General features: G+C 48.1%; 47 protein-coding genes (2 of these 47 running past the window's edge). 29 read left to right on the forward strand and 18 right to left on the reverse strand.

Annotated features, from left to right (window positions below; translation table 11 throughout):
- Positions 1 to 836: the 3' portion of an FAD-binding oxidoreductase gene (locus KJS65_RS24510; RefSeq protein ID WP_213652461.1), read on the forward strand. The gene continues 580 nt to the left of window position 1, outside the view; only the last 836 of its 1,416 coding nucleotides appear in the window; its start codon lies off the left edge, out of view; it ends in the stop codon at positions 834 to 836.
- A gap of 16 nt (positions 837 to 852) precedes the next feature.
- Complete coding sequence (locus KJS65_RS24515; RefSeq protein WP_213652701.1) at positions 853 to 2,172, forward strand: (Fe-S)-binding protein; 1,320 nt, start codon at positions 853 to 855, stop codon at positions 2,170 to 2,172.
- 276 nt (positions 2,173 to 2,448) lie between these two features.
- Here the strand turns inward: KJS65_RS24515 and KJS65_RS24520 are convergent, their stop codons facing one another.
- From KJS65_RS24520 to KJS65_RS24530, 3 genes are all read right to left on the reverse strand, one after another.
- Positions 2,449 to 4,452: a methyl-accepting chemotaxis protein gene (locus KJS65_RS24520; RefSeq protein WP_244864786.1), complete on the reverse strand. Its 2,004-nt coding sequence runs from the start codon at positions 4,450 to 4,452 to the stop codon at positions 2,449 to 2,451.
- 178 nt (positions 4,453 to 4,630) lie between these two features.
- Positions 4,631 to 5,422, reverse strand: coding sequence for an SDR family oxidoreductase (locus tag KJS65_RS24525; protein WP_213652462.1), 792 nt, complete (start codon positions 5,420 to 5,422; stop codon positions 4,631 to 4,633).
- A gap of 117 nt (positions 5,423 to 5,539) precedes the next feature.
- On the reverse strand, positions 5,540 to 6,730 hold the full coding sequence (locus KJS65_RS24530; RefSeq protein ID WP_213652463.1) for a MalY/PatB family protein: 1,191 nt from the start codon (positions 6,728 to 6,730) through the stop codon (positions 5,540 to 5,542).
- A gap of 142 nt (positions 6,731 to 6,872) precedes the next feature.
- Between KJS65_RS24530 and KJS65_RS24535 the strand changes: the two genes are divergently transcribed.
- A complete protein-coding gene (locus KJS65_RS24535) occupies positions 6,873 to 7,505 on the forward strand; it encodes a TraX family protein (RefSeq protein WP_213652464.1) in 633 nt (210 codons plus the stop codon).
- Between the two features lie 10 nt (positions 7,506 to 7,515).
- Here KJS65_RS24535 and KJS65_RS24540 read toward each other — a convergent pair whose 3' ends face one another.
- Positions 7,516 to 7,914, reverse strand: a complete 399-nt coding sequence (locus KJS65_RS24540; RefSeq protein WP_213652465.1) for a hypothetical protein — start codon at positions 7,912 to 7,914, stop codon at positions 7,516 to 7,518.
- A 190-nt stretch (positions 7,915 to 8,104) separates the two neighbouring features.
- Between KJS65_RS24540 and KJS65_RS24545 the strand changes: the two genes are divergently transcribed.
- Positions 8,105 to 9,460 carry an N-acyl-D-glucosamine 2-epimerase gene (locus KJS65_RS24545; RefSeq protein WP_213652466.1) on the forward strand — a complete coding sequence of 452 codons (1,356 nt, stop codon included), beginning with the start codon at positions 8,105 to 8,107 and terminating at the stop codon, positions 9,458 to 9,460.
- Positions 9,461 to 9,536: 76 nt separating this feature from the next.
- Here the strand turns inward: KJS65_RS24545 and KJS65_RS24550 are convergent, their stop codons facing one another.
- Complete coding sequence (locus KJS65_RS24550) at positions 9,537 to 10,280, reverse strand: SDR family NAD(P)-dependent oxidoreductase (protein ID WP_213652467.1); 744 nt, start codon at positions 10,278 to 10,280, stop codon at positions 9,537 to 9,539.
- A 322-nt stretch (positions 10,281 to 10,602) separates the two neighbouring features.
- Here KJS65_RS24550 and KJS65_RS24555 point away from each other — a divergent pair, with 322 nt between their 5' ends.
- The 10 genes from KJS65_RS24555 (at position 10,603) to KJS65_RS24600 (ending at position 26,856) form a co-directional block, all read left to right on the forward strand.
- Positions 10,603 to 11,148: a glutathione peroxidase gene (locus tag KJS65_RS24555; RefSeq protein WP_213652468.1), complete on the forward strand. Its 546-nt coding sequence runs from the start codon at positions 10,603 to 10,605 to the stop codon at positions 11,146 to 11,148.
- Positions 11,149 to 11,323: 175 nt separating this feature from the next.
- Complete coding sequence (locus KJS65_RS24560) at positions 11,324 to 12,373, forward strand: LacI family DNA-binding transcriptional regulator (RefSeq protein WP_213652469.1); 1,050 nt, start codon at positions 11,324 to 11,326, stop codon at positions 12,371 to 12,373.
- 92 nt (positions 12,374 to 12,465) lie between these two features.
- Complete coding sequence (locus KJS65_RS24565; RefSeq protein ID WP_213652470.1) at positions 12,466 to 14,901, forward strand: glycoside hydrolase family 94 protein; 2,436 nt, start codon at positions 12,466 to 12,468, stop codon at positions 14,899 to 14,901.
- A gap of 229 nt (positions 14,902 to 15,130) precedes the next feature.
- Positions 15,131 to 16,753: an extracellular solute-binding protein gene (locus tag KJS65_RS24570; RefSeq protein ID WP_374706221.1), complete on the forward strand. Its 1,623-nt coding sequence runs from the start codon at positions 15,131 to 15,133 to the stop codon at positions 16,751 to 16,753.
- A gap of 93 nt (positions 16,754 to 16,846) precedes the next feature.
- Positions 16,847 to 17,752: an ABC transporter permease gene (locus tag KJS65_RS24575; protein ID WP_213652472.1), complete on the forward strand. Its 906-nt coding sequence runs from the start codon at positions 16,847 to 16,849 to the stop codon at positions 17,750 to 17,752.
- A gap of 21 nt (positions 17,753 to 17,773) precedes the next feature.
- Positions 17,774 to 18,652 carry a carbohydrate ABC transporter permease gene (locus KJS65_RS24580; RefSeq protein ID WP_213652473.1) on the forward strand — a complete coding sequence of 293 codons (879 nt, stop codon included), beginning with the start codon at positions 17,774 to 17,776 and terminating at the stop codon, positions 18,650 to 18,652.
- Positions 18,653 to 18,691: 39 nt separating this feature from the next.
- Positions 18,692 to 20,425 carry a sensor histidine kinase gene (locus KJS65_RS24585; RefSeq protein ID WP_213652703.1) on the forward strand — a complete coding sequence of 578 codons (1,734 nt, stop codon included), beginning with the start codon at positions 18,692 to 18,694 and terminating at the stop codon, positions 20,423 to 20,425.
- Positions 20,426 to 20,438: 13 nt separating this feature from the next.
- Positions 20,439 to 22,106, forward strand: coding sequence for a response regulator transcription factor (locus tag KJS65_RS24590; RefSeq protein WP_213652474.1), 1,668 nt, complete (start codon positions 20,439 to 20,441; stop codon positions 22,104 to 22,106).
- 83 nt (positions 22,107 to 22,189) lie between these two features.
- The gene (locus tag KJS65_RS24595) at positions 22,190 to 23,458 is read left to right on the forward strand and encodes a Gfo/Idh/MocA family protein (protein WP_213652475.1); all 1,269 of its coding nucleotides are present in this window, start codon (positions 22,190 to 22,192) and stop codon (positions 23,456 to 23,458) included.
- A 242-nt stretch (positions 23,459 to 23,700) separates the two neighbouring features.
- Positions 23,701 to 26,856: a PAS domain S-box protein gene (locus KJS65_RS24600; RefSeq protein WP_213652476.1), complete on the forward strand. Its 3,156-nt coding sequence runs from the start codon at positions 23,701 to 23,703 to the stop codon at positions 26,854 to 26,856.
- A gap of 241 nt (positions 26,857 to 27,097) precedes the next feature.
- On the opposite strand, the gene KJS65_RS24605 is transcribed toward KJS65_RS24600, so the two are convergent.
- Together KJS65_RS24605 and fdhF are read right to left on the reverse strand one after the other, a co-directional pair.
- A complete protein-coding gene (locus tag KJS65_RS24605) occupies positions 27,098 to 27,571 on the reverse strand; it encodes a helical membrane plugin domain-containing protein (protein ID WP_213652477.1) in 474 nt (157 codons plus the stop codon).
- A 19-nt stretch (positions 27,572 to 27,590) separates the two neighbouring features.
- Positions 27,591 to 30,527: a formate dehydrogenase subunit alpha gene (gene fdhF, locus KJS65_RS24610; RefSeq protein ID WP_213652478.1), complete on the reverse strand. Its 2,937-nt coding sequence runs from the start codon at positions 30,525 to 30,527 to the stop codon at positions 27,591 to 27,593.
- 352 nt (positions 30,528 to 30,879) lie between these two features.
- On the opposite strand from fdhF, the gene KJS65_RS24615 reads away from it, so the two are divergent.
- The 4 genes from KJS65_RS24615 (at position 30,880) to KJS65_RS24630 (ending at position 34,320) form a co-directional block, all read left to right on the forward strand.
- Positions 30,880 to 31,227, forward strand: coding sequence for a Na-translocating system protein MpsC family protein (locus KJS65_RS24615; RefSeq protein WP_136608481.1), 348 nt, complete (start codon positions 30,880 to 30,882; stop codon positions 31,225 to 31,227).
- 6 nt (positions 31,228 to 31,233) lie between these two features.
- Positions 31,234 to 32,067 (forward strand): formate dehydrogenase accessory sulfurtransferase FdhD, encoded by an 834-nt coding sequence (gene fdhD / locus KJS65_RS24620; RefSeq protein WP_213652479.1) that lies wholly within the window; start codon positions 31,234 to 31,236, stop codon positions 32,065 to 32,067.
- A 124-nt stretch (positions 32,068 to 32,191) separates the two neighbouring features.
- The gene (gene moaA, locus KJS65_RS24625) at positions 32,192 to 33,208 is read left to right on the forward strand and encodes a GTP 3',8-cyclase MoaA (RefSeq protein ID WP_374706222.1); all 1,017 of its coding nucleotides are present in this window, start codon (positions 32,192 to 32,194) and stop codon (positions 33,206 to 33,208) included.
- 296 nt (positions 33,209 to 33,504) lie between these two features.
- Positions 33,505 to 34,320 carry a formate/nitrite transporter family protein gene (locus KJS65_RS24630; protein ID WP_213652481.1) on the forward strand — a complete coding sequence of 272 codons (816 nt, stop codon included), beginning with the start codon at positions 33,505 to 33,507 and terminating at the stop codon, positions 34,318 to 34,320.
- Here the strand turns inward: KJS65_RS24630 and KJS65_RS24635 are convergent.
- Both KJS65_RS24635 and KJS65_RS24640 read right to left on the reverse strand, forming a co-directional pair.
- Positions 34,305 to 35,207 (reverse strand): LysR family transcriptional regulator, encoded by a 903-nt coding sequence (locus tag KJS65_RS24635; protein ID WP_213652482.1) that lies wholly within the window; start codon positions 35,205 to 35,207, stop codon positions 34,305 to 34,307. The genes KJS65_RS24630 and KJS65_RS24635 overlap by 16 nt on opposite strands.
- A gap of 65 nt (positions 35,208 to 35,272) precedes the next feature.
- Positions 35,273 to 35,506 carry a helix-turn-helix transcriptional regulator gene (locus KJS65_RS24640; protein ID WP_213652704.1) on the reverse strand — a complete coding sequence of 78 codons (234 nt, stop codon included), beginning with the start codon at positions 35,504 to 35,506 and terminating at the stop codon, positions 35,273 to 35,275.
- A gap of 229 nt (positions 35,507 to 35,735) precedes the next feature.
- On the opposite strand from KJS65_RS24640, the gene KJS65_RS24645 reads away from it, so the two are divergent.
- Positions 35,736 to 36,761, forward strand: a complete 1,026-nt coding sequence (locus tag KJS65_RS24645; protein ID WP_244864788.1) for a YeiH family protein — start codon at positions 35,736 to 35,738, stop codon at positions 36,759 to 36,761.
- A gap of 45 nt (positions 36,762 to 36,806) precedes the next feature.
- Here the strand turns inward: KJS65_RS24645 and KJS65_RS29975 are convergent, their stop codons facing one another.
- Positions 36,807 to 37,199, reverse strand: coding sequence for a hypothetical protein (locus KJS65_RS29975; RefSeq protein WP_244864789.1), 393 nt, complete (start codon positions 37,197 to 37,199; stop codon positions 36,807 to 36,809).
- Positions 37,200 to 37,347: 148 nt separating this feature from the next.
- Positions 37,348 to 37,512: a hypothetical protein gene (locus KJS65_RS24655; RefSeq protein WP_213652484.1), complete on the reverse strand. Its 165-nt coding sequence runs from the start codon at positions 37,510 to 37,512 to the stop codon at positions 37,348 to 37,350.
- A 235-nt stretch (positions 37,513 to 37,747) separates the two neighbouring features.
- Between KJS65_RS24655 and KJS65_RS24660 the strand changes: the two genes are divergently transcribed.
- Positions 37,748 to 39,655 carry a sensor histidine kinase gene (locus KJS65_RS24660; RefSeq protein ID WP_213652485.1) on the forward strand — a complete coding sequence of 636 codons (1,908 nt, stop codon included), beginning with the start codon at positions 37,748 to 37,750 and terminating at the stop codon, positions 39,653 to 39,655.
- A 55-nt stretch (positions 39,656 to 39,710) separates the two neighbouring features.
- Here KJS65_RS24660 and KJS65_RS24665 read toward each other — a convergent pair whose 3' ends face one another.
- Positions 39,711 to 39,878, reverse strand: a complete 168-nt coding sequence (locus KJS65_RS24665) for a hypothetical protein (protein ID WP_213652486.1) — start codon at positions 39,876 to 39,878, stop codon at positions 39,711 to 39,713.
- Between the two features lie 390 nt (positions 39,879 to 40,268).
- Between KJS65_RS24665 and KJS65_RS24670 the strand changes: the two genes are divergently transcribed.
- The gene (locus KJS65_RS24670; RefSeq protein ID WP_213652487.1) at positions 40,269 to 42,815 is read left to right on the forward strand and encodes a beta-mannosidase; all 2,547 of its coding nucleotides are present in this window, start codon (positions 40,269 to 40,271) and stop codon (positions 42,813 to 42,815) included.
- Between the two features lie 88 nt (positions 42,816 to 42,903).
- Here KJS65_RS24670 and KJS65_RS24675 read toward each other — a convergent pair whose 3' ends face one another.
- The gene (locus KJS65_RS24675; RefSeq protein WP_213652488.1) at positions 42,904 to 44,043 is read right to left on the reverse strand and encodes a GNAT family N-acetyltransferase; all 1,140 of its coding nucleotides are present in this window, start codon (positions 44,041 to 44,043) and stop codon (positions 42,904 to 42,906) included.
- Between the two features lie 303 nt (positions 44,044 to 44,346).
- Between KJS65_RS24675 and KJS65_RS24680 the strand changes: the two genes are divergently transcribed.
- Positions 44,347 to 45,888: a potassium/proton antiporter gene (locus tag KJS65_RS24680; RefSeq protein ID WP_213652489.1), complete on the forward strand. Its 1,542-nt coding sequence runs from the start codon at positions 44,347 to 44,349 to the stop codon at positions 45,886 to 45,888.
- A 76-nt stretch (positions 45,889 to 45,964) separates the two neighbouring features.
- On the opposite strand, the gene KJS65_RS24685 is transcribed toward KJS65_RS24680, so the two are convergent.
- A complete protein-coding gene (locus KJS65_RS24685; protein WP_136608470.1) occupies positions 45,965 to 46,324 on the reverse strand; it encodes a DUF1634 domain-containing protein in 360 nt (119 codons plus the stop codon).
- A complete protein-coding gene (locus KJS65_RS24690; protein WP_213652490.1) occupies positions 46,321 to 47,160 on the reverse strand; it encodes a sulfite exporter TauE/SafE family protein in 840 nt (279 codons plus the stop codon). The genes KJS65_RS24685 and KJS65_RS24690 overlap by 4 nt, the downstream gene beginning before the upstream one ends.
- 238 nt (positions 47,161 to 47,398) lie before the next feature.
- Here KJS65_RS24690 and KJS65_RS24695 point away from each other — a divergent pair, with 238 nt between their 5' ends.
- Both KJS65_RS24695 and KJS65_RS24700 read left to right on the forward strand, forming a co-directional pair.
- Positions 47,399 to 47,854 carry an Lrp/AsnC family transcriptional regulator gene (locus KJS65_RS24695; RefSeq protein WP_213652491.1) on the forward strand — a complete coding sequence of 152 codons (456 nt, stop codon included), beginning with the start codon at positions 47,399 to 47,401 and terminating at the stop codon, positions 47,852 to 47,854.
- Between the two features lie 114 nt (positions 47,855 to 47,968).
- The gene (locus KJS65_RS24700) at positions 47,969 to 48,820 is read left to right on the forward strand and encodes an EcsC family protein (RefSeq protein WP_213652492.1); all 852 of its coding nucleotides are present in this window, start codon (positions 47,969 to 47,971) and stop codon (positions 48,818 to 48,820) included.
- Positions 48,821 to 48,913: 93 nt separating this feature from the next.
- Here the strand turns inward: KJS65_RS24700 and KJS65_RS24705 are convergent, their stop codons facing one another.
- The 3 genes from KJS65_RS24705 to KJS65_RS24715 all read right to left on the reverse strand — a co-directional run bounded on the left by KJS65_RS24705 (position 48,914) and on the right by KJS65_RS24715 (position 51,430).
- On the reverse strand, positions 48,914 to 50,179 hold the full coding sequence (locus KJS65_RS24705; protein WP_213652493.1) for an MFS transporter: 1,266 nt from the start codon (positions 50,177 to 50,179) through the stop codon (positions 48,914 to 48,916).
- Positions 50,180 to 50,246: 67 nt separating this feature from the next.
- Complete coding sequence (locus KJS65_RS24710) at positions 50,247 to 50,948, reverse strand: AIM24 family protein (RefSeq protein WP_244864791.1); 702 nt, start codon at positions 50,946 to 50,948, stop codon at positions 50,247 to 50,249.
- Positions 50,949 to 50,983: 35 nt separating this feature from the next.
- On the reverse strand, positions 50,984 to 51,430 hold the full coding sequence (locus tag KJS65_RS24715) for a hypothetical protein (protein WP_213652494.1): 447 nt from the start codon (positions 51,428 to 51,430) through the stop codon (positions 50,984 to 50,986).
- Positions 51,431 to 51,711: 281 nt separating this feature from the next.
- Between KJS65_RS24715 and KJS65_RS24720 the strand changes: the two genes are divergently transcribed.
- From KJS65_RS24720 to KJS65_RS24740, 5 genes are all read left to right on the forward strand, one after another.
- A complete protein-coding gene (locus KJS65_RS24720) occupies positions 51,712 to 51,870 on the forward strand; it encodes a hypothetical protein (protein ID WP_213652495.1) in 159 nt (52 codons plus the stop codon).
- A gap of 407 nt (positions 51,871 to 52,277) precedes the next feature.
- Positions 52,278 to 52,976 carry a hypothetical protein gene (locus KJS65_RS24725; protein WP_213652496.1) on the forward strand — a complete coding sequence of 233 codons (699 nt, stop codon included), beginning with the start codon at positions 52,278 to 52,280 and terminating at the stop codon, positions 52,974 to 52,976.
- Positions 52,977 to 53,144: 168 nt separating this feature from the next.
- Positions 53,145 to 54,110, forward strand: coding sequence for a helix-turn-helix transcriptional regulator (locus KJS65_RS24730; RefSeq protein ID WP_213652497.1), 966 nt, complete (start codon positions 53,145 to 53,147; stop codon positions 54,108 to 54,110).
- A gap of 350 nt (positions 54,111 to 54,460) precedes the next feature.
- Positions 54,461 to 56,515 (forward strand): peptidoglycan D,D-transpeptidase FtsI family protein, encoded by a 2,055-nt coding sequence (locus KJS65_RS24735; protein WP_213652707.1) that lies wholly within the window; start codon positions 54,461 to 54,463, stop codon positions 56,513 to 56,515.
- Between the two features lie 152 nt (positions 56,516 to 56,667).
- Positions 56,668 to 57,671, forward strand: the start of a protein-coding gene (locus tag KJS65_RS24740) for a peptidoglycan D,D-transpeptidase FtsI family protein (RefSeq protein ID WP_374706217.1). Its footprint extends 1,075 nt past the window's final position; only the first 1,004 of its 2,079 coding nucleotides appear in the window; its start codon is at positions 56,668 to 56,670; its stop codon lies beyond the right edge, outside the window.

Genomic DNA, 57,671 nt, shown 5'->3' on the forward strand with positions numbered 1-57,671 from the left:
AGCTGCTGGTTGGTTCTGAGGGTACGCTTGCAATTATCACCGAGGCAATTCTGAAGCTGATTCCGCCTCCAAGATATAAAAAGACAATGCTGGCGATGTACAAGGATTTGTACGGAGCGGCACGGACGGTATCCAAAATCATCGAAAACCGGATTATTCCGGCTACCCTAGAGATCCTGGACAACGCAACCATTCGAGTGGTGGATGACTTCGCCAAACTAGGTCTGCCCCTGGATATGGAGGCTATCCTCATTATTGAGCAGGATGGTGATGAAGAAGCCGTGGAACGTGACATTGCGATCATTACGGAAGTGTGTAAAAGCGAGAATGCCGACCAGGTCAGCATTGCAGCAAGTCTGGAAGAGGCGGAAAAGCTGCTGACCGCTCGCCGCAGTGCATTCACGGCTTTGGCCAGACTGCGTCCGACCACTATTTTGGAGGATGCGACTGTGCCGCGCTCGAAGATCGCTGAGATGGTAGTCGAGATCAACCGGATCGCGCTGAAGCATCAGGTGCAGATCAGTACGTTTGGCCATGCGGGCGACGGAAACCTGCATCCGACGGCGACGACCGATGCGCGTAATAAAGAAGAGATTGAGCGGGTAGAGGAAGCGTTTGAGGAAATTTTTGAAGCGGCCATCCGTTTGGGAGGAACCATTACCGGAGAGCATGGCGTCGGCATGGTGAAATCGCCATATTTGGAATGGAAGGTTGGTCCGGCGGGAATGGATGTCATGAAAGCGATCAAGAGTTCCTTCGATCCACATAATTTGCTTAATCCCGGCAAGGTATTTGCGAAGGAAACACGGAAACGGGTGGTGATCCAGCGTGGCTAATGGGCAAGCACAACCTATGAATGCACTTACCGAAAAGCTCCGTTTACGCCTCGATGAGGATCAGTTGACGAACTGCATGCGCTGCGGCTTTTGCCTTCCAGCATGCCCGACATTTGCGGAAACTGGCCTTGAGGCCGAGTCTCCACGGGGACGGATTGCCCTCATGAAGGCTGTCACTGACGGCATTATGGTGCCGGACCAGGCTTTTGAAGACCAAATGAATCACTGTTTGGGCTGCCGTGCATGCGAACCGGCTTGTCCGGCAGGAGTCCAGTATGGCCAACTCATTGAACAGGCACGGGATGCCATTGAGGATCACAAAGAACATAAAACATGGGTAAAAGTTACTCGCAAGGCCGCATTTAAGACCGTATTTCCTCATCAGGAGCGGATGAAATGGGTCGGCCGCGGATTGCAATTTTACCAAAAATCCGGACTTCGTACTGTAGCGCATGCTTCGGGTGCGATGAAGCTATTCCCTAAGCATATGCGTGACATGGAGAAAATTCTGCCCGATGCTTCCGGCAAAGGCGTCGTGGAGAAGATCGGCGAGCGCCATCCAGCTAAGGGAGAGAAGGTTGCGACGGTTGCATTGTTCAGAGGCTGTATTATGGACGTTCTGTTTACAGAAACCAATATTCATACGGTTGACCTGCTTACGGCCGCCGGCTTTGAAGTGGTCATTCCGCGTGAACAGAACTGCTGCGGAGCGCTGCATGCGCACAGCGGGGAAGCAGAAGGAGCAAGAGATCTCGCAAGACGTAATATCAAGGCGTTTAAGGCGGCTGGGGTGGATTATATCGTTTCCAATGCTGGTGGCTGCGGGGCAATTCTGACCGAATACGATCATCTTCTGCATGAGGATCCGCAGTGGCGTGAAGATGCTGTCTGGTTTGCCGAACGAGTGGTTGATATTAGTGATCTGCTAGTCCGTGCCGGAAGAAGTCTTGATTTCAGTCAGGACAAGACGCAAGGTGTCGCAGAGCCTGTCCGGATTACCTATCAGGACTCATGTCATCTCCGTAATGTCATGAAATCAGCGGATGCGCCCCGTAAATTGATGCGCCAAGTAGAGGGTGCTCAGTTCATAGAGATGAAAAACGCTGACCGCTGCTGCGGCTCAGCAGGGATTTACAATGTCACGCAGCCGGTAATGGCCGGACAGATCCTCGACCACAAGATGGAGCATGTCGAGGCAACCGGAGCCAGCTATCTGCTGACCAGCAATCCCGGATGCCTGCTGCAAATGAAGCATGGCATCGATGAGCAGGGGCTGAGCGGCCAGATGAAGGCCGTGCATATCGTCGATTTCCTGCATGAGCGTATGAAGAAATAAGCTTGACCTAAGGTATAAGATATATACAAGAATAAGATGCCAACCCCTAAGTTAATTTGCACTTAAAGGTTGGCATCTTATTTTTAAAGCAGTTATAGAAATGTGAATGACCTCGAAGTAGCGGAGAGGACGAAACGATTCCGGAAAAGCGATAGCGGTCGCCTTTGCCCCCAAATATTCACCTTGAAAAAGATTAATAACATATATTTGGGGGCAACAGCGATTGGAGGAACGTTTCGTTCACGCAGCGTTGCCCACAGGAAAATCATTTTTCCATTATTTATCCAGCTTAAACCGGTCAATCATGGTCTGCATATCCACAGCCATCCGGGCGAGCCCGGCAGCCGACGAGGTGATTTCCTCCATGGATGCAAGCTGTTCCTGGCTGGCCGCATTTACCCGTTCAAATGATTCGACCGTCTGACGGGAAATGCCTGCAACCTCGTGAACCGCAGCTGATATTTCTTCGCTGCTGGCTGACATCTGCTCGGTTACTGCGGAAATGTCTTGAACCTGGTCGGAGATTTGCTTGGCAGACTGCTCGATGTTCACGAAGGCCTCCAGTGCCTCAGCCGTGACATTCAGTCCTTGGTTTACATCTGTTTGAACCTTGTTCTTCATGACATCATATACACCGGAGATCAGCTCTGTCATTTTAACGATCGTCTGCTGGATTTCATCGGCTGTGATGTTGGACTGGTCAGCAAGCTTGCGGACCTCATCCGCTACAACAGCAAAGCCTCGTCCGTGTTCGCCAGCACGCGCCGCCTCAATTGCGGCGTTCAGCGACAGCAGATTCGTTTGTTTGGATATTTCCGAAATGGCTGTGCTCATGGCTGCGATATTGGCGCTGTGGTTGTGGAGCTGCTCCATCAGCTCTGCGGATTCAACCGTAGAAAGCCGGATGTTGTCCATTTGCTCGCTGACCTGACGGATCTTCTGGCTGCCTGCGTGCACATCCTCTTCCGTACGGCTCGATGAATCTACGATCATGCCTGCGGATTCGGCTATTTTCTGGATGCCTCGTGTCATTTCTTCAATGGTGCGTGCCGTTTCCTCTGTGGCGAGTGACTGCATTGTAGCGCCCTCGGATGAATCCGAAACCAGACCGGAGACAAGCTCCACTGACTTGGCATTCATCTCGGTGCTGGCCGTCAGCTCCTCGCTGGAAGCAGCAAGCTGACTGGAGGTGTCACCCATGTCAACGACCATACGGCGCAGTGAGGCAACCATGCCGTTATAATTGCTTGCCAGCGTACCGATTTCATCCTTGCGTTTGGTGACTACCTCTTCGTTCAGATGTCCTTCACTTACACGTATGGCGGAACGGTTGAGCTGCTCGATCGGCTTTGTCATTCCTCTGATGATGAAGAATAGAAGCACCAGAACGATGGCAACAGCTATCACAAGCACGCCAACGGCGGTGTAAAAAATCGGACGCGTTGCATCACTATACTCGCTGTCAGGAAGAATACCTACAATTTTGAAAGCGGAGATGCTGTTCGTGGCGTAATAACCGCGCTGGAGCACATGGGTGTCAGGATTGGTGTACTGAATAAAACCTTCCTTCTGGCGGTGCATAATCTCCAGCTGTTTTCCGGTAGCCTTTTCCCCTGTTTTAATGGTCGGATGGGACATCATTTTGTCGTTCCGGTCCATGAGATAAATGTAGCCTTTATTGCCAAGGCGGATATTTTTGACGGTTTGGTCCATTCCAGAGATGCTGAGACTGATATTAATGACGCCTTCCCCATCAGGTAGGGTCTTGGAAATGGTCATGACATAGTTTTTGGTAGAAAAGGATACAGAAGGATCGGCGACCATAGCTTGTGTGGGATACTTTTTGGCGAGCGTATACCAGGCGCGGGTACGAGGATCAAAATCCTCCTTACCTGGATCCGGTGATTTCATCCAGGCTCCACGATCATTGCCGAGCGATACCAATTCGACTTCCGGATGCTGTGCCTTGTAATCGTTGATCAGCTTGCGGGCTTTTATGGAGTGTTGATCGATCTCTTGCGACGTGATCTGATTCGCGAGCTGGTTAATGTTCGATACCTGCATTTGGACCGTCGTTTCCAGAAGCTTATCGAGCAGCGTCACACTGGATTGAGTCATATCCTCCATTTTAGTTTGCAGCTGCTCCTTTGCGCTGTTTACAGAAAAGAGCGCCAGAAAAATATTTGGAATAATGACCATGAGACAGATGATGAGCATAAGCCTGCTGCGCAGTCTTTTAATCCTGAATAGATTAAAGATTCCCTTCCATTGTGCTTTCAAAACAATTCCCCCAGATGTATATATGATACGGATCCTCTTTTTTTTTGTTTATAATGAGGAATCCCCCTTCTATATTTCGACAAAATGAGTCAAATTTTTCATAGACGATTGCCAAATATATAAAATAAAAAAAGAGTCCGTAGATTCGGACTCTTGGGATGCTGCAAATATAGAAGAATCAGCCGCGTAGCAGGGACTCGGCCCCGTCTACATAAATTTCCGTTCCCGTGACATGAGATGATTCATCGGATGCAAGAAAGAGGACGAGATTGGCGACCTGTTCAGGCTCACCCGGCTTTTGCTCCAGCGGGTGGTTTCCTTCCGGAAACTCCACAGGAATCTTCACCTTCTCCAAGTCATCCGACGGGTAGGTGTTCTCACCGATATTCGTATCGATCGCCCCGGGACAGACCGCATTGACCCGGATTTTATAGCGCGCGAGCTCCAGGGCCGCCATTTTCATAAAGGCGACTTGTCCGGCTTTTGTGGATGAATAGGCCGAGAAGCCAATACCGGAGAAGACGCGGTTGCCGTTAATTGAACTGGTAATAATCACGCTTCCCCCGTTATCCTTCAGGAGTGGAATGGCATATTTCACAGTTGCGAAAGTACCTCGCAAATTCGTATTGATGGTTTGATCCCATTCATCGATCTCCATGGTTTCTATAGGCGCGGTAGTGCCATTAATACCGGCGTTGGCGAATACGATATCGATCTGCGAATCCTTTTCGGCAATTTGCGCATATGCCTGTTTGACATTCTCGGGCTTCGAGATGTCGCATTCAATGACGAACGCTTTTCCTCCTGCCTCTTCAATCCGGCGTTTGGTTTTCTCCGCATGCTCCGGCGTACGATCCAGCATATACACTTTGGCTCCTTGCTGCCCGAAACGGATGGCTGCTGCCTCTCCGATGCCCGAACCGCCTCCTGTAACTACCGCTGTTTTTCCTGCAAGACGTTGCTCTGCCATGGTAAAAAACCTCCTTTATTGTCTTGGACATGTCAGTAGTTAAGTACCCTTATGGCATGAACTGAATCAATAAATGAAGGGAAGAATGGCAGGGAAAAATGAGAAGGCTCAACTCATTCAGGCATTCTTTTGCTCAATCCGCCATTCAGTCAACGCAGCATCCAGCCGCTTCATTGCTTCGACGACAGTGGCCATAGGGCAGGCGATGTTCATACGCATGAATCCGGCTCCACCTTGTCCAAATGCAGATCCTTTATTTAAGGCAAGCTTGGCTTTGGTCAACAGAAAGGCTTCCATTTCATTCGGGGTCATACCAAGACTGCTGAAATCAAGCCATAGCAAATAAGTCGCTTCCGGCTTTTGGACCTTGATTTCAGGTATATGTTTGCCCATATATTCAACGACATAATCAATGTTTTTCTGCAGATAGGTAAGCACTTCATCCAGCCACTCACCGCCATCGGTATAAGCTGCTTCGGCGGCCGTGCTCCCGATCGTGCTGATGGATCCCACGTGATAGAGCTGGAGCGCCTTCATAAAAGTACTGCGGATATCCGGATCCGGAATGATGATATTGGATGTGTTGAGTCCGGCAATGTTAAAGGTTTTGCTAGGCGCAGTGCAGATAATGGAACGATTCTTTGCCTCATCAGACAACTTGGCGAGCGGGATGTGCGCATTTTTTTCATAAATCAGATCGGCATGAATTTCATCGGATATGATCAGGACATCATGCCGTGTGCAGAGCTGGACCAAGGTTTCAAGTTCCTCGGATGACCATATCCGTCCGACCGGATTATGAGGGCTGCACAGAATCAGCATTTTCACCTGCTGGGTGCTCAGGATTTCCTCCAATGCTTCAAGATCCATGGAATAATATCCGTTCTCAGGCTTCAGCGGATTTAGGACAAGCTCGCGGCCATGATCCTTGACGACGCTATGAAATGGAGGATATACCGGCGGCTGAATGACTACCTTGTCGCCCGGTTCGGTAAAGGCTTGTATGGCGAAGCTAAGCGCGGGAACGACGCCCGGGCAAAATACGAGCCATTCCGGATCAATTTCCCAGTCATGGCGTTGTTTCATCCAGTTTACGATAGATTGCTTGTATTCGTCCGTCTGCATGGTATAGCCGAATACGCCATGTTCAACACGTTTCTGCATGGCTGCAATCACAGATGGCGGAGACTCGAAATCCATGTCGGCCACCCACATTGGAAGTGCATCAGCTGTGCCAAAAATATTTTTCATCCCGTCCCATTTATCAGAGCCGGTGAGATTTCTCGTAATGATTTTGTCAAAATTCAAAGTAGTTACCCTCCTTGAGGTGAGATGGTATTATTTCTTTTATGAATATATCACATCGGAGGGAAACTTGGAGAAAGAGCTGACTCAAAGTAAAATAGAATAAAATACATTCGCGCGAGTAACGTGAAAGGAGGAAGAGCTTGTGCAGCTGATCGCCATGCTGACCATGCTGGTAGACCATTTGGGTATCGTGTGCTTTGAAAATCAGCTCTGGCTCCGGATCATTGGCAGGATCGCATTTCCGATTTATGCATATGCCCTGGTTCAGGGTCATGTACATACACGGTCAAGACCGAAATATCTGGCAAGACTGTTTGTCCTTGCACTTTTGTCGCAGATTCCGTATCAACTGGCAATAAACCCGGAAGGTTTGAATGTGATTGCCACGCTGTTTATGGCAGCCGCCATTATGCAGATCATGGACCTTACGCCTTCTTTATGGGCAAAGGGAAGCATTGTTCTGGTAACATGCGCAGTTATGGAGCTCTTTCCTTTTGATTACGATGCCTATGGAGTGCTGCTGGTACTCATGTTCCGCTGCTTTGCGAACGAACGGCTGATCTTCGTCCATTTACTGCTTAATCTGTTATATGTCCTGGTCTATGGGCCGGGCGGTCTGATGCAGCTGCTGAGCATTGTTCCGACGCTGCTGATTGTGTATGGACCGGCAGTATGGAATAAACTCGAACAAGTTCGGGTACGGAAATGGGTGTGGCGTTCCTTTTACCCGCTGCATTTGACCGCTCTGGCAGTGCTGAGATGGACGGAGTGGTAAGACCTTCTGTTTAGTTCTTTGATTTCAGACGGACTGGAAAGATGCCCTCAATCTTATTGAGCGGAAACAGAATCCGCGAAGGGAATTTCCCTTTGGACTGTATCTCAATAAAATCGGTTCCGATCCCGACTAGTCGAATGCTTGAGAATGCCTTACCCGTGTTAAAGGTCGTCCGGAGGCCGACACGCACTGTACAGGGAGCCGGATTAATATCAAATACCCTAATGGACTGCAGGCTTAATGGTACGAATAGCTCTCCTTGTACCTGAATGAAATTGCTTTTAAATACACGCTGCAGCCGTCCTGGCTCCAGCCCCAGGCTCTCCCCGTTAATTTCGACCAGGTGGCCTGTCAGCTGGGCCAGCCGCTGCTGCAGTGTTATGTTTTTCCTGAGCTTGAGTATAGACAAGGAACATCCCTCCGCTTATGTGTTTGATCTATTGTATGAGATTAATTTTGGGCGGTGAGGGGATTCATGATGTTCTTGCCAAGAAAACAGGCAAAGGGTGAAATTTTCCATTTTCGGCAATGCTAGAATAGCAGGCGCATACTTTGCATATGCAGGGCTATTGCTCGAGTTCCGCAGGAAGGAGACCAACGTGAGAAGTGAGTTCGTAAGAGCTTGGGCCCTAGAAGGTCCGAGTATTCAAATTGATCCCTTGTTTCCCTATTATCAAAACCGTTCCGCAGATAGCATTGCTGAAGAAATACAGCTTGCCGGCTACCGGACCGTCCATTACTTTGTGGTGAACGAAAGCCAGGTGAATGCTGAACTCATTGAATCCTTACATCACCGAAACATTGCCGTCTGGGCATTGGTTATCGGAAACGGTTCATTTGCAACCTCTCATCTGCCGCAGGAATGGCCGACTTGGAAAATGGGACTTATAAAGGAGCTGAATGACGGATTTGAACGGTTCTCCCCATTTTCGAAGGAATATGTACAGTGGAAAAAGGAAGCTGTATCGCGGATGCTCCATAATTATGCTTTTGACGGCGTTGAAATTGCGGAGCCTTACTTTCCTGAATGGGATGGTATCCGCCGCGGAGTCTACGGAGATATTGGACCCGCAGCCCAGCAGGCATTTCAGGAAAAGCACGGGCTCGCGGTACCCGAATTCGTGAACAGATTTGCTTCAAATTATTATAAAAAAACGCCGGATGTCTACGCAAAATGGATTGATTTCCGCGTGGACGCCGTGAATGCACTTATTGATGAAATCATTAACGGCAGCGGCGGAGCACGTGAGATCCGTCCGGATATCCTGGTAGCCACCTGGTCGCTGGCTGTAGATGGCGGAGCGGTTTCAACCCTGCGGCTTAAGGAATGGCAGGGACTTGACGCCATCTCCATGATCGGAAGAGTCAAACCGGATCTCCACATGCTGCAGACCCATTGGCCGGACTGGATGAAACGAAATCTGAAGGCTGAATATCCAGGCACCTATGAAAGCTTCGCAGCCCCAATCCGGGCAGCATTTCCCGAGCTTCCGCTCGGAATACAGGCCGATGTCGGCTCAAGATCGAACATGATCAAGGACCGTACCTGGCTGAACCGATTCCAGAACACGGTCTATGATTTGGGGTATCAAACCTGGACTGCCTATGAATATCATTTGGGTGGATATATGTATGATGAGCATCCTGTTCCGCTTGCTGCACGTACGGAGGGAGACACCGAAGTAGTCATTGTCTTTAATAAGCGGGTGGATCCGGACTCAACCGGAATGATCGTGGCAGACGGCAAAGATGTTCAAGAAGCAGATATTGACGGAATCCGGGTGGAAGAAAGCATTGTGGACGGCAATAGGCTGTGGCTCCGCTTCAACCGGCTGCCCGAGAACAGACCGTTCGATGTGGAACTCCGCCATGTGAGGGATATGCCATCTTTGTGGCATGTGAAGGGGAAAAGAGCGAACGAGATTCCAGCTGGAACCTGGATCAGTATAAATTAACGAAGCGCCCCCCGAAAAGGTATGGAAAAAGCGTCCGGATTCAGCTTAAAACTGAATCACGGACGCTTTTTGTCCATTATTGGGCAGTGTATCCTCCATCCACCATCAGGCTCGTTCCCACCACGAAGGTCGAGTCGTCACTGGCTAGAAAAAGCACGGCTTTGGCGACCTCCTCGGCACTTCCCAGGCGGCCAATCGGATGCAGATCGACCAGCTTTTGCTTCGCTTCCGGCGGCAATGCTTTTAACAGCGGCGTATCAATGTATCCCGGACATACCGCATTGACACGAATACCTCTACTGGCATATTGGATGCCCAGGGTCTGGGTCAGCATGACCACTCCGCCTTTGGCGGAGCCGTATGCAGTAACTCCAGCCTTGGCGGCATGTCCGTGGATCGAAGCGGAATTGATAATCGCACCGCCGGTACCCTGCTTGAGCATTTGAATGAGGGCATATTTATCGGACAAGAATACGCCCGTCAGATTCACATCCAGCGTACGCTGCCATTTTTCAAGCGAGAGCTGATCGGCTGGCTCATCGTTGGCAACACCGGCATTGGCGAACATGATATCAACCTGGCCGTATGTATGCACGGTGCGTTCGATGAGTGCCTGAATATCCTTTTCTTCTGTGACATCGACTTTAACGTAGATAGCGCGATGGCCATCCTCCTGCAGCCGGTTGGCAACCTCTTGTCCAGCTTCGGAAAAATCGGCTATCACGACATTGGCGCCCTCCTGTGCAAACAGTCGAGCGGTTGCTTGACCAATCCCGCTGGCTCCTCCAGTAATAATGGCAGTTTTGCCGGATAATTTCATAGCACAACACTCCTTTGAAAGGTATGAATGTAAACTGAATCCGTTTATATATTACCCATTTGAATCAATTTCATAATACCTTAAGCCGCTTCAATCAAGGTTATATATAGATCAAACGGTTTTATTGGTCTATATATAGTTTCAATTTTATCATTTTAGTGAGTTATGAAATGGATTCAGTTTTCTAAAAATATCCTGAACCGCCGCTCATTTGCATCAAGGGGCAATGTATGTTAAATTTACATTGTGCACAATTTAATTTTGTTAAATTTGTAAAAAAGCCGTTATCATTACAACGGCAAATACAACGGAGGTTCGAGATATGAGCGTATATTCATTCAAGGCCAAAAATATCCGTGGCGAAGAAAAGGCATTGTCACAGTACGAAGGCAGCGTGCTTCTAATCGTTAACACAGCAAGTGAGTGCGGTTTTACAGTCCAGTATGCCGATCTCCAAAAGCTGTATGAGAAATACAAAGACCGTGGTTTGATGATCCTCGGCTTTCCTTCCAACCAGTTCGGCGGGCAGGAGCCGGGAAGCAATGAGGATGTCAGCACTTTTTGCCAGATCAATTATGGCGTCACATTCCCTCTCTTTGAAAAAGTGGATGTACGCGGTGCCGACCAGCATCCTCTTTTCGGCTATCTGGGTGAGCAGGCTCCCTTTGAAGGCTTTGATATGAACAACTCCGAGGCTAAAATGCTGTCGATGTTCATTCAGGAAAAGCAGCCTGAGCTGATGGAAGGCAATGACATCAAATGGAATTTCACTAAATTCCTGATAGACCGTAAGGGAAACGTGGTGGAACGGTTTGAATCTCCAATAGGGCCACTTGATATGGAACGGGCAATCGAAGCTTTGCTATAATCATGAGATCATGAGGATAAAAACCTGAAGCGCGAGTTTTACGCTTCAGGTTTTTTTACATACTTCATACTCATTTAGCGGTATTCACATTTTCAATGAATCTGGTTATTGTCTTTTGAGCGGAATTGAGGTTACAATTGGAAAATAAACGCGCTTTCACAAAAGAGGGGATACCATGCGCAGCGAAGATATTGCGAGATTGGCGGGAGTGTCCCGCAGCACTGTTTCCCGCGTCATCAACAACTATTCTAATGTTCCGGAGAAGACGCGTGCCAAAGTCATGAAGGTGATCGAAGAGAATCATTATGAGCCTAACACCTCCGCACGCGTTCTTGCCGGTAAAGGCATGAACACCATCGGTCTATTTGTGATCAGTACCGCAGACAAGCAGAATCCAAACCGCATATACCAGAACAATTACTTTGCTCCGTTCGTGGAGACCATCGTCGATACGGTCAACCGGATGGGCTATTACGTGCTGATTCATACGGTATACTCGGAGGATGACTTTCTGAAGGTCAAGCAGGCATTTCTGCAAAAAAGAATCGATGGAGGCATCATCATCGGCATGGAGAAGAATGCCGGGATGGTCCATGCGATAGCGAAGCTGGAGCTTCCCTTCGTGCTCATTGATTATGATATTGCGGAGCTGCTTGAGCACCGGCTGGATAAGGATTATGCAGCTGTCATTAATTCGAAGGATTATGAGGGAGCGGCTATGGCTGTCCGGTATTTGATCGAATTGGGGCATGAGCATATCGGATTGATCAGCGGAAGATTGAATACCCAGTCCGGCCGCCAGCGTTACCAGGCCTTTGTGGAGACGATGGAGGAGAACGGGTTGGGGGTTCCGGAGGAGCTTATTCTGAGCGGAGAATTCATCAGGCAGAAGTCATACGAAGAGGTCAAACAGCTGCTTATGTCCGGAAAGCGGCCGACCGCATTCTTTTCAGCCAACGACGAAATGGCACTGGGAGCCATGGATGCTTGCAGGGAGCTGGGACTCCAGATCCCTGGGGACATATCCATCGCAGGTTTCGATGATATCCCAGTCGCTTCCCAGCTCTCACCAGCGCTCACCTCAGTCCGGCTGCCCATTTATGAGATGTCGCAGGCTGCCGCACATCATATTGTTACAATGTGTGAAGAGGGCAGTACATCCTTCAGCACGGTCAGCTTTCCGACCCACCTGATCGTACGGGAAACCTGCGCAGAACCGAAATAATTGCTGTATTGGAAGATGCCGCCCGGTAACGGGCTTCATCATAGCGCAAAATAAACGCGCGTTCACAAATCAATGGAGAGGGGAACAGCAAAATGAAATTCGGTTTTTTTGATGACGCCAGCAAGGAGTATGTCATCCAGACTCCAAAAACGCCTTACCCATGGATTAATTACCTGGGAACGAAAGACTTTTTCGGTTTGATGTCGAATACGGGCGGAGGATATGCATTCTATCGCGACGCGCGGCTGCGCCGTTTGACCCGTTATCGCTATAACAGCATACCGGTAGATAACGGTGGCCGTTACTTTTATGTGTATGACGAGGGAGATTACTGGACGCCGGGCTGGATGCCGGTCAAGAAGGATCTGGACTTTTATGAGTGCCGTCATGGGTTGGGTTATACCCGCATCACAGGAGAAAGAAATGGCATACGTGCCGAACAGCTGGCTTTCGTACCACTGGAATACAATGGCGAAGTACATCAGCTGACATTGACGAATACCTCGGCTGCGCCGAAAAAAGTGAAGCTGTTCTCATTTATTGAATTTTGCTTATGGAATGCTTATGACGACATGACCAATTTCCAGCGGAATCTGAGCACGGGCGAGGTTGAAGTGAAAGGGTCTGTTATATATCACAAAACGGAATACCGGGAGCGCCGCAATCATTACGCCTTTTTCTCGGTGAACCGGGAGCTTGACGGCTTTGATACGGATCGAGAATCCTTCCTGGGACCGTATAATGGCCTGGAGGCGCCGCAAACCGTGGTATCCGGTCAATCCTCGAACTCTGTCGCAAGCGGCTGGTCGCCCGTAGCTTCCCACTGTGTTGAACTCGAGCTCGCAGCAGGGGAATCTATCTCCTTGAATTTTGTACTGGGTTATGTGGAGAATCCGGAAGAGGAGAAATGGGAATCGCTGAATGTCATTCATAAAGCCCGCGCGGAAGCGATGATCGCCCGTTTTGCGGATGATTCCGGCGTCGAAGACGCGATGCAGGAGCTGAGGAACTATTGGGATAATCTCCTGTCCAAATATACGATTCAAAGTCATGATGACAAGCTGAACCGCATGGTGAATATATGGAATCCTTATCAATGCATGGTTACATTCAATATGTCACGTTCAGCATCTTACTTCGAATCGGGGATCGGCAGAGGCATGGGCTTCCGCGATTCCAATCAGGATTTGCTTGGCTTTGTGCATCAAATTCCGGAGCGAGCCAGAGAGCGCATTATTGATATTGCTTCGACCCAGTTTGAGAACGGCGGGGCGTATCATCAATACCAGCCGTTAACGAAGCAGGGGAATAATGAGGTTGGCGGCGGCTTCAATGATGATCCGTTGTGGCTGATCGTGGGAACCGCGGCTTATATCAAAGAAACCGGAGATTTTGCTATCCTGGATGAGCAGGTCCCATTCGACTGCAATCCTGGCAATACGGCGACCTTGTTTGAACATTTGAAGCGTTCCTTCTATCATGTCATTGAAAATTTGGGACCGCATGGACTGCCGTTGATCGGACGGGCGGACTGGAATGACTGCCTCAACCTGAACTGTTTTTCGGATGTGCCGGATGAGTCCTTCCAAACCACGCAACATATTGAAGGCCGTACGGCTGAATCGGTATTTATTGCCGGGCTGTTCGTATTTGCGGGACCGGAGTTTGTGGAACTCTGTAAACGACGCGGGCTCTCTGAAGAAGCGGCAGCAGCTGATGTGCATATTGAGACGATGCGAAAGACCACGCTTGATCACGGTTTCGACGGTGAATGGTTTCTGCGTGCATATGATCATTACGGGCAGAAGATCGGAAGCAAGGAATGCGACGAAGGACAAATCTTTATTGAGCCGCAGGGCTTCTGCGTCATGGCAGGTATCGGCGTTCAGGAAGGACTCGCTGAGAAGGCACTCAATTCTGTTGCTGAAAGATTGGAAACGCCATATGGTATTGTGCTGCAAAATCCCCCGTACTCGAAATACTATATCAATCTCGGTGAGATTTCCTCGTATCCTCCCGGTTATAAGGAGAATGCAGGTATTTTCTGCCATAATAATCCTTGGGTGATGATGGCAGAGACGGTTATTGGCCGCGGCGACCGGGCCTTCGAGTTGTACCGGAAAATCGCGCCGGCTTATCTGGAAGATATCAGTGAAATCCATCGTACGGAGCCGTACGTGTATTCGCAGATGATCGCTGGCAAAGATGCAGTCCGTCAGGGTGAAGCCAAAAACTCATGGCTCACAGGAACTGCTGCCTGGAACTTTGTGGCGATTACGCAATCTATTCTGGGCATCCAGCCGGAATTTGACGGGCTCAAGATTAATCCATGCATTCCGGCTGACTGGGAGGAATTCACCATTACGCGGGTGTTCCGCGGAGATACGTATGTGATCCATGTGTCTAATCCTAACCGTGTAAGCAAGGGAGTATCATCCGTGACCGTGGACGGTAGCAGGGTTCAAGGTAATATTCTTCCTGTGTATGGGGACGGGCAAGCCCATCAGGTTGAAGTCGTCTTAGGCTAAAGCTCCATGTTCTGCAGCTACACTGTACCCTCACCGTGCGTTCCTTTTGGAACCACGGTTTTTTTGTGCCCCGCAATAGTTGTATATGGAAGTAAAGACCGGTATATAGCCTGAACCTGGAACCGCTACCTATAATGAGGATAGAAGGCAGACATTCATAAGCCATTAAATAATAGGAGGGTCAAACGTGCATAAAGTTCGGACAATTGGATTGGTGCTTACGCTCATCATGAGTCTTGGCATATCAGCCTGCAGCAGTAAAACGGCGGAAACAAAGCAGCCGGCGGAGAACACCGCTGCAGAGAAGCCGGAGGCTTCAAAGGAACAGGGAGTTTTGGAAATATCTACGGTTCGCGCACAGGATCCATATTTGAAGTTTGACGAAGGGGAGTCCTTCGACAAGAACGCCGTATATGACGCGTACGAGAAAGACACGGGTGTCAAAATCAAGAACCAATGGGTTGTGGATGGTACCGTCGATGGGCCTCAGTTCCAGGAGAAACTGAAGATGGCGATCACTACCAACGACATTCCGGATCTCTTCCCGGCCACTCCAGCCCAAGTACAGCAGTTGATTGAAGCAGATATGATTCAAGATCTGACAAGTGTATATGATCAGTATGCTTCTGACGAAACAAAAGAGTTTATGCAAAAAGACGGCGGTCTTCAGATGAGATCAGGCACCTTTGACGGCAAGCTGATGGCGATTCCACAAACGGGCAACCCTTTTGCACCGCAGCTGGTGTGGGTGCGCTCTGATTGGATGAAAAAGCTGAACCTGCCTGAGCCGAAAACGATGCAGGATTTAATGAACATCATGGAAGCTTTCGCGACGAAGGATCCCGGTGGAACGGGGAAATCCTACGGTCTGGCACTGAACAAGAAATTTGATGAAGGTGCGCTGGGTCTGGTCGGTTTTATGAATGGCTACCATGCCTACTTAAATCAATGGATGGAAGATGGCCAAGGCGGATTGATGAACAGTGATATTCAGCCTGAGATGAAGGAAGCGCTTCGCGGGCTGCAGGATATGTTCAAGAAAGGAATGATTGATCCGGAATTCGCAGTCAAGGATATGCAGAAAGAGTCCGAATTGATTTTCAGCAACAAAATTGGCGTGCTGTATGGGGCGGAGTGGACGCCTGCCCATTTGGCTCAAGCTGCTGTGAAGGATGGAAAGGTTGTTCAGGAATGGAGCGTATACCGTCTGCCTTCCATTGACAATACGGAGGCTTCCACGCAAATCGAGCTGGGAACGAGCAGCTATTATGTGGTATCCAAAAAAGCCGAGCATCCGGAGGCATTAATCAAGCTGCTGAATCAATGGATTGCCGTGGATAATCATCCAACCCCTGAACAAAAGGTATATGAATACGGCAAAGGCCTCAAGGAAAAAGGCAATAACTATTGGCTCCTTAGTCCTGTCATGGCATTCAACCTGTCGAGCAATAACGGGGAGGTGCTCCCGAAGGCCATAGAGACGAAGGATGAAAGTCTGGCGGTAACGAAGGATCAAAAAACACGTTACGACCGGGCCATGAAATATGTCAATGGCGAAGATATCAGCATGTGGTGGGAATACCTCATTTCCGGGCCAAACGGTGCGGTCTCGAATATTCCATATCTGAAGGAGCACAACCTGTTTCATCAGAACAAGTTTTACGGGGCTCCTACACCAACGATGGTAGAGAAACGTGAGATTCTTAACCGGAAACGTGATGAAATTTTCATGAAGATTATTATGAACCAAGTATCCATTGATGAATTCGACAAGTTCGTAACCGAATGGAAGAAGCTTGGCGGGGACGACATTACGAAAGAAGTCAATGAATGGTATGCGAATATCAAGTGATGTTTAGAGTATGACCAAGTTACGTTCGCACGCGGGGAATCGACATGCTTCGATTCCCTCATTTTCTAATTTGACCCAAGCAGGTGATGCATAATGAATCAATTGGAGCGCAGATGGAAGCGGGAATGGCCGCTGCATATCATGCTCATCCCCGGGCTCGTCTTTATTATCATATTCAGCTACATTCCAATGGTTGGCATACTTATGGCATTTGAGAAATACATCCCGACAAAAGGCTTGTTCGGTTCACCGGTCGTCGGGTGGAAAAACTTTCAGTTCCTGATGGACTATCCGGATGTAGGGCGGATTGTTTTTAATACCCTTTATATTGCGACGATGAAAATTATCGCGGGTCTGATTGTCCCGATTACGATTGCTATTTTATTAAACGAGCTGCGCAAAGAATGGGTGAAGCGTACGTTTCAGACGATGGTGTATTTGCCTCACTTTCTGTCTTGGGTTCTCCTGAGCGGCATCGTTATCGATGTGCTGTCTCCATCCACGGGAATATTAAATCAAATGCTGGGACTGATCGGCATTAAGCCGATTTTCTTCCTTGGAGATAACAAATGGTTTCCTTACGTCATGGTTATAAGTGATGTCTGGAAGGAATTCGGCTTTGGCACGATCATTTATTTGGCGGCACTCACCAACATCAATCCCACACTGTATGAAGCATCGGAAATTGATGGCGCAGGCCGCTGGAAGCAGACTCTCAACGTCACCTTGCCCGGAATGATGCCGATTATCGTACTCATGCTGACGCTTAATATCGGCAACGTTTTGAACGCGGGGTTTGACCAAATCTTCAATCTGTACAATCCCCAGGTGTATGAGAGCGGAGACATCATTGATACTTTTGTCTATCGGATGGGTATTGAACAGGCACAGTACGGGTTTGCAACGGCTGTCGGATTGCTTAAGTCCATCGTTTCGTTTGTTTTGATTTCAGTATCCTATGTCTTGGCTTATCGCTTCGCCAATTATCGTATTTTCTAGCAAAGGAGAACGGTCAAACTTATGAAAAAGTCATTGGGCAGACGACTGTTTCTGGGCTGCAATCTCGTATTTCTTACGCTGATATCATGTTTGTGCCTCATGCCAATTATTCATATATTAGCGGTTTCATTCAGCTCGGGTACTGCGGCATCGGCAGGGAAGGTGCTGCTGTGGCCGGTTGAATTTACGCCGGCGGCTTACCAGAATGTGTTCGGCAAACCGGAATATTTGCGGGCGTTCTGGATTACAATCCAGCGGGTCATATTAGGTACTGCGATTAGCATGTTCCTGACCATTCTTACGGCCTATCCGCTTTCCAAAGATACCACCCAGTTCGGGATGCGTACCTTATACGCATGGATCTTTGTGTTCACCATCTTGTTCAACGGAGGACTGATCCCCTGGTATATGACCATCAAGGCGGTCGGCCTCATTGATTCGATCTGGGCTTTGGTGCTTCCGGGCGCGGTTCAAGTATTCAATATCATCCTGCTGCTTAATTTCTATCGCAATCTGCCGAAGGAATTGGAGGAGTCATCCAAAATCGACGGGGCGGGCCATTTCACGACGCTCTGGAGAATCTATGCACCGCTTTCTCTGCCTGCGCTTGCAACCACGGGGTTGTTCACCATTGTAGGGCACTGGAACAGCTGGTTTGACGGCATGATCCTGATGAATCATCCGGAAAGATATCCTCTCCAAACTTTTTTGCAGTCCATCATCATTAAAATGGATCTCCGTTTTCTGAAGTCACAGGACATTGAGCTGATGCAGAAGTTATCCGACCGGACGAGCAAAGCGGCTCAAATTTTTGTAGCGGCGTTTCCGATATTAGTCATTTATCCGATCCTGCAGAGGTTCTTCATTAAAGGAATTGTGATGGGGAGTGTCAAAGAATAATAGTTCCATGCCGATCAACTCATCCTGGGGGAACGAATGATGAAGCTGTTATTCCGACTGAAAGACTCCTCAATTTTTTTGAAAATGATGGCTGTGTTCTTGAGCGTGCTACTCCCCCTCATGATGATTACATGGTTTATCAATGAGCGGGGAGCGAATAGCATCCAGACGGAAATATCACGCTCAACCTTAAATACAGCCAGCTTCTATCTCGATTCATTGGATAAGGAGGTTGAGCGCATAGCTCAGTATTTACCTACCTATGTGACAGACAGCGATTTGATGGAGCTGGCGGCGATCGGAACCGATATGACGTATTATGAGCGGGCGCAAAACATCACCCTGATTCAAAAGCGGCTTGATTTGATGAAAAACTCCAGCCCGTTCATTCGCGAGGCGAAAGCCTATGTACCCAAAATTGAACGGACGCTGCTCAGTGTAAAATATGAGACAGTAATTAGCCAAGAGGAATACGCTGCGATGCAGCATAGCGGGCCGTATTATAATGATCCGTTCATTTATTGGAATAATCGTCTGTTCCTCACGATGTCCTATCCCGCAAATACATTCAAGAATCCTTTGTTTGTCATTGGAGTCGAGCTCTCTACGAACAAGATTAAGGAGGCGCTGCAGCAAATTACGGGATCGAATAGCGGTGAGAGCATGCTGCTGAATATGGAGCAGGGTTGGGTTATTCGCAGCAATGAGCAGCACTCTGAGCTGCAGGATTCACTCCAAGACTTCATTCGGAAGAAACAGCTTGCCGGAGCGAAACAAGGCTATGAAATGGTTCATTTCGGATCCAAACGCTATCTCACCGTATTTAAGTACTCGGAGGTCTGGAAGTCGTATTCCATAACCTGTATTCCTGAGTCGGCCGTACTGGGCCCGATTCATACATACAGGCAATGGTTTTTATGGGCTTGCGCTCTTGCGGTTGTCATGGGAACGTTTTTTTCTTATTCTCTCATTAAGCTGATGTACCGACCATTAATGAGATTGATTCATGGCTTTAAGCGCGTGCAGAAACTGGAGCTGATTCCGGTTTCGATTGACCGTAGACGTGATGAGTTCGGATATCTATATCAAGCCTTCAATGATACCGTTCATTCGCTCAAGACGCTGATTGAGCAGAACTATGAACAGCAGATACGTAACCAGCGTTCGGAGCTGAAGCGGCTGCAGTCGCAGATCAATCCACATTTTCTGTATAATTGCTTCTTCGTGTTGTGCCGGCTGATCAAGTCTGAAAATAAGGATAAGGCGTACCAATTCTGTCTTTATATCGGTGAATATTTCCAATTTATTACCCGGGACGATGAGGATGTGATCCCGCTGGAGCTTGAGATAAAACATTCACGAACTTATCTCGATATGCAGACGATCTGCTATGGAGAGCGGATTCGAGTCCGCTTTGATATCATGATGCTGCCGCTGCAAGTTCCGAGGCTGGTGCTGCAGCCGATTATCGAAAATGCCTACAAGCATGGAATCGGCGCCATGACAGGACCGGGTGAGCTGTGGGTGCACAGTGAATTGAAGAAAGATCGGCTTACAATCTGCGTGGAGGATAACGGTAATCATTTGGATGATGGCAAACTGGAGCAATTGCGTGTGAGATTAACTTATTCGGCGAACCGCATCGAAGAGACAACGGGACTCATCAATGTGCATCGGCGGATTCAGCTTCACTACGGTGCAGAATTCGGGCTTGAAGTGTCGAGATCTTCGCTTGGCGGACTCAAAGTACTTATACATCTAGGCGTAGAATAAGGAGGAACCGGCTATGCGCAGACTGCTTATCGTAGACGATCTGCCTATCATTGTAGACGGGCTGCTGGAACTGTTCCAGACGACTGAACATATGGACTTGGAAGTGTTGAAAGCGTATTCGGGAGAAGAGGCTCTCCATAGAATGCGCCAACATCAGGTTGACATTGTCATATCGGACATTAAGATGCCAGGACTTGAAGGCATCGAGCTGCTGCAAATCATTCAAAAGGAATGGCCAACCTGTAAGGTCATCTTTCTTACCGGATATAATGACTTTCATTATATCCGGAGTGCGATGGCATATGGGGGCTTTGATTATATTTTGAAAGTGGAGAGCGACGATAAGATTATCCGTTCAGTCAAGCGGGCAATGGCAAAGCTTGATGAAGAAGGCGATCAGCTCAAGATGCTGGATCGGGTCAACGAAAGGATGCGTAAAGCACTTCCGCTGCTGCAGAAGGAATATGTATGGGATCTGCTCCAGGGTAAGCAGGAGTCAATAAAAGGTCTGGTGCATCAATTGAATGAACTGGCCATCCCTCTGCAGGCAGAACGGCAGATATTGTTGCTGTTAGGCAGGGTGGATACGTGGAAGGAATCGTTCACGCCGCTCGATAAAACACTGCTTCTATACGGAGTTCAGAACATTGTGGAGGAATATGCGGGGCTTGGCATGCAGTGTTACTCCTGTGTATATGACAGTTCACGCATTGTATGGCTGCTGCAGCCCCATGAGACAGGAATTAAAGAAGCAGCAGCATGGAAGACCGGGTATTCCCATATCAGTGCTATGCTGGAGAACATTCAACAGACATGCCAGCGGCTGCTGCGCGTGTCTGTCTCCTTTGCCCTCAGCAGCGAGCCGACGGATTGGGGCATGATCTCTCAGCGATTCCATATGCTGAAGTATTGTTTCGTTTACGGTCTTGGCCTCTCTCCCGGTGTCATTGTAACGGACTCGGATCTGGTGAAGCTGCAGGAAAACGGGGAAGAGGCGAACGATTATTGCCATCATACCCGCCTGCAGCTGCTTCAGCAATGTTTGGAGAACAATCACCGCGAGGAGTTCAATAAGCTGTATCTTCATCTCACCGCCGTATGGACTGGGGACTCTCATGCATATGGACGTAAGATGGAGCTGTACCATTCAATGGCATCCATCTTCCTGTCATGTATGGATCAGAATGAACCGTTCCGGCAAGCTGTGTACGAGAGGTTGGACATAGCCCTGCTGTACCAAAAGGATGAAGCGGCTTCGTGGCCGGATGTGAAACAATTTTTCTGGAATATGGCGGACTGCTATTTCACGCGGCAGGCAGCCCTGGGCGGGCAAGTAACTACGAATCTCGTCAAGAAGGTGCACCGTTTTATCGAGGAGCATCTGGCCCAGGATATTTCGCTAGTCACCATTGCGGATCATGTCGGGCTTAATCCATCCTACTTTTCGCGCTTGTATAAGCAGCTGACCGGGACTGGCTTGTCTGACTACATCAACGAATACCGGAACCTGAAGGCGAAGGAATGGCTGCTGAACACCCCGATGAAAGTCAATGAGATCGCTGCGGCTCTCGGGTACAACTCGGCCCTGGCTTTTATCCGCTTTTTTAAAAAGCAAAATCAGGAGACTCCGCAAGAATACCGTCTTCAGCGTCAGGTGGGGGAAGTCAAGAAGAGTATATAAATGTATGGAAAAGTCTCTTTCGACCCTACGGCAGGTGACGTACAATCAGGGCACAGTAACCAACATGACGAGGAGGAACCCCTGTGAAGACAGTAACTGCCGTACTTCTTGGAGCAGGCAGCAGAGGACGATACATCTATGGTCCATATGCAGAGAAGCATCCGGAGGAATTGAAGATTGTAGCGGTCGCGGAACCGAATGAGGAGCGTAGGCAGCGTATGGCCGCAATCCACGATATCGCACCGGAATATGTATATACCTCATGGGAGCAGGCTTTCGAGAAAGGCCGGATCGCGGATGTCATGATTATTAGTACGCTGGACCGGCTGCACTTTGAGCCCGCGATGAAGGCGCTTGAACTTGGTTATCATATCCTGCTGGAGAAGCCGATGTCGCCCCTGGCGGAGGAGTGTATCCGCATCGAGCAGGCTGCTCTCACTCATCAGCGTGTACTTACGGTCAGCCATGTGCTTCGGTATTCGCCATTCTGGTCCGGCATCAAGCGCTGCATCGAGGCGGGAGAAGTCGGAACCATCGCCACGATCCAGCATTCGGAGTATGTTGGATACCGACACATGACACATAGCTATGTGCGCGGCAACTGGCGGAACTCAGCCGAGACGAGCCCCATGGTTCTCGCCAAATCATGCCATGATCTGGACATCATCTCATGGCTGATGGATAAGCCGTGTACTCATGTCAGCTCCTTCGGATCGCTGTTGCATTATCGGGAGGAGCATGCGCCGGAAGGATCTACCGCGCGCTGCACCGACGGCTGCCAGGTTGAACAAAGCTGTCCCTTCTCAGCACTTAAGCTGTATAACCAGCCGCCTGAACACCCATGGGCTCGCTATATTACGCATGATCTGACCCAAGAGGGCATCATGACGGCCTTAAAGGAAGGACCGTTTGGCCGCTGCGTTTACCGCTGCGATAACAATGTTGTTGATCACCAGATCGTCAATATGGAGTTCGCGGGTGGTGCCAATGCTACCTTCACTTTGTCCTCCTTTACCGAACATGAGGTCCGGAGAGTGCGTATTATGGGTACGAAAGGTGAGATTTATGGTGATATGGAGGAAGGAACATACACGTTGAATCGTTTCGAGACCGGCGAGCAGGTAGAATTTCATTGCGGAGTTGCCGGAGACGGCCACGGCGGCGGTGACGATCGGATGGTTGCTGAGTTCCTGCAAAATGTGCGCGAGAATGAAAATGATACCGTATCGGCATTAACCTCAGCAACGGCTTCCTTGCAGAGCCATTTAATCGCTTTTGCCGCTGAAGAATCGCGTTTTCTGGGAGGAATGACCGTCAAGCTGAGTGATATGGTGCAGCGGGTTACGGTTTAATAATCCTGAATGCAATCATATGAAGAGCCGCTTCGTTGACTTCCGTCATAGAGCGGCTTTTTCATATATAATGGAAGTGGGGACGAGCCGCCTGCTGGACCCTGGAGTGAGCTTTCTCTTATAATAAGAAAAAATGGTTTTAAAACCCTGCATCTAGGTTAATCTGCTATTGAGCCAATTCAATTTAACCTGTTCGAAGGGCTCAACATGCTTGTCTTTTGTGATAGAAGGGAGGACCAGCAGTGGAAAACTCGCGTAATGACAACTTCATTCAACAGCTATACAAGCATGCGTCGATTCCGCTGGCTGCAGTTGCCGTCGATACCGGGCAATGGATTGCTGTCAGCAGCGTCTATGCCGCTATGCTTGGTTATACGGAAATGGAGCTTTTGTCCATGACCGAAGCGGAAATCACACATCCGTATGATAGGCTGAATACAGCCCCCGCATGTCTTGCGGAGCTGCTTCATCATTCTTCAACGGATCAAACGATTGTGGAGAAACGTTATATACATAAAAACGGATATGAGGTTCGGGTTAGACTGCAGGTTTCTCTGGCAAAGAACGGGGAAATCGGAGATGATGTTTATCTAGTACAGGAAGCAGCTATTCTATCGGGTACCAAAATCGAAGAAGAGCCTATGGAGATCGATCCTAATATGCAGATTCTGTTTGAGAAGAATGCGGATATTCTCTTTTCTTCCAGCAGGTCGGATGGCATTCTTGAAGAGGTCTCCCCTTCCATGAAACGGATTCTTGGCTATGAGGCTCAAGAAATGATAGGTCATCACCGGGCTGAGTTTTACCACCCGGATGATGCGGCCGACATGCTGAGCGGAAACGCTCTTTATTCCGTTGACAGCGTATTTACCCGGAGGGTCAGACATAAGGACGGACATTATTTGTGGATTGAGACGGCATTTCAGATTATTCAGGACCAAGATGGCGGTATCAAGCGGATTCTGACCATTGGCCGCAATGTGAATGACCGGGTCGAAATGGCGCAGAAGCTGAAACAGAGTGAGCAGAAATACAAGCTCATTATGGATTATTCACTTGACTTTATTTCCCGCCACAAGGTAGATGACGAGCTGACTTTTATTTATGTCTCGCCTGTTTGCAGAACCATGATGGGCTACGAACCGGAAGAGATGGAAGGAACTTCGAGCCGCAGCTATATTCATCCTGACGATGTGAAGAGGGTAAGGCATCACCTGATCTCCGCTCTGGATGAAGATTCCCCGGATTCTTTTACATTCCGTTTCCTCCGCAAGGATGGCACTTATATATGGTTCGAAACCAACAGCCGCTTCACCTACAATGTGAACGGGGAAGTGGAAGAGGTGATATCCATTTCCCGCGATATTACAGAGCGCAAACAGGTTGATCTTCAGCTGAAAGAGTATAAATCGCTGTTTGAATACAATCCGGCGGGAGTCACCTCGCTTGATTTGGAAGGCAATCTGCTGACTGCCAATCGGGGGCAGGAGATTCTATGCGGCTATTCAGAGCATGAAATGGTACATAATCACTTTACTCCATTGATAGATCCGGTCGATGTGGACAAGACGGCTTATCATTTTAGCCTTGCGGCCAAGGGGGAGCCGCAGACCTATGAGATTGGCCTGCGGCATCGGGACGGTCACCGGATTGAAGTCAGCGTCATTAACGTACCGATTATTTTGCATGGCAAGGTTGTTGGCGTCTTTGGCATTACGAGCGATATCACGGCGAGCAAGCAGTATTTGGAACAAATCGAGAAGCTGAGCTATGAGCATGCGCTCATTTTGAACTCAGTATCTGAGGGCATCTTTGGGGTCGATCTGGAGGGCAGGGCAGGTTTTATGAATCCTGCTGGAGCCAGAATGCTTGGATTTAATGCGGGAGAATGGATTGGACAATCATTTTTGGGAATGCTGCAGCAGACGCGTGCGGATGGTAGCCATTATCTTCCAGGTGAATCTCCTGTTATGAGTGCAGTCCGGGAAGGGATTGCCCTGTACAAGGAGGAGTCGGTATTCTGGCGGAAGGATGGTTCCAGCTTTCTGGCATCCTACCGCGTAACTCCGTTGTTTGACAAGGGAGAGCGGATGGGCGCAGTCATTGTCTTCAACGATATTACGAATGAGAAGCAAATTCTCCGCGCGAAGGAATCGGCTGAACAAGCGGATAAGGCGAAGTCTGAATTCATGGCGATTATGAGCCATGAGCTGAGAACGCCAATGAACGGAATTATGGGGATGATCGAGCTGCTTGCGGATTCTCCGCTGGATGAGGAGCAGCAAAGCTACACCGATATCATTCGCGAGAGCAGTGATGCGCTGCTGCAAATCTTGAATGAAATCCTCGACTTCAGCAAGATTGAAGCAGGAAAGATGGTGCTAAGCGACGATCCGATTCAAATTCATTCGATCCTCGGTGGCGTGGTCGAGTTGTTTTCTGCCAAGGCGTCCGAGAAAGATTTGGAGCTGTGCACCCATATCTCGCCGGACATACCGGATATGATCCGTGGTGATGAAGGACGTCTGCGGCAGGTATTGATTAATTTGGTTGGCAATGCGATTAAGTTTACCGATACCGGAAGAGTTTCCGTCTCTGTTCATCTGGCAATGGATTCGCCGGAGGACGAAATGACTCTGGAATTTTTCGTTAAGGATACGGGGATCGGAATACCCACAGATAAGCTTGATCAGCTGTTCCAGTCTTTTTCACAGCTGCATCCGGCTATTAACCGAAAATATGGAGGAACAGGTTTAGGCCTTTCCATATGCAAGAAGCTGGTCGAGCTCATGGGCGGATCAATCGGAGTTATCCAGGAAGAAGAGGAAGAGGGGACCACGTTTTATTTCACCTTAAAAACCGAAGCCTGGACTTCCAGTGATGATGTCACGGATCAATGTGAGGAATCGAATCCTATTATTGAAGAAGAAATCAGGATGATTTCAAGCGTGCCGGAAAGTGAAGCGATGCCTATAAGCCGGCTTGAGCTGCCCGAAACAACCCTGCCGCGTTTTGGTCTACTGAATATTCTGGTGGCTGATGATCATCCGGTTAACCGTCAGCTGCTTACGGCTATCCTGAATAAAATGGGATACGATCCAGACCTGGCTGTTAATGGAGCCGAGGCGGTTCGAGCGGCTGTGGAGGGGAATTACGACTTGATTTTTATGGATGTGCAGATGCCGGTCATCGATGGAATCGAGGCTGTGCAGTCCATTCGCCGCCAGCTTCCGCAGGAGGGACTGCCCATTATCATTGCAGTCACCGCTTTTGCCGGCGCGGATAACCATAAAATGTGCCTGGAAGCAGGAATGCATGATTTCTTAAGTAAGCCTGTTTTGATGTCCGATATGGAACGGGTACTGGAAAAATGGAGCAGGCACATCAGTTTGCGGTAATTCCTTTGCAAATTTAAGGTGTCTTGAAGGTTATTTTCATCTAATTTTAAGATAGGGCACTTATAATAAAGCCATACCCCTTTTATAATATATTGATTGATGCCCTGGAGCCCGATGCTCCGGGGTCTGTTTTTGTTTATAGGAGTATACGGAAAAAGGCAGATTCCAAATTGGAACCTGCCTTTTCTTCATTCGTTTATTCAGACATAAGGGGATGTATATTAAGGAGAGATGTCAAAACCTACTCGCCCAGCCCTTTACCCATCCCTTTCAGGAAACGCAGGCCAAAGCCGATTGCACGGTTCACATCAGGATCCTTCAGGGCACTCATAAGTGAAAAGACCGTTAGCTTTTTGTCCTGAGGCTCATTTGCTTCCTCAAGGCCTTTCGCCACACTGCCCAGCAGCTTAGAAGTTTGTTCCGGGTCAATAGCGGATAGGGCTCCCGCCGCAGCAAGACCATTATTGATCATGTTCGTCATTTCAGGGCGCTTTACCTGATTGAGGGCAATTTCAGCAACCTTGGCTTTTGCCTTCAGCAGCGATTCGGCTGCTTCCAGGACGCCGCTGCCGTACAGCTCGCTCAGGACAGCAATTGCCTTTTCGATCGCCTGTTCATGCTCGGCTACAGAATCCTTCAGCTGATCCAGTGACTGCTGCTTTACTTCTTCCTCGCTTAGTACGCGTTTTTTTATAAAAGAAATGGGTTGCGCCATTTTTCATACCACCTTTCCTTTAGTCCACCAGAGAAACATAACCGGGACGGTTCCATTTGCGCTGAACTTCGACCCCGTTTTGCGGATGCCGCTTCTTGTTCCGCGGATTACTGAGCGGAAGCGGATTCGCTCCCTTAATGTTCAGGGTTTGCATCCGGACTTTCGTCTGCTTGTAGGCAGGCGTATGCGTACGGACATCCACCGCACCTCCGGTCAGGAGATTAACAGCCGTTTCATGGCTGGTGGAGTGCATTGGAACATAGATCTCATTACGGTGTACGCGATCTGTCACCAGAACCTTCAGCTTGATAGCGCCGTATGGTGATTCAAGGCGAACCAATGATCCGCTTTCGAGACCGCGTTCTGCGGCCAGCTCAGGCGAAATTTCTACAAAGACTTCTGGCAGCTTCAGGTTGATACCATGCGATTTGTTGGTCATATTGCCTTCATGGAACTGTTCCAGGAGGCGTCCGTTATTCAGCACAAGATCGAATTCAGCAGGGAATTCCATTGGAGGAATATAGTCCACCAGCGAGAAGCGGGCCTTTTTGTCCGGGAAATGGAATCCGTCGGTATACAGGAGCGGCGTGCTGTCGCCTGTTGCAGAACCCCAGGTAAAGCTGCCCCAGCCTTCCATGACTTCGTAGCTTGCTTTAGCGAAGAACGGTGTCAGGCTGGCCATTTCTGCAAAGATTTCGCTTGGATGGCTGTAGTTCCAATCGAAGCCAAGATGTTTCGCGAGTTGAGTCGTAATCCACCAGTCCGGCTTGGAATCACCCATTGGTTTCATCACCTCATACAGACGCTGTACACGACGTTCCGTATTCGTGAAGGTGCCTTCCTTTTCGAGGGAAGGGGCAGCAGGCAGAATGACATCGGCAAATTGGGCTGTTTGGGACAGGAAGACGTCCTGAACCACGAAGAAGTCCAGCTTGCTGAGAAGTTCTTGTACGTGATTGGCATTGGAGTCGACCCAAGCCATGTCCTCGCCTACCAGGTACATACCCTTGAGCTCACCGCGATCCACCGCATCCAGCATCTGGATGTTATCCATCCCCGGTTTTGGTGAAATGCTTACGCCATAAGCCTGCTCAAAGCGGGTGCGGGCTTCATCATTGGATACATGCTGGTAGCCTGGCAGCCATGGCGGCAGGGTACCCATGTCGCAAGCGCCTTGTACGTTATTGTGGCCACGGAGCGGATATGCCCCTGCACCTGGACGCATATAGTTTCCGGTGGCGAGCAGCAAGTTGGAAATAGCCGCGGAAGTATGCGATCCGGCTATGTTTTGGGTTACACCCATACCCCAGCAGATGGCGGTTCCATCAGCTTCATGAATCATAGTCGCGATGGAGATGAGTGTATCTTTGGAAATACCGGTTTCCTGTTCGGCGTATTCCAGTGTGAATTTCTCAAGCAGCTGTGAATATTCACCGAACTGATTGACATGCTGTTGGACGAAAGCTGCGTCATGCCAGCCTTGGTCGATCATGTATTTGGTGACGGCTGAAAGCCACACAAAGTCGGATCCTTGTTTTGGACGAATAAACAGATCGGACCGCTCAGCCATTTCATGTTTTCGCAGATCTGCAACGATTAGCTTTTGTCCATGCAGCTTGTGGGCACGTTTGATGCGTGTCGCAAGCACCGGATGGCCTTCCGCAGGAGCGCAGCCGATTAGAATGACAAGTCCTGCCGCTGCAATGTCTTTGATGGAGCCGGCATCGCCGCCGATACCCACAGTGGACATCAGACCGTCCGAAGCAGGGGATTGGCAGTAGCGGGAGCAATTGTCGATATTGTTGGTTTCAAATACCTGGCGTGCCAGCTTTTGAATCACGTAGTTTTCTTCATTGGTAATTTTGGAGGAAGAAATAAATCCGAGCGCGTTAGAGCCGTATTCCTTCTTGATTCCGCCCAGACGTTCAGCGACGAGGGAGAGAGCTTCATCCCATGTGGCTTCCACAAAAGCATCTCCCTGACGAATCAGTGGAGTGGTGATGCGTTCTTCGCTGTTCACAAAGTCCCAGCCGAATTTACCTTTAACACAAGTGGAAATTGCATTGACCGGTGCATCATGGGAAGGCTGGACTTTCAGGATCTTGCGTCCCTTGGTCCACACTTCAAAAGAGCAGCCCACGCCGCAGAACGTGCAAACCGTTTTGGTCTTGCGTGTTCTGGTGTCGCGCATTGCGGCTTCAATTTCGGAAATAGCAAAAATGCCGCTGTAGCCTGGCTCTACCTCTTTGACCAGTTCAATCATCGGATCGAGAATCGGCTTATCAATAGCAGTCATGAACCCGGCTTCGCCGAGCATCGATTTCTCCATCAAGGCGTTGCAAGGACAGATGGTCACGCATTGTCCACAGCTGACGCAGGAGGAGTCATTAATGGATGTGCCGGCATCCCATTTCACGCGCGGAATGTCTGCTTCCCAGTCGATCGACAGCGTTTCATTGACCTGAAGGTTCTGACACACTTCGACGCATTGACCGCAGGCGATGCATTGGTTAGGATCATACCGGTAGAACGGATGGGACATATCAACTTCAGAAGAGTCGACTTTCGGGCGATAAGGATATTTTTGATGCTCGATTTCCATCAATTCTGCCGTATTATGCACTTTGCAGTTTCCATTGTTGTTATCACAGACCGTGCAGTACAGCAGATGATTCTCAAGAATCCGGTCCATTGCTTCCGTTTGAGCTTCCTTGGCCCGATCCGAAGATAGCTTGATGTCCATGCCGTCCTCCGCTTGGGTGGAGCAGGCACGCTTTAGTTGGCCATTGATTTCAACGATACAGGTATCGCATGTTTGAATAGGATCCACTTCGGGTACATAACAAATTTGAGGTTGCTCTAGTCCTGCAAGGTTAATGGCCTCGAGTACCGTCATGCCCTCTTTGACTTCAACGTTTAGTCCGTTCAAAGCTAAACTTACAGTTTTCTTGCTCACGAAATAACCTCATTTCCCCAATTTTTTCACGATAACGGGTGTAGAATCCTTTGCTTAAACGGATTGTCCAGAAAAAAGTCCACAAACAAAAAACTCCACTAAACCTGGTCCGCTAGTTCTGGTGCGGCAGGTTGTAGTGGAGTAACCGATTAGCAATGGCCTACTAAACAGATCATTCCCGTTATTTTGTCAAAATGGTGTCTCGCCATGATTATACTACTTCCGCTTGAAAAAACAAGATTGAATTATCTGTCAGGATTAAATTTTGCCCACCTGGATTTTTGCTGAATCGTCCTGTACATTGTTACTAGGATTTAGTATAGTGTTAAACTTGTAATGAGGTGATTGAGGGATGAAAAAGGAAGTTGCGTTTAACGACATCATCCGGAAAGTCAGAAAAGACACGTTCGGCAAAGGCCCGGAGCGCATTCATACGACCTTCGTTGAGAACATGGCTATCACCCGGATGTACGGGAATTTTACTCCTACGGAAAAGTTTATCGCACAAACGCCGGATGGCAAAAAAATGGTGCACAGCGCCAGAACGTATATGATTCAGGATTTGTATAAAAATCAGGTTCCGGAAGGTTTGGAAGAGCTTTGCGGTTCGAAGCTGGTTCATTTGTTTTCGGATATCAAGGTCGACGAGGATGTGGCCATTTCCGTTTTTATGTTCGAGAAAAATATAGAGCAGGGATGAGAACCGATGAATACTGTGACGAGGGAAAAGGGGAACATTATCCGCTACGAGCACGGCCAAATTACGGAGAAAACGGATCTTATCGTCACGGAGCATCCGGTGACGATAAAAATAAACGGCGAGGAATTCGCCACGCTGGTCTGTACTCCGGAATACATTGAAGATATGGCTGTAGGCTATCTCGCTTCAGAGGGAGTCATATCCAGTACCGAAGAGCTGCAGGATCTCTGGGTTCAAGAGGATGAAGGCTTCGTCCATGCTACGGTCAGCCGCTGGAGTCCGCTTCACCGCCAGCTTTACAGTAAACGTTATGTGACTTCCTGCTGCGGCGCGAGCCGCCAGGGATTTGTTTTTTTTAATGACGCAAAGACAGCTAAACGACTGCATGATGTTCCGGTTGAACTGTCCTTTGACGATATTTTTCGATTGGTCCGGGAGATGCAGGAAGGCGCCGAAACCTTTAGCCAAACAGGTGGTGTCCACAATGCAGCCTTATGTGACCGGAGCGGTATTTTGCTGGAAAGGATGGATATCGGCCGGCATAATGCGCTCGATAAGATCTATGGTCATTGCCTGAAGCAGGACATTCCCATGAACGATAAAGTAATCGTGTTCAGCGGTAGAATTTCTTCGGAGATCCTGCTTAAGGTCGCCAAAATCGGCTGTGGGGTCATACTCTCAAAATCCGCTCCAACGGCACTTGCCCTTGAACTGGCCGAGAATCTGGGGATTACGGCAGTGGGCTTTGTACGTGGAAATTCCTGCAATGTGTATACCCATCCTCAGCGTATTCTCGAATGCAGGAAAGAGATGAAGAAAAATACCGCGGATGTGGAGTAGCCGGATGTCCGGGGCATCCGGCTGCCCTTAATATCGGGGTTCCCTGTAGCGTATTTGGAAATTAGCATTCTTCAGCATAGGGCTCCACTTTGTGGGGTTATTTTGGCACAGAAATGGAGTGAGCATCGTGGAAACCAATGATTTTTACAAACGTGTACTCAGAGACCTGCGGATTTCCGTGACGGACCGCTGCAATTTCCGGTGCCGTTACTGTATGCCGGAGGAAATTTTTAATAAAGATTATCCGTTTTTATCCCGTGATCACATCCTGTCCGTTGATGAGACGGTGAGGATTGCGCGCATTTTCACTCGGCTTGGCGTACAGAAAATGCGTATAACAGGCGGCGAGCCGATTCTGCGCAAAGAATTGCCCGAGATCATTGCAGGCATCTCTGAAATCAAGGGTGCTGAGGATATTGCGTTGACAACCAATGGAAGTCTTCTGGCCAAACAGGCTGTGAAACTGCGCGAGGCAGGATTGATGCGTGTGGCGGTTAGTCTTGATGCGCTGGATGATGAGACCTTTATGAGAATGAATGGCGGTAAGGCCCGTGTTCAGCAGGTTCTCGAGGGAATCGACGCCGCAGCGGAAGCAGGGCTGCAGGTAAAGGTCAATATGGTGGTGCAAAAAGGCGTGAATGAGCATGCGCTGCTGCCGATGGTCCGTTATTTTCGCGAAAAGGGCCATATTCTGCGCATGATCGAATATATGGATGTGGGCAATACCAATGGCTGGGACTGGAAGCAGGTGGTCAGCAAGAAGGAAATACTGGAGCGGATCGGAGAGGAATTTCCGCTCGAGCCTGCCGATCCCAATTACCCGGGGGAAGTGGCTTCTCGCTTCCGTTTTCTGGATGGCAAAGGCGAAATTGGCGTGATCTCATCCGTCAGTGACGCTTTTTGTTCTACCTGCACGAGGGGCAGACTGTCGGCGGACGGCATGTTCTATACCTGCCTGTTTGCGACCAAAGGTCATGATCTGCGCACGCTGCTGCGTTCGGATGCTTCCGACGATGAAATAATGTATCGTATCATGTCTATCTGGGAAGGCAGAAATGATCAGTATTCTCTGGAGCGAGGAACTACAGGCGGAGAACGGAATGAAGGAGCCAAGGTGGAAATGTCCAGGATTGGCGGATAAATATTGGAAATGATGAAATTTTATATTCTTAGAATCTTTTTGTTCACATTGTTGACAAAAAATGAACCTGTGTTATCATGTGTATGAAATGTCATAGTGCAATGGAGGGGCTGTAGGTGTTGCAGCTGCTCTATTGATAGCGTGAACGTTGATTGATGCTCCTATAGGAAACGGGTAGGAGAATTAACCGGCACTAATCTTTCTTTTTCGTATTCTGGCGAAAGGATGGATTCGTGGCGGTTTTTTTGTTGCGTTTTTATGCTGAAAATTTGAAATGTTTATTGGAGGAATGATTCATGTCATCGTTTTACTCACCGCAGCAAATTAAAGACATTGCAGTCGAAACCGGAGAGAAGAAAGCCAAACTTACTCTCTCCGCGCTGCTTGTTCTGGGATTTTTAGCCGGAGCTTTTATTGCCCTCGGATTCCTGCTGGATATCCGCGTCATTGGTACGGCACCTAAAGAATGGGGTTCCGTTACAGGCTTTTTGGGTGCCGCTGTGTTCCCTGTTGGATTGATTCTGACGGTGCTTGCAGGCGGAGAACTGCTGACCGGAAATATGATGACACTACCGATGGCATGGTTTGCACGCAAAATTGGATTTGGCTCGGTGCTGAAAAACTTTATTTTGGTGACCATTGCCAACTTCGTCGGTGCTGTATTCGTCGCGTATTTCTTCGGTCATGTGGTTGGTCTTACGGAAGGAGCTTTCCTGACCAAAACGGTAGCCATTGCTAACGCAAAGGTTCATGATACATTTACGCAGGCATTCGTGTCCGCCATCGGCTGCAATTGGCTGGTATGCCTTGCGGTATGGCTTGCTTACGGTGCGAAGGATGTTGCTGGTAAAATCGCCGGCATCTGGTTCCCGGTCATGGCTTTCGTCGCGATCGGCTTCCAGCACGTTGTCGCCAATATGTTCGTGATTCCAGCCGCTATTTTTGCCGGACAAATGACTTGGGGACAATATTTCCCGAACTTCAGCGCGGTATTCCTGGGCAACCTTGTCGGCGGCGCACTTTTCGTCGCAGGAGCATATTTCGTTGCTTACCGTCAGCCGACTGGCACCGCAGCTCTTCTGAAGCAGCAGGAAAGTCAGAAATCCGCATAAAGCGATTGAACGTTAAGGTTCAAAGTTTGAATGAATTTCAGCACTGCCATGACAGCCGGCTCATCCTTGCTCTGCAGCAGGGAAAGATCCCGGCTGATCTTCATTCCCCGGATGGGAATTTCACTCAGTTCTCCACTGCCCAGTTCTTTGCGGACAACCCAGCGTGACAAAAGAGCAATGCCGAGGCCGCAGGCTACGGCTTCCTTGACGCCCTGACTGCTGTTAAACACAAAGCTGCGCTTGATGGACAGGCCGCCATCCTGAATCAGTCTGTCGCTGTAAGTGCGAGTACCTGATCCTGTTTCCCGCATCACCCATACCTGATCCTGCAGCTGGTTAAAATCGACGCTTTTACTGGCGGTCAGCAGATGGTCGGGAGAGGCGATCAGAACCATCTCATCCTTCATAAAGGCTGTGACTTGAAGATCTTTTGCGTCGACTTGGCCTTCAACCAGTCCGATATGGAAACGTCCTGCACGGATATCCTGCAAAATATTGTCCGAATTGCTGATGTGTACCTGTACATCCACGAGAGGATACTGCTGCGCATAATCCGCAAGCACCCTCGGCAAAATATATTCCCCGATCGTAAAGCTGGCTCCCATAAACAAGGAACCGGTCACTTCGTCTCTAAGCATATGTATATCCTGTTTGGCTTCATCGTATAAACCCAGAATCTGCTGCGCTTTGCCGAATAGTATTTCACCGGCTTCCGTTAATTTCACGAGCTTGGGGGAACGATGCAATAGCTTGGCACCAAGCTCATTTTCCAGATTGCGGATATGAAGACTCACGCCCGGCTGGGATAAATTAAGCAGTTTGGCCGCCTGGGAAAAATTCCGCTGCTCGGCCACCGCGACAAACACTTTCAGTGTATCCGTAATCATGATGTGACTCCCCCGTTTATTTTCGGAATGTTCTTCAAATTCTTAGCCCATAGATCTTCTTCGTCTTATTCTATCTTTCCATCCGCGATCTTTTCATGGTTAGCATCTTCTGATTGCACCCAAAACAGATCATTAAGTGTCCGGTTCAAGGTATAACAAATTTCCAAGCATAATTTTAGTGACGGATTATATGTTCCTTTTTCAATTAAACTGATGGTTTGGCGGGTAACACCGGTTCGATCAGCCAGCTGCTGCTGGGTAAAATCTGCTTGAATGCGCGCCATTTTCACTTGGTTCATCAAAGAGCATCGCTACCTCCTTATGGAACACAGTGTAACATATACATTACTTAATGCAATCTATATATTGCATCTCCGATAAATATTAATTACATATAAAAGGGAATCTTATAATCATTAGTTTTCCTCATGATAGAGATAGCAAATCGGTATTTCACTTCCTGAGCCATCAACTTTATAGTGAGCGTATGAGAACAACAGAGATTGAACAAAGGGGATGGCAATACCAATGATTTCACAGGAATCTGCAGTTCCTCGCAGAAAGAGAAAGACTAACGCTTTTATTCTGGGGATTGGGCTGACGCTGATTTTATCACTGCTCGCAAAAGGATTATCCCTGTTTCCGTTTCTCAGCATTATGGGCCAGCTTGTTCTGGCGATTATCCTCGGGATGGTTTACAGAGCTTCCGTTGGAGTGCCGGGCTACATTATGCCGGGGGTTTCCTTTTCCAATAAAAAGCTGCTTCGCTTCGGGATCATACTGCTTGGGATGCGGCTCAATCTGATGGACATCGCCCACGCCGGTCCAAAGGTTGTTTTACTGGCAGCGGTCAATATTACGGTAACGATCTTTGTTGTATATGGATTGGCAAGGCTGTTAAAAGTGGACCGGACGATGTCGCTGATGACGGCATGCGGGACCGCCATTTGCGGCGCTGCAGCAGTCGTAGCCATTGCTCCGCTGATTAAAGCGAAAGATCAGGAAACAGCTGTCAGTGCAGCCACAGTTGCTATCCTCGGTACGTTGTTTACATTAATTTATGTAGGCCTGTATCCGTTGCTGGGACTAACGAATACGGGGTACGGTGCTTTTGCAGGCGGTACCTTGCATGAGGTGGCCCATGCGATTGCGGCAGCCGCACCAGGCGGGAAAGAAGCAGAGGATATGGCTGTTATCGTCAAGCTGACGCGGGTAGCTCTGCTGGTTCCGGTCTCGCTATGTGTAGGATACTGGGCCAGCCGCAGAGAACAAGAAAAGACGCATAAAAGCAAAATTCAAATTCCGTGGTTTGTGCTTGGCTTTCTACTCATGAGTGCTATAAATTCACTGGGTATCATTCCGCATGCTGTTACAGCGCAAATCATCAATATTGCTTATATTCTGATTGCGATGGCGATGGCAGGTCTTGGCCTCAATGTCGATTTTGCCTTTTTCCGCCGCAACGGAGTGAAGCCCTTTGCAGCCGGATTGATGGGATCGGTGGTATTGGCTATTATGGGGTTTGTGTTGGTACATGTGCTTGGTTTTATGTAAAAAGAAAAAACGGTCTCCGCTGTCCCGGAGCCCGTTTTTTTTATTTTATTCTGAATCATCACCATCATAACCATTGATCAGGTCGGTTCCATGCATATCTTCAATGGTAGCCGAGGGGTCAATCGGACTGTTCATCTGAATATCATCTGCGTCAGGGACATCTTCAAGCTCAGTCTCTTCATCGCTTATGTCATCCTCAGCAGATTGCAGCGATTCTCCGGGAATCTCAGGACGCCGGTTACCGAGCTCCGGACTCATTTCAGAGCGGGTATAAAACTCCACATCGGCGGCTTCCGGCTCACGTGTAATGCTTTGTGCGGTTTGTGTATTCACTTCGCGGAAATCATCCTCGGGAAGACCCTCTTCGATTGGGTGCTCTCTTGCATTTTCGTACCGTTCATATGTTAAATCCGCTTCCGTTTTGTACTCTTCAGACATGATGGTTCCATCTCCTTATTTTGTATTCGATACTTACCCTTACCCTAAACCGTTGGGAATAAACCCTGCGAATTCAGGTGGGAAAAACTGTATAAAAAAATCCCCATAACCCAGCGGTCACAGGGAGAGATGTATCTCATGCTGTAATTTAAAATTTTGGAAATACATATCTGATCAGGAAGTAGAGAAATCCGAAAAAAATGATGATGTATGCCGCATACTTGATAAACGTTGCAGCTACAAGGCTGGAGTCGGATTTCTTATGTACCTCTGTCCGATCCACTTCGACGTTTTGCTCATGAGGTTCACGCATGGCTGTTTCTCCTCCTTCACATTTTATTTCAGGTAATTTGTCCCGCTTGGTACATTTATAAACAAAGCTTCAGCTGCTGAAACAGTTGCCATACGGCGATGCCGACGAATGACTTTTAATATAGAGAAATTGCGAAATTTGTCGATATATTACATAATAAATCGAGAGATTTGCGAAATTTCAGGCGGATTATCTTCTGCCTCATAGCATAAGTAATGACTATCTGAGGTGATATATGAGAGTTGCATTCAAAACAGCCTGTGCGCTGATGCTCGTCATGATCGTTTTGATTGTCGCAAGGCCTGGTTCTGGCTTTGCGGCACCGGGGTCGGATTATATTTCGATGTCAGGCTGGGATTTCAAATGGGCACAGCAAAAAGATGCGGCCGGTCTGAGGGCGAATGAAGCTCCGGACGCGGGCTGGAAAAGGCTGAGTTCCCTGAAAAACCTGCCAACGCGTGATCAGGATACCGCAGACGCATGGTATAAAACGGTGCTGCCCGAGCTTAAGTCCAGCCCTTCCGCACTGCTATTAAAAAAGGTCTATGGGCAGCGCATCATTATTTATCTGGATCAGCGTAAAGTGTACGAGCAGAACCGCGGCTATATGTACGACACCCACAAAATATTGCTTCCGCTGAGCCCCGGGGATAAGGGGAAGACGCTGCGTATTCAGATACAAGCGGAGAAGGACAGGATCGGAATCGCCGGAGATGTACTGACAGGCGATTATCAGGTGCTGCTCAAACAGTTTGTAAAATCGAATCTGGATGATCTGATCCTGGGCAGCTCCATGGTATTTGTGGGAATGGTCATGTTGATTGTGGCTTTGTTCATGCGAAAAGGCCAACTGGTAAGTTGGCTGACATTAACACTCATCTTGCTGTCGATCGGAGCTATCATTCTGACGTATTCGCCGCTTTTATACAGCTTGTATAATGGGTATGGACAGATCATCCTTATTGTTTTTGACATTGCTCTCTTAAGTCTGCTGCCCTCATTGACTTTTTATTTTGAAAAAACAGTTGGCGCAGGATATATGCAGATCATCCGGCATTACCGCAAGTTTCAGACCTTTTATTCGCTAATATGTTTGTGTTTCATGGTTGTGAACCTGTTGCTTAATGATCGAATTTTTGACTTGTATTATTTGTTATCCGTTAAGATACTCGGCTATTTGATTATTTTGCAGATTATTCTGGTCGTCGTCAGCTCCATCGGGTATGCGGTCAAAGGCAACAGGAATGCCCTGATTTTCACATCGGGCTTTGTTGTATTCGGCCTCACCGTTCTGATTGAAATGATAAGCTTCATGGTAAGCAGCGGGAAATACGAACTGTACTGGTGGAAATGGGGAGTTCTTGGATTTGCACTTGCACTTATTGCAGTTCTCGGTCAGAAATTCACTGAGAATCACCATCAGATTCTGATGTATTCAAAGGAATTAGAAATGTTCAATATGGAGCTGCAGCGTTCAGAGAAAATGGAAATTATCAGCGAGCTGGCTGCGTCTGTAGCACATGAGGTGCGGAATCCTCTGCAGGTGACCCGGGGCTTTCTGCAGCTGCTGCTAGAAAAATCAATAAATAAAGACAGGGAGTATCTCACGCTTGCCTTGAAGGAGCTGGATCGGGCTTCAGGCATAATTACCGACTTTTTGACCTTCGCGAAGCCTGAAATTGATCAGGTGCAGCTGCTGGATCTGGCTGATGAGTTCCGGCATATCGAAGGAATTCTGATACCTCTTGCCAATTTTCAAGGCAGTAAAATCACTTCGAGAATTCCAAAGAATCTATATATCGAAGGGAATTCTTCAAAATTTAAACAAGCCTTTATCAATATTATCAAAAACAGTATCGAAGCGTTGCGTGAAGAAGGGCAGATCCATATTTGGGCTTATACCGAACAAGATGAAGTGGTTATTCATATTCAGGATAATGGCGGAGGGATGGAGCCGTCTGAAGTCGCCAGACTGGGCGAGCCTTATTTTTCGAATAAAACAAAAGGTACGGGACTCGGACTTATGGTCACATTCCGCATTATTGAAGTGATGAAGGGGAATATGAAATTTCTTAGTGAAAAGGGAGTGGGGACGGAGGTCATCGTACGTTTTCCTACCGTCATCCAAGAGGATGCTATTTAAAATACCTTGTACGCAAAATGGCGCCGGCTTCACAGCGGCGTCATTTTTGCATACTTTAGATGAAAACTTCAGAATTACCTCCAGTCCTTAAATCCTGCCAGGCGACGTATAAGCTGAGTAAAGCAGCAATCAGAAACAGCAATGCAGAAATAAGGGCTACTTGATTTCTTTGGGCTGCTGATGTATTGGGACGGTTGACACTTCGTGTTTTTACTGGCTTCACACGTAGACACTCCTTTGAATGCAGCGGCATGTGCATTAGTAAGCTAGCTCAGGTGCGTTGTGAACTTACTCTAGATTATGTCTGCTATAAGATTACCGTGCCGGAATAGAAGGAAAATAGACGAAAAACAACATCTTGGTTTGAGTTACAGCTGAATAACTGAATTAATTATTTATATTGTTATATATTATTACTGTAATTATAATAACAATATATATTTTTTTAGTGGTTTCGACAAAATGGTTGGTGACTGCATGATTAAAGAGTATGTTTCAAATCCGTTGTTGGTGTTATTGCGATGGATGTAAGAGGTTGTTTTTTGTTATTTTTGTTATATTATATCAATAACAATAACATAGGGATCAGCTTGGTGGCTGATGGGAGGGCATAATGAGCAGAACAAAATGGGTTGTAAATGATTGGAGCTTTAAAGCTTGTCATGAACAGGAATGGATGAAAGCGAAGGTTCCTGGTTGCGTACATACGGATTTGCTTGCAAATGCGAAGATTCCGGATCCCTTTTACGGAACCCATGAAAAAGAAGTACAGTGGATCGACAAGCAGGATTGGGAGTATGAAAGTCATTTCGATTTGCCGGAGGAGCTTTTGCTGCTTCCGCAGCTGGAGCTTGTATTCGGCGGTCTGGATACGTATGCGGATGTAATCGTGAATGGTCAGCAGGTACTGAGTACAGATAATATGTTCCGGGTGTGGAAAGCCGATGTTAGAAGTGTTCTGAAAAGCAGCGGTAATACGATTCACATCCGCTTCCGCTCTCCTGTGCAGGAGGATCTGCCTAAGCTGGAGAAGCTGGGGTATGCGCTTCCGGCATCCAATGATCAGTCTGAAGTGGGGGGGCTGGGTGAGCAGAGAATCAGCGTGTTTGCCCGCAAAGCACCTTATCATTACGGATGGGATTGGGGTCCGAGGTTCGTTACCAGCGGTATCTGGAGGGAAGTCTGGATTGAAGGCTGGGAGGACAATCGTATTCAGGACCTGTTCATCGAGCAGATTGACATTACTCCTGCTGAAGCCATACTGAAGGCTGTGACTGAGATTGAGGCTGTTGCAGAAGGGGAAGGGATGATCAGACTCCAGACTGAAGATTTGATTTGGGAGCAGAAGGTGATGTTAAACCGGGGCATAAATTTGATAGAGATCCCTTTTGCCATATCCAATCCGAAGCTGTGGTGGTGCAGGGGGCTGGGAGCTGCACATCTATATGAATTTCAGGTCGAGTTGTTACAACATGAATCCCTAATCGCATCCAGGACAATCACAACGGGTCTGCGTTCGGCCAAGCTAATTAGAGAAAAGGATGAAGCGGGATCTACATTTTATGTGGAACTGAATGGTGTGCCTGTGTTTGCCAAAGGCGCGAATCATATCCCGAATGACAGCTTCATTACCGAAGTTACGGAGGAGCGCTACCGTCATGAAATTGCGACAGCCGCTGCCTCCAACATGAACATGCTTCGGGTGTGGGGCGGTGGCATCTACGAGCAGGACATGTTCTACCGTTTGTGTGATGAATACGGCCTGATGGTGTGGCAGGATTTCATGTTTGCCTGCAGCATGTATCCCGGAGATGAGCCGTTTTTGCTGAATGTCCGTGCTGAAGCGGAGGAAAATGTGAAGCGTCTCCGCAATCATCCCTCGGTTGTCATCTGGTGCGGTAACAATGAGATCGACACCGCCTGGTCACATTATACGGAACGTGGCGGCTGGGGCTGGAAACAAAGCTATACGCCGGAACTTCGTGATAAAATATGGAGCGATTACGAGAAGATCTTCCACAGTATTCTGCCGGAGGCAGTAGCTAAACATGCACCGGGTATTCCTTACTGGCCTTCATCACCCATGATTGATTTAACGGGAGACAGTAAGCAGCATGCGGTTAATGATTCTACGGCAGGGGATATTCATTACTGGGGAGTGTGGCATAATGTGGAGCCGTTCGAAAACTATAATATTTACGTCGGACGTTTCATGAGCGAATACGGATTCCAGTCATTTCCTGAGTATCAATCTGTGCGCAGTTATGCAGAAGAGAGTGATCTGGAACTCGAATCACCTGTCATGCTGGCGCATCAAAAAAATGGTCAGGGTAACCGGTTGATTAAGCAGTATATGGATATGTATATGAATGAGCCTAAAGATTTTCCATCCTTTCTATACATGAGTCAGGTGCTTCAGGCAGAGGCGATGAAAATGGCTATTGAGTCGCATCGCCGCCGTAAACCATACTGCATGGGGACGCTTTATTGGCAGATGAACGACTGCTGGCCGGTGGCCTCCTGGGCAGGTATGGACTACTTTGGCAGATGGAAAGCGCTGCAGTATGCTGCCAAGCGCAGCTTCCGGGATATCGCTTTGTCGATTGACGGAACGAGTGAAGACGATCTGGACGTTTATGTCATTTCCGATCAGCTAAAACCGTTCGTCGGCAGCATCCATTTATGGGTTATGGATATGAATGGTGCGGTTCTGAACCAACGCACGGTGCCTTTCTCCATGAAACCCAATACATCTTCCAAGGTTTATTCATCTCCAACCGAACAGCTTTTGCAAGACATAGACATGCGAAATACCTTCATGCTGGCACAGCTTGAAGTTTCAGGTGAGGTACTGGACAGCCAGGTTCATTACTTTGTGCCGATGAAAGAGCTTGCTCTGGAGCAACCCGCAATTCAGATTCATGAAGTCGAGGGAAGCGGCGGGACAGTATTTGAGCTAAGTTCGAACAAGCTTGCTAAACATGTATGGCTTTCCAGCGAAGTGGAAGGCTGTTTCAGTGATAATTTCTTCGATCTGGTCCCAGGGATACCCCAAACGGTGCAGTTCTTTGCACGGACAGAGTCTGTCAGCGCGTTTATTCCTGCCGAGCCGGGCCAGCTGCTTGTAAAATCGATGGCGGATTTTATCCAATCCCGATAAGCTCGAAAAGCAAAAGTAGATGAGTATACAAAAGACTGCCCAGCCGCGGAAGCGGTTAAGGCAGTCTTTTGTATTAATAACATGTAAATTACACGAAATGCAGACCGGACAAATACGGTAACGGAATCGTCCTGAAGCCTTCCGGAGCCATCGTTTTATGCGGAGACTTTGGATCAAAGAGCAGAGATAGCAGTCCGCTGTCATCCAGCTGCAGCTCCTGGCCTCCCTTAGTAATCGTATAACTTCTCTCCTGATCATGGCTTCCGTTGAGATGGAATTTACTTTCCCAGGAAACAGGAAGAAGAGATGAGCATTGGTTCAGCAGACTTGAAGCATCTGCAATCCAAACCGTTCCGCTGTTTCGTCCATCGGTCACCTCAGCCCCGGATGCCTGGAGCAATTTTAACATTTCCTCCTGCTGCCAGGGGATAGGGAGGATCATGTGGTCCGACGGGAATCGATGGTGAAATTCAGCAAACAGCCGAGCGCATCCATGAACATCGCCTGCCCATTCCACAGCACGGGAGGGCTCTTCTGGAGCGGCCGTATTTTGAACATTCGCGGAATGCACGGCTGCCAGCGCGAAAGCCTGTACCCTTCCATCCTTGATGGCTACGAGAGCTTGAGAATTCAGACGGTAAATATCAGGGATCGGACTTGCACCGAGCAAAGCGAGCAGCTGTGCCGGACCCTGCTCATATCCAACTTGTTCAGAAGCAAAGAGCTCAGTCACCGCAAAGATATCTTCAGGCTCCATGTTTCTTATGGTCCAATCGTCTGCTGTGCTGGTCTGCAGCGATTGTGCTGCTGAATGATTCAGGGCCGCTGAGTGAACATGTCCGAAGTACTGGCATCCGGATCGCATATACAGGGAACGGTCTCCGGATACGAAGACAAGGGAAGCGCCGGAACGTTTGGCATGCTCCATACACTCTTCAAGCAGCTTGCTCGCGAGATTCTGACCGCGGTAATCGGGATGCGTGCATACAGAGCCAAGCCCGAATGCGCAAAGCCTGGCACTTCCCACCCGGATCACTTCCGGAACCAAGCCCATAAAAGCGACGATCTTCCCCTCCTCTGTAAAAGCGCCATATGATTGGCTGATCCCCGGGTTAAACAAATATGGAAATAAACTGCCCATGGACTGCTGATCGGGCTGGCGGAAAACAAAATCGGATAAGGCGGCAGCCTCTCCAAGCTCATGCGGTAAAACTTTGCGGATGTTCATCGGTTTCGCCTCCATTTACACATTCACATTCTATTTTCAGTATAAAGGGAAGCTGAAAGCAAATGCTATCATCCATTTTGAATCTTGTTTTGGCGGGGATTGATAAATTCAAGGATAAACCAATCCGAGTAAAGGGATAAAATGGAATACTTCGGGAAAATGTACTGAGGTGGCTTTCTTTTTACATGGTGAAAAGTCTTCCTCTTATTAGGTAATGGGTTTGTAAAGAGTCACGGAAGGGTTATATATATATGGATTGTTCAAATGATAAGGCATGTATTCTATTCTAAAGAGGCGAGGCTTTTGGAATCTACCACACTCATTAACTCACTTGTTTTGCTTATGGCTGGTTTGCTGCTTGTTGGCGTCTTAACCACCAAGTTCTCCTCACGGTTCGGAATGCCCGCACTGGTCCTGTTTATCGTTGTCGGGATGGTGCTGAACCGGTTCATTTACTTTGACAATGCCTTTATAACCCAAATTGTCGGCATTCTTTCTTTGATTGTTATTCTGTTCGAAGGCGGGATGCAGACCAAATACGATGATATTAAGCCGGTGATAGGCTCGGCTCTTTCACTCGCCACAGTTGGTGTGCTCCTAACCGCTTTTGTCGTTGGTATTGCTGCCAAATACGTGCTTGGCGTATCCTGGACGGAAGGCTTTTTGTTCGGAGCGATTGTCGGCTCTACAGATGCTGCAGCTGTATTCTCTGTACTTGGCGGCAAAAATATTAAAAAACGTTTGACCTCCACACTTGAGGCGGAGTCAGGAAGTAATGATCCCATGGCGATGTTCCTGACGATATCCCTGATCGAGTTATTCGAGCATCCGGATTCTTCCATAATCAGATTAATCCTGTCATTTATATGGGAGATGGGCATTGGTCTTGTTCTTGGCCTGCTGATCGGAAGATTGGCTGTATATGTGATTAACAAAATCAATTTTGATTCCTCCGGACTTTATCCGGTCATGGCATTGGGTTTCGCCGTGCTTTCATACAGCGGAACCTCCATTATTGGCGGCAGCGGCCTGCTTGCCGTATACGTGACAGCAATCGTCATGGGGAATTCGGAGCTGGCATATGGCAGGTCTATCATGCATTTTAACCAGGGCTTTGGCTGGATGATGCAGATTGTCATGTTTGTACTGCTCGGTCTCCTCGTGTTCCCTGATAAGCTGCCGGCTATTATTGGCCCGGGACTGCTTCTATCGCTGATCCTTATGCTTGTGGCTCGTCCAATCGGCGTTTTTATCAGTACCATTGCAATGAAATATTCGATGAGAGAAAAGGTTCTGCTCTCTTGGGCAGGACTGCGCGGTGCGGTTCCCATCGTACTTGCTACATATCCATTATTAGCCCAAATGGAGCATGGGCGGTTATTCTTTAATGTCGTTTTCTTTGTCGTATTGACCTCGGCCATTATTCAGGGGGCGACGGTGTCCCCACTTGCCCAGAAATTGGGGCTGGCCGGCGATCTAAAGCCTTCCAATCCCTCACTGCTGGAGCTCACTGCTCTAGGGAAAACCAGATCTGAAATCAACCATATTGAAGTGAATACCTCGATGGCGATCGCCGGAAAGGAAATTTCGGAGCTTGATCTGCCGGAGGATATCCTGTTTACGGCCATTATCCGCGATGAGCAAATTATTGCCCCGCGCGGGAACACGCGGATTGAGGCGGGGGATACGCTGTATATGCTGAGTCCCAAAACCAAGCGCAAGCAGCTCAAAACCATTTTGACCTCGCCGGCCCTGCCTGTCGTTCATCTAAACGAAGTGAAGCAGCCTGTGGAGGAAGCAACGAACGTTCTGCCGCCGACGGATCAGACCAAAAAAGAAAAGTAATTAAAAAGCCCGGCTATTCCTCTAAAAAAAGGAATCCGGGCTCATTTAGGCTTCATGCTTTGCTGTGGCTATTTTCTTAGGCTTTTCCAAGTATGAAGCTGATGATCAGAATGATAAGAACGATGGAAGTAATGATAACATACAGCTTATCGCCTTCCCGTACAAAGACCCATATTGAGATGGCAACGCGCAGCACTGGCGTAAGAATCAGCAAAATTAATCCGGTCGTAATGACGGCGTAGGGTTTCAGCTGGGCAGTACCGCTAAATATATCAGACAGGGTGTGAGGATAAAAGTTCTCGGGATATCCGCTGCCGCCTTGAATAAAGAGCAGGATCAAACCAAGTACAATAACCGCAGCACTGATAATGACACCAACCCGGAGCCAGCGGCTGACGGCGAGTTCAACATCTTGAATTTCACTTTTTTCATTCATTTGCCGAATCCCGCCCCTTCATAAATCATTTGGAGGGCTACATAGAGCAGCACCGGGATGAACAGCTTCCGGATGGTTTTGCTCTTCATGCGCTGCATAATCTGGGCTCCAATCGTTGCCCCGGCCAGAACACCCAGTGCAACCGGTCCCGCGATGTGGGGATCAATGTCCCCGCGCAGCAGATAGACCCCTGCACTTGCGGCGGCGGTTACACCCATCATAAAGTTGCTGGTTGCCGTCGATACCTTAAGAGGAAGCTTCATGAAGACATCCATAGCCATGACTTTAAAGCTGCCGCTGCCGATGCCGAGCAGGCCTGATATGACGCCGGCCCCGTACATCACGCTGAAGCCTCCATAAACATTGCCCACATTGTAAGGAATTTGCTGCTGAATGGCCTTGTCATAATAGCTTCCTCCGAGCTTCAGCTTTGCTGCTGCGGGATGCATTTCAACCAGCTCCTGCTGATCGCCTTTCTTTTTCTTGATCATATTGATCGCGGAATAGATGAGCAGAAGTCCAAAGATAATATAGAGCAAATTGGGCGCGATGAGACCACCGATAAATGCTCCGGTTATGGCACCAATCGTCGTGGCGATTTCCAAAAACATACCCACGCGCAAATTGGTGATACGGTCGCGTATGTAAGCGATCGCTGATCCGCTTGAAGTAGCGATAACCGAAATAATGCTGGCTCCAATCGCATGCTCGATGCTCACGCCGAACAGCAGCGTTAAAGCCGGCGTGACGATGATGCCACCGCCAAGTCCGAGCACTGATCCTACGATTCCGGCCAAAATGGCGATCAGAAGGATTTGCAGTGAGAACAAAATCAAGTCAAGACACCTTCCTCTCCAAAAAGTTTACCCGATTGCATTACACTCAGGGGTACCTGTACACTATATGTGAACTGTCCTGACACTCGGGCGAAATACGGGTCTATTATACAACGATTGTATAATTTATGATATACAATCGGACATTAAATTTGATTTTTATATTTACATTGTAAAGTATATTGTGAATTGATCACCAAAATGGAATGCAATCCGACCGGGAGAAGGGGAGAAACATATGCGTTTTAATCAACTGGATGAAAAGGATGAGCTGATTCTAAAACATTTGCTGGATAACGGGAGACTCAGCCACGCAGAGCTAGGCAGATTTGTCAATTTGACGAGAGCCGCCGTCAGGGAACGTGTAAACAACCTGATGGAGCAAGGAATTATCGATAAATTCACGGTAAGTGTTAATCCCCTGAAAGCAGGGAAAAGCCTGTCAGTTTACTTCAACATCGATGTTGAATGGAGTATGCTCGAGACCGTAGCGGAGCAGCTTCTCTCGGATGAGGAGATCACCAGTGTGTATCAGATGAGCGGTGGACCGCATCTTCATGTTCATGCATTGATGGATAATCAGGAGCATGTGGAGCGGTATCTTCTGCGGCTGCAGGAACTGCAGGGTATCACAAATGTTCATAGCGAATTTTTGATCAAACGGTTTAAGGAAAGAGAAGGTTTGCTGATCTGACGGCACGCTTCCTTTCTCTCGAAAAGTATTTCCCATCCTGCTGCTCATTACCCGCGAGGGGCAGAACAAGACATTACCCCGGCCAAAACAGGTTCTGATTAAAGGAGGGTTCTGATGGCGGCAACGGAAGAGACCGCATATTTAGCGGAAGAGCTAAAGAAAATTGAAGCTTGGGAGAAGAATCAGAAGCAGGTGTGGTTTTGGGAAAAGCTCAGCCGTCTGCCGTTTATGCTGTTGGACAAACTGACCCCAAAACGGATACGTGACAAGCTTGGGGATGCGCTGGGGGAAGTAGGGCGGTTTCTGCAGACCGGTGGACAGTATCTGGTCCAGCAAAAGAGCGTATTGAAGCTGCTTCAAGCCGCATGGATCCATTCGCAAAACGGTGCTGCCAAGCTGCCGGAGGAGCGAGAACTCAATGGGGAAAAGGCTGAGTTTACGCTTGAAGAAGCCGCGAATTTGCCGCTTGAGGTTATGGACAGAACGGCAGAGGAGCTGACAAGCCGCCGCGTCAAGTTCGCAGCTGCTCAGGGTGCAACCACGGGTGTTGGAGGTGTGTTTACACTCGCTGCGGATATTCCGATGGTACTTGGCTTGTCTCTTAAAGTGCTGCAGGAGATGGCTTTGTGTTACGGATATGATCCAAGATCGGAACAGGAGCGGGTATTTATCGTGAAATGTCTGCAGTTTGCTTCCGCCGATATTGTAGGTAAAAAGGCGGTGCTGGAAGAGCTTGCCCAATTTGAGCAGGAAGATCATGCGCTGCAGGTATTTTCCCAAATCCAGGGATGGCGTGAGGTCGTTCAAACGTACAGGGACAGCTTTGGCTGGAAAAAGCTGTTTCAGCTGGTGCCGGTCGCAGGTATTCTGTTTGGTTCCATCAGCAATAAGGGGACGATTGAGGATGTTGCGGAAGCAGGGAAGATGCTATACCGGAAACGGAGAATCCTTACAAGACTCAAATAAAAAAGCATTAAAAAGCCCTTCTGGTTCTTCGGTGAACTTATTTCGCCGAAGAGACCGGAAGGGCTTTGCTCTGTTAGGTTTTGATTAGTTCTTTTATTCCTCGCTTTCGCTGGACCATTGATTCAGAAGCTTATCTGAAGGAAGCAGGAAGGTTAGAATACCGAGAATTGGCAGGAAGCTGCACAAGGTCATCACGGTGTTGACACCAACCATATCGATCCATTTGCCGAGAACAAGAGCACCGAGACCGCCAAGCCCGAAGGCCAGCCCAGTGATGAGGCCGGATACGGTTCCGATTTTACCGGGGAAGAGCATTTGGGCATATACCACGGTAACGGAAAAGCTGGAAAAGACGATCAATCCGATCAGGGCCAGCAGAATGCCCGCCCCCCATAAACCGACATGGGGCAGCAGCAGAGCGAGCGGAGCTGCAAGCGCCATGGAACCGAAAATAATATTCCGCTTGCCGAAACGGTCTGCGAGTGGTCCGCCGAAGAAGGTGCCGACTGCACCCGCGCCAAGAAATAGGAAGATAAAGATCTGGGCGTCATTGACGCTTAAACCATAATGATCGATCAAATAGAACGGAAAGAAAGTGCTGATGGAGGAGCTGTACCAAGACCGGACAAAGACCAGCACGATAAGCATCACAATGGCAAACCGGACTTTCGTGCGTACCTCAGGCTTCAGCTGGCGTGCCGCCGCCTTTTTCTTCACATGTGCGCCGCTTTGCAGCTTCCTGCCATACCATCTGGCAACGTAAATTTGAACGGCGATGCCTGCTCCCGCTACGAGCGTGAACCAGATGGCTCCGAACAAACCGAGCGGTATGAAGATCCACATGGTTAGCATCGGCGCCAGCGATTGACCTGCGTTTCCTCCTACTTGGAAGATGGACTGGGCCAATCCTCTGCGTGTGCCCGAAGCCATATGGGACACTCTGGAGCCCTCCGGATGGAAAGCCGCCGACCCGAGGCCGACGAATACGACAGCCAGCAGCACAGCCGGGTATGTATCAGCGAAGGCCAGTAGAAGCATGCCTGTAAAGGTGAAGCCCATGCCTACTGGCAGAATAGCCGGAGTCGGTTTGCGGTCTGCGAACCAGCCGACAACAGGCTGCATAATGGAAGATGTGAAATTTATTGCGAAGGATATCCACCCGATCTGCGTATAGTTTAAGTGCATGGAAGATCTTAGAATGGGAAAAATGGCTGGAATAACCGACTGAATCGAATCGTTGAACAGATGAACAAGACTGATTGCGATCAGTATGCGGAAGACGGTAGCACTCGCATCGGAACCGGCTAGCGGCTGTCGTCCTTTTTGTGGTGCGGCGCTATTTACGGTAGGAACTGACATATGAACCTCCTGCTCTCATCAAATGGATAAAGAGATTATATGACAGAAAAAGGGTATGCGTATACCCTTACTTGATAATGACGCCTCCAAAAGGGATCACTTCGCGCAATATTCTTTTCAGCAGGCCTTCTTGTTCCATTTCTTTCTGCAGGCGGCTGGTCTGCTGTCCGGCATGAAACAGAACCGTGCCATTTCCGGTCATTTTCCAGTGATAGTTCATATGCTGGCTGGCCAGCGTATTGCCGTAGACGGTTAATTCGAGCTTGGCATTTTCGGGATAAGCAACGAGGCTGCCTGCATCGATATACAGCGGCTCGGAAGGATGGAGCTCGGATTCATAAACTGCTCCTTCCGTTAGCAAGCCGATTGTACCCGAACCAGAGAACTTCATCTTTACCGCATCTTTGGTAATCAGCATATTTTTAATGTGAAGTATCCGGGTATGCATTTGAATTCCTGTGCTGTAAAAGAAGAGATTGCGGAAATCGTAGAGAAGATCGCTGTATTCCTGGAGCTCCACGGTTTTAATGGTAAATCCGGGAGGCAGTGCAGCGGTAAACTGGCAGGGACCGCTCATATCCGCCTGGATCAGTCTTTTTTTTCGGTACATTCCTTTCACATTCATGAAACGGTCGCTGCGGCCATCGGAAGGACCGCGGTAAGCGATGACTTGCTCGGGATGGAGAATATGCATGGATTCCCCTTCACCAAGCGAGAAGTCTACGGCTTGTCCATTCCCTCCTCCGGATTCCCGGATTCTGATATTCAAAAAAGTTTCCTCCTTTTAGAGGTGATAGTGAAAAGCTACAGCCGCGTTCTTCGGTTGGAGCGACGCATGGCGAAACGTAAAACGCGGATCAGGACAAAATAACCTATGACGAGAAGAACGACGGTAATGAGCATGATTTTGAATTTACGCGCTTTGGCGTCCTTAAGCTCGTTCACTTCCTTCAATTGATTGACCGTTTCAGCCAGCTGGCGGTTCTGCTCCACAAGCTGAACGTTTTGCTCCTCGAATGTCTTGGCATTTTGCTTCGCCTGGTCCAGCTCATCCAGCGTTTCCTGATAACTCTCCTTAAGCTGATTAACCTCACCCGGAAGATCAGAGAACTTTTCCACACCATTGTAGAAGTCATGAAAATAATTCGCGTGGGCGGAGGTACCGGCAAGCAGCAATCCCCATATCACTAAAAAAAGCATACTGATCGTTCGGAGCGATGATATTTTATGAAGTTTCTTGTTTTTTTTCATATTTTCACCACCTGCCGCATAGTATGGAACATGCCTGGTAACCTACATTACCCCAAAACACATGGAGTTGATTATTATACGGATTGGATATTTGTAAATGATTCAAAGTTTAGGAACTATCCTGAACGGGTATATCTAGTAAGTAGCCGCTAGATTCGTCACACTTATTTCATTCCCTGAGGATATAACTATTAAAAATACACAAATACACATAGATCAGGCTGAGGCCGATATGAGGGACTGCAGCACATGCTATGCAATGTTAAAAGGAGAAGATTGAAATGGAAAAAGAACAACAATACAAAAAAATGCTGATTACTGTGAATGGTAAGCCCGTAGGCAGAGAAATCTGGATTGACAAAATAACCTATGCACCGGTTTTTTTAGATGAATTAGCTGTCAAACCAGCAGGATCGGATGCCGAAGCAGCAGTCAGCTGATTTTGTATCATAATATCATAACCAGGCGATAAAAACCCGTAGTCCAACAGGACTTTCGGGTTTTTTTGCTGTATATTGTCGTCATGTGATACAGATAATGAAAAGCCTATTTATGCCTAACTAAAATATAACGTTTATTTTCATATGTTTGTTACATATTTCGACATTTATTTATGTGTAGTTCTTATATACTATAAGGGGCTTCGTGCTGGGCTTTGTTTAGGTCTTTTTGCGCATTTTGTCAAGGATGGGGGGAATTAAGGCTAAAAGAACAAATGAGATTTCTCAAGCGTGTCGTAAATATGCTAAAATGATAGAAATATATCGTACGAACATATGTTCCGTGACAGTCTGCTGTCAGCCCATATTGGTACGATATAAAGATGACAAGAAAAGGGGTGAAATCCATGCAGTCAGGTATTCAGGAAAATTTTACATGGAACCGCAGTCACATCTTTGCAAGCGGCTCCAATAAAGTCATTTTGTTGGTTGAATGGTATGGGGGATCCTTTCGTCCTTCAAGAAAGAGAAGTACACCCAAACTGATCGCCCAAGATGTGCAGCTGCATTTATGGTTTGAACCGCAAGTCTCTTTAGTCCATGTCCATGGAGCGAAGGCAATGAAAAACCTGGGTCAGTCACTCATGATTCCTCTCGGTCATCTGTATGATGGTGTGAAGCAGTTTATAGCCATCGAACTTGCTCTTGAGCCTCAAAATGCTGGCATGCATGGCGTTTTGTCAGCTCAATGGAAATTCAAAGAAAAGAATAAAGAACGCATTAAGGAACTTCCTGTAAAGGAATTATATATGAACTATACCTACCATACAGGGCTATTACAGCAGCCGGAAAATTTCCATGTACGAAAGCATGTGAAGCTTCTGGAAACCCAGAGTGTTCTGAAGGAGGCCATTCATTTATTCGAATACGGGGAAATTGACCGTGGAGAGTGGCTTCTGCGTCGAAAAGGGGATGAGCTGTTAATTGAAGCTGCGCGTTTTACGGATGGCCGATTGCTTGAAGAAGCGGATATGTTATACCAGCTGAGCGAGCACTATGTGAGCACCTATCAAAATCGCAAGGTTCTAAAAATAAAAAACGGTTAATATGTTCGCTTATTTTCGCATCTCTGAAGAAATCAGCCTGAGGCATAAGTCTAGAGAAGCAAACAGGGCTGGGTTTTTTAGGCAGGATTCGCTTTGCTACAAGTCGAATGGACTACATCACGCAACTCTAAATGAGTCTAATTTACTATATGAGCTAGGAGAATCCACATGACCGACAGACTAATTCGATTAATGCGCATCATTACACTTGTTCAAGCTAAACCGGGGATACTGGCAAGGGAGCTGGCAGAAAGATGCACTACCAGTGAACGTACCATTTACCGTGATATGGAAGCCTTAAGCGCCATGCATATACCTATCACCCATCTTGGATATGGGAAAGGGTATCAATTTATCGGCAGGTTTGCTTTATATCCATTCGATTGGACGGAGGAAGAAGTTCATGCATTTCGGACTCTTGCTCAGGTCATGAATCAAGTCAAGCCTCTGCTGCCCGAAGGATTCGAAGGCGCCTATGAAAAGGTAATGGCTGCACATCATAAACAGAGCATCGATCGAATAGAAACTGAGCTTCAGGAAAGTGATCATCACAAACCGGGAAAGACCGCCAAGGGATCATCCGCAGAGGAACAGTCCCAGTATCTGATACCGATTTTGCAGGCAACCCTGTCTCATCAAATCATCCAGGCTGAATATTACATTCCGGAACGAAATGAGCTTCTTTACGGTAAAATAGATCCATACCTCCTGATCCCATGGCAGCGCCGTTTTTATCTGGTCGGACGAAACCATAATACGGGAGAAGTACATACTTATCGCCTGAATCATTTTGAACGGGTCGTTGTGTTGGATGATTGCTTCATCAAAGTACATACCCATATACAGCAGGAGTGCCATGATCATTTTCGCGGAAAAGAAGAAGAACCGGTTTCATTCAAGGTTAGACTCTCCTCTGCGGTCATTCCGAAATACAAAGAAAAGGAATTTATACTGCCGTTTGCGGAAATGACTGAGCATGATGGAAGTCTAGTCATTAATCTGAAGGTTTCTGATGTCCGTGAATTCATGAGCTGGCTGTCCCAATACGGGTCCGAAGCAGAAATTATTGAACCTGTTCATTATCGCGAAATGATGAAACGCCAATTAAAAAAATGGCTTGCGGTGTATGGGTGAACGGCGATTTTTCACTTTACTACATCAACTCACCAGAGAAGTGGGCCTGCATATTTTTTTACAGCCGCTATGCCGGTCCGCGTTTCTGGCTGATTTATGTATCATCCAATCTACCTGGGCCGGCTCATTGCTTCTCTCCTCCATTGCATCGGCTCTCTCCCTCCTGAATTCATTATCGACGACTTTTTCCTAGTTTCCGCTTCAAAATGACGGTTATAGCCCGGGAAATGATTTTCCTTATAATGGATTTTTGTGTTAATATTTATAAGAAGTTTCTCTAAATATTGGATATTCGAGGAAACGGGGAATGGATTTTGAGATTTTTCTTGTCTGGAAAATCGCCGGAGGAAATGGAAGCCGAGAACAAAAACAGCTTGAATCTGAGAATTAATATGTTTTTCTTCAGCACGTTTATCATTTTTTGCGTCGTGATTGTCCGTTTGGCCGTCCTGCAGTTTGTTGAAGCGCCCAGCTTGACGGTGAAAGAGGCCAGCCAGAATACAAAAAACATACCTCTTCCTCCTGATCGTGGAAACATCCGCGATGCTGCAGGGGCCAAACTGGCATATTCAAACCCTGTGGAGTCGCTTTATATTACGTTGATGAAGGATTACAACAAGACAACGGAAAAAGGAAAGAAGAATCGTCCTGAAGCGGACAAAATGGCGGCACAGATGGCAGACGCCTTCAAGCAGTTCGGAGATGGCAAAAACAAGCCTCTGACAAAGGATGAAATTATCGAAGCGATGGATCTTGAATCCAAGCTGGATAAAGGATATATACCTCGCCGCATCAAGTCGGATCTGAACGAAAAAGAAATTCAATACTTTATGGAGCATAAATCTGATTTTCCGGGTATTGAGATTATCGAGGAAACCACGCGTCAATATGACCCGGAAACCGTTGCCGTACAGACCGTCGGCTATGTCAAATCTTTTAAGCGGACGGAAATTTTGAAAGATTATGACGAGGCAAGGAAAAATAGTGCGGATGACACCAATCCCGGAGAAATATATACGAAAGACGAAATTGTCGGCTTTGACGGCGTTGAGGAATCATTCCAGAAAGAGCTGAGAGGAAAGAACGGCTACAAAGTGGCTTCCGTAAGTTCAGCCAACATTCCGGAAGAGATTGTGGACATCATTCCTCCAGTCAAGGGAAATGATGTGTGGCTGACCATCAACAAAGAAGTTCAATTGCAGACGGAGCAGGCGATCAAGGACCAGCTCGTTTGGCTGCATTCCCATCCGGTGTCCGGGCAGACTCATCCCGAAGCTGTGACGGGCTATGCGGTAGCCATGGAAGTGGACACAGGCAACATCGTAGCGATGGCGAGCATTCCGGATTACGATACAAACATATGGAAAAAAGGGTCTGCTTCGAATGCGGATTTCGACAAGCTCAATTCAAATTATCAGAACGGGGCCATTACCCCGATTAGCTCCGGCAAATCGAAGCATGGGCTGGATTCAGGAGTTCTGCTCGGCTCAACGATCAAACCGCTGAGCGTGCTCATCGGATTGAACGAGAAACTCTTTACAACGACTACTCCTTATAATGATACTGGTGTCACGTATTTCGGTAAGGAGCAAAAGGCTGTACATAACTCCCAGAATCACGCGTATGGCTATTTCCGGACACCCGCGGATGCCATTGAGCATTCATCGAATGTTTTTATGGTAGATAAGGTCGGCAACGCGTTGTATAGCAAGTTTGGTAAAAAGGGTATCACGGTATGGAATAAGTACATGGAGGAATTCGGATTGGGTGTGTCAACAGGGGTTGACCTGCCTAATGAGTGGCTGGGCCGAAAGGAATATGGAACGGCCGATCATGTTCCCAAATCCGTCGGAAGCGCTCAAGCTGCGCTTGTTTATGCATCCTTTGGCCAAGGGGGCAAATATACGCCGCTGCAGCTGGCACAGTATACCGCTACGCTTGCGAATGAAGGTGCGAGGATTAAGCCGCAAATCGTCAGCAAAATTACGGACCCCAGCGGCAAGGTGATTAAAACAACCAAGCGGGAAGTTCTGAACACAGTCAAATTTGATGCATCCTTTTGGAAACTCATTAAAAAAGGAATGAACACGAACGTTAACGGGGCCTTTGACGGATTCCCTTATGATTACGCCAGAAAAACGGGTACTTCCCAGCAGCAGGTCAATGGGGTTAACCGGGATAACGGGGTGTTTATCGCCTATGCACCGCGCAATAATCCAAAACTGGCTGTTGCCGTTGTCATTCCGGAAGGCGGGTTCGGCGCTTATAGCGCCGCGCCAGTAGCCCGTAAAATGTTCGATGCTTATGATCAAGTGTACGGTTTGGACGGCGTTCCGAAAAAGCCGCTGCAGGACAAAAAAGCAGAGGAAGAGAAGGCGAAGGAAGCTTCCAATAAACAGCAATAAGAGCGACAATTATAGCGGCAGAAGGGGGAAATACTCCTGGTCTGCCGCTTTGTTTTGTCTCAACACCGGTCGAATCATAGCGAAAGATGCCGAGCACCCCTCATGTATGCTAAAATAATCAATGTTATTTTAGTTAGAGAGGGGGGGAGCCGGTGGGCGAATACACACCGGACCATCCGGAGCAGGAAGAAACGAAAAAGAAGGGAAATCTGAATTTAAGAATCAACTTGTTCTTTTTCAGTACTTTTATGATCTTCTGTGTCATTATTATCAGACTGGCCATCCTTCAGTTTGTAGAGGGACCAACCCTGACGGAGAAGGAATCCAGTAATATTGTCAAAGACGTACCGCTTCCTCCAATACGGGGAACTATTTTTGATGCGGCAGGTGTAAAACTGGCCTATTCGACACCAACACAATCGCTTTATATCACATTAATGAAGGATTATAGTGAAAAAAACGGCAGTAAAAACCGCCCTGAAGCCGAGGAAATTGCGCAGCGGCTTCTGGAGGTGTTTGATAAATACGGGAATCCAGATGCGGAGAAAATGACCAAGCAGGATATTATCGACGCTATGGATTTGGATTACAAAAAATACGCTGGCTATTCGCCGCGCCGGATTAAAATGGATCTGACGGACAAAGAGATTGCATATTTCAGTGAGCATAAGTCCGATTTTCCGGGTATCGCCATCGAAGAAGAGAGCGTCCGGCATTACGATCCGGATACCGTTGCAGTCCAAACCATTGGATATATTCGTACATTCAGCGGCTCGAAGACCCTGAGCAAGTACAAGGGTATCGATGAAGAGCAGCGGAGCAGCGACGTCACGACTGATCCGGGACTCGTATATACGGAGCCTGAATTCGTCGGGTTTGACGGGCTTGAACTGATGTATCAGGACGAGCTTCGCGGCAAGAATGGCTACAAGAAGGTGCCTATCAATCCGCGCAATATGCCGGAGGGCGTGGATGAAATCGTACCACCAGTAAAAGGCGATAACATCTACTCGACGATTAATAAGGATATCCAGGTATCCACAGAGCAGGCTATTACAGAGCAGCTGAACTGGCTTCATACCCATCCGGTATCCGGCAGAACGCATCGCGATGCCACCACCGGCTTTGCCGTGGCGATGGAGGTCAAGACAGGCAA

It is taken from the genome of Paenibacillus sp. J23TS9 (assembly GCF_018403225.1).
Lineage (GTDB): Bacteria > Bacillota > Bacilli > Paenibacillales > Paenibacillaceae > Paenibacillus_AQ.

Bases quoted from the DNA above. Each gene is read 5' to 3' on its own strand.
- KJS65_RS24515 (WP_213652701.1), top strand. From the start codon at position 853: ATGAATGCACTTACCGAAAAGCTCCGTTTACGCCTCGATGAGGATCAG.
- KJS65_RS24525 (WP_213652462.1), bottom strand. From the start codon at position 5,422: ATGGCAGAGCAACGTCTTGCAGGAAAAACAGCGGTAGTTACAGGAGGC.
- KJS65_RS24550 (WP_213652467.1), bottom strand. From the start codon at position 10,280: ATGAAATTATCCGGCAAAACTGCCATTATTACTGGAGGAGCCAGCGGG.
- KJS65_RS24555 (WP_213652468.1), top strand. From the start codon at position 10,603: ATGAGCGTATATTCATTCAAGGCCAAAAATATCCGTGGCGAAGAAAAG.
- KJS65_RS24560 (WP_213652469.1), top strand. From the start codon at position 11,324: ATGCGCAGCGAAGATATTGCGAGATTGGCGGGAGTGTCCCGCAGCACT.
- KJS65_RS24565 (WP_213652470.1), top strand. From the start codon at position 12,466: ATGAAATTCGGTTTTTTTGATGACGCCAGCAAGGAGTATGTCATCCAG.
- KJS65_RS24570 (WP_374706221.1), top strand. From the start codon at position 15,131: ATGAGTCTTGGCATATCAGCCTGCAGCAGTAAAACGGCGGAAACAAAG.
- KJS65_RS24575 (WP_213652472.1), top strand. From the start codon at position 16,847: ATGAATCAATTGGAGCGCAGATGGAAGCGGGAATGGCCGCTGCATATC.
- KJS65_RS24580 (WP_213652473.1), top strand. From the start codon at position 17,774: ATGAAAAAGTCATTGGGCAGACGACTGTTTCTGGGCTGCAATCTCGTA.
- KJS65_RS24585 (WP_213652703.1), top strand. From the start codon at position 18,692: ATGAAGCTGTTATTCCGACTGAAAGACTCCTCAATTTTTTTGAAAATG.
- KJS65_RS24590 (WP_213652474.1), top strand. From the start codon at position 20,439: ATGCGCAGACTGCTTATCGTAGACGATCTGCCTATCATTGTAGACGGG.
- KJS65_RS24605 (WP_213652477.1), bottom strand. From the start codon at position 27,571: ATGGCGCAACCCATTTCTTTTATAAAAAAACGCGTACTAAGCGAGGAA.
- KJS65_RS24615 (WP_136608481.1), top strand. From the start codon at position 30,880: ATGAAAAAGGAAGTTGCGTTTAACGACATCATCCGGAAAGTCAGAAAA.
- fdhD (WP_213652479.1), top strand. From the start codon at position 31,234: ATGAATACTGTGACGAGGGAAAAGGGGAACATTATCCGCTACGAGCAC.
- KJS65_RS24630 (WP_213652481.1), top strand. From the start codon at position 33,505: ATGTCATCGTTTTACTCACCGCAGCAAATTAAAGACATTGCAGTCGAA.
- KJS65_RS24635 (WP_213652482.1), bottom strand. From the start codon at position 35,207: ATGATTACGGATACACTGAAAGTGTTTGTCGCGGTGGCCGAGCAGCGG.
- KJS65_RS24640 (WP_213652704.1), bottom strand. From the start codon at position 35,506: ATGAACCAAGTGAAAATGGCGCGCATTCAAGCAGATTTTACCCAGCAG.
- KJS65_RS24645 (WP_244864788.1), top strand. From the start codon at position 35,736: ATGATTTCACAGGAATCTGCAGTTCCTCGCAGAAAGAGAAAGACTAAC.
- KJS65_RS29975 (WP_244864789.1), bottom strand. From the start codon at position 37,199: ATGTCTGAAGAGTACAAAACGGAAGCGGATTTAACATATGAACGGTAC.
- KJS65_RS24655 (WP_213652484.1), bottom strand. From the start codon at position 37,512: ATGCGTGAACCTCATGAGCAAAACGTCGAAGTGGATCGGACAGAGGTA.
- KJS65_RS24660 (WP_213652485.1), top strand. From the start codon at position 37,748: ATGAGAGTTGCATTCAAAACAGCCTGTGCGCTGATGCTCGTCATGATC.
- KJS65_RS24670 (WP_213652487.1), top strand. From the start codon at position 40,269: ATGAGCAGAACAAAATGGGTTGTAAATGATTGGAGCTTTAAAGCTTGT.
- KJS65_RS24675 (WP_213652488.1), bottom strand. From the start codon at position 44,043: ATGAACATCCGCAAAGTTTTACCGCATGAGCTTGGAGAGGCTGCCGCC.
- KJS65_RS24685 (WP_136608470.1), bottom strand. From the start codon at position 46,324: ATGAATGAAAAAAGTGAAATTCAAGATGTTGAACTCGCCGTCAGCCGC.
- KJS65_RS24695 (WP_213652491.1), top strand. From the start codon at position 47,399: ATGCGTTTTAATCAACTGGATGAAAAGGATGAGCTGATTCTAAAACAT.
- KJS65_RS24700 (WP_213652492.1), top strand. From the start codon at position 47,969: ATGGCGGCAACGGAAGAGACCGCATATTTAGCGGAAGAGCTAAAGAAA.
- KJS65_RS24705 (WP_213652493.1), bottom strand. From the start codon at position 50,179: ATGTCAGTTCCTACCGTAAATAGCGCCGCACCACAAAAAGGACGACAG.
- KJS65_RS24715 (WP_213652494.1), bottom strand. From the start codon at position 51,430: ATGAAAAAAAACAAGAAACTTCATAAAATATCATCGCTCCGAACGATC.
- KJS65_RS24720 (WP_213652495.1), top strand. From the start codon at position 51,712: ATGGAAAAAGAACAACAATACAAAAAAATGCTGATTACTGTGAATGGT.
- KJS65_RS24725 (WP_213652496.1), top strand. From the start codon at position 52,278: ATGCAGTCAGGTATTCAGGAAAATTTTACATGGAACCGCAGTCACATC.
- KJS65_RS24730 (WP_213652497.1), top strand. From the start codon at position 53,145: ATGACCGACAGACTAATTCGATTAATGCGCATCATTACACTTGTTCAA.
- KJS65_RS24735 (WP_213652707.1), top strand. From the start codon at position 54,461: ATGGAAGCCGAGAACAAAAACAGCTTGAATCTGAGAATTAATATGTTT.